Source organism: Acinetobacter sp. GFQ9D191M, from assembly GCF_011174875.1.
Taxonomy (GTDB): domain Bacteria; phylum Pseudomonadota; class Gammaproteobacteria; order Pseudomonadales; family Moraxellaceae; genus Acinetobacter.
In genome coordinates this window covers 1-57,671 of record NZ_JAALGV010000068.1, presented here as the reverse complement: position 1 = coordinate 57,671, position 57,671 = coordinate 1, and the positions used below count along the sequence as shown (strand labels likewise).

The window sequence follows — 57,671 nt, the reverse complement described above, 5'->3', positions numbered from 1 at the left end:
AACCTTTATGGTGGAAATGACGGAGACTTCACAAATTTTGCATCATGCCACCAGCCAATCTCTGGTTCTGATGGATGAAGTGGGTCGTGGAACCAGTACCTATGATGGTCTGTCACTGGCTTGGGCTTGTGTGCTGGATCTGACTAAACGGATTCAATGTCTATGTCTGTTCGCAACGCATTATTTTGAGCTGACCGAACTGGATAAAGAAGCAGGAATTGATAACTACCATGTCACCGCCAAAGAACTAAATGGCAACCTTATTCTGCTGCATAAAGTCCAGCATGGCCCAGCTAGCCAGAGTCATGGTTTACAGGTGGCTAAACTGGCAGGTATTCCTGCGGCTGTAATTAAAGAAGCCCAACATCGTTTGAAGATTCTGGAAAAGCAGCATCAGGCCAAACCGCAAAGTCCGCAGCATGATCTGTTTGCGATGCCTGAAATCATCGAAAAAGTCATCGAGATTGAAAAGCCTTCAGCAGCGCTTGAATTATTAGAAGACATTGATGTCGACAATCTGAGCCCACGTGAAGCATTACAGCAACTTTATGCTCTTAAAGATCTCATGAAACAGCCAAGTTAAAATCTCTTCTAAGCCCTATCCCGCATAGGGCTTAGCTGATGATGATTCTCATTCCCTAAGCCTTTCATCCAATCATCGCAGTTTTTTCAAATTTAACAGCCCTATATATAACAAATATCAATAAAAGGAATTGTTTGTTCCCTCTATTTTTGCCTAAAATACGGTATTCGTCATTAGAACCATATTTTTTAGGTAGCTGTCGCCATGACCTTCGTTGTCACTGAAAATTGTATTAAATGTAAATATCAAGACTGTGTTGAAGTTTGCCCAGTAGACTGTTTCTATGAAGGTCCTAACTTCCTTGTGATTAACCCGGACGAGTGTATCGACTGCGCGTTATGTGAGCCTGAATGTCCTGCGAATGCAATTTTCTCTGAAGATGAATTACCGGAAGGCCAAGAAGTCTTTATCGAGCTAAATGCTGAACTGTCTCAAAAATGGCCGAACATCACACAAATTGGTGAGCAACCTGCTGACCGTGAAGAGTGGAATGGTAAAACTGATAAATTACAATATCTTGAAAAATAATTTTTCAAATCTTAAAAAAAAGACCAGCATAGACTGGTCTTTTTTTATACCCCATCCACACATTTCATTGCAATTTATCCTGATTTTCTCCGTAAAAGTGGACTAAAATAGCGCTATTTTAAAATATCTGAATTGCTATCAATGAAGCATTTAATAAAGGGGTTATTGAGTGTTTGTATAATCCCGCTTGTCTTTGTAGGATGTGCTACCACCACAAAACAGTCTGGTAAAGTAACTCCAGATAAAAGGATTTACATCCCAGAAGAACGAGTCCAGTACAACCATAAACCACAGCCTAAACCGGTTCCTTATGTCTATACTCACTGGGTATCGGCACTAAATAACCTGTCTCTTGTACGTGAATATGAAAACTTTTTGGCCCAGCAAGGGGTCGGAAATATTATTCCAAGTTTTGAGCTGATGCGTACTGCACGGGATTGGGCTAAATGTGGTCGATCGCAATATATGATTCCAAGCCGTGAGCTCTGGTCAAATCAGGTGCCTACTTTACGTGTCTTCAAATATCTGGTTGCTGCCAATGTACTGACTGATTTTGAAGTCACTTCGGTTTATCGTGACCTGCCTTTAAATCAGTGTGCCGGTGGAGCCAATTCTTCACGTCACCTGTTTAACTCGGCAATTGATTTTCGGATCGGACCTGAGTACCCACAGGCTCAGGATTATGCAGCGATTGAAAATACCAAGTTCAAACTGTGCCAGTTTTGGTTACAGCATGGACAAAGCCTGAATATGGGGCTCGGTTTATATGCCTCTGGCCAAATCCATATTGATACTCAAGGTTATCGCACTTGGGGCCCGGATTTAAGTCGTCGCTCATCAATGTGTAATTACTAAGTCATTTCATTTTCTATACAAAGCCAGCTTTTGGCTTTGTATAGCCTAAAAAATCAGCGAATATAGAACAATAAATTGCGCTGTGCCCGGAAAAGTTTAAAATGCACGCATCACAACAAAGGTGCGAGTACTATGCAACAAATGTGGACAGATATTGACCGCTACATTGATTCACATTTAATTCCTGAAGATCCTATCCTGAATCAGACTCTTGAAAATACTGCTGCACATGGTTTTCCAGATCATCTGGCTGTTGCGCCGAATCAGGGCATGCTGCTGCAAATGCTGATCCAGATGAATAAGTGCAAGCGCGTACTGGAACTAGGAACCTTTGCTGCATATAGCACCATGTGGCTGGCTCGTGCCCTCCCTGAAGACGGTTATATCCTGACAATCGAAGGCCGTGATACACATGCTGCGATGGGACAGGAAAATATTGATCGTGCACAGTTAAAACAGAAAGTTGAGCTGAAATGTGGCCGTGCTGCAGATGTGCTTCGTGCCCTGCCTCAAGATACTGAAGCCTTTGACTTTATTTTTATTGATGCCGATAAGCAAAGCTATCCTGAATATCTGGAGCTGAGCTTAAACTTTTCTCACTCCGGTACCATTATCTTCCTGGACAATGTGATTCGTGCCGGTGATATCATCAATCCGGATAATAAAAAACCAAGTATTGAAGGCATTCGTGACATGTTTAAAGCGCTGGAAAATCATCCACGTATCTTATCTTGTACTGCTTTACAGACCGTTGGCAGTAAAGGACATGATGGGTTTGCACTCGCAATTGTCAAATAATACGACTAGAACAAAAATCAGCCAATAAAGTATTCTCGATAAATAACATCATCTTACAGAATGTAACCACAGAGTTATCCACAATATATGAGGATAACTCTGGTTATTTTTAATTCAAGCTGTAACAATTTATCAAAAAATACATTTCTGTAGGTTTTATCACCCTCTTTCTACTTCGCTACCAATAATGGCACTTTAGAATTTCGGAAAATCGTTGTCGCAATACTGCCCAAGAAGAACTGGTGGATCTTGCTGTGACTGAATGCCCCCAAGACAATTAACTGAATCCCATGTTCCTGCTGATAAGACAGGATATTTTCAGCCACTTCTCCGTAGCGGTATTCTGGAACGACCTCTAGTCCTGCTTCTGTCAAATATTGCAGAGGCTCATTCAGGATTTCCACATGATCCCCGATATAAAGCAGATGACATTGTAATTGTCTTAATAAATCACTTTCTGCAATACGTTTCATCATCTTCACACAGGTTGGTGAATATTCATAAGCAAAGATAAAACGTGTCGGTGGTCTGAAGTGTTCCCCTACAGTCATCACTGTACAGTTAGCACCACGGATAAAGTTTTCTACATTGGTGCCGATTGGCTTATTTTTCTCGGCAGAACGCTCACCGAGTAGTCCAATGACTGCAATATCATCAGGTTTTAGAATCTGAAAACTTTGTTCCAGAAAATCACCCTTTTCCTGAATATGTGTGGTGCGGATGCCATAATCTTTAAAGATACGGTCCGAAATATGCTGGAGCAGATTATTGCTATAACTAAGCGCAATTTCACTTTGCTTTTGCTCCAGCTCAGCCAGCTCTTTAAGCAACATGGCATTGCTTTCAAAGCCAATCACACCGCTAATTTCCCCAAGATGATAACTGGCCGGGTAATAATCCAGAACCTGTAATAAAACCAGTTCACGGCCGGTCTGTTTGGCAATCCATGCAGCCGCATCTGCAAGTGCGTTCGTGCATGGTGAGGAGTCTATGCAGGCAATGACACGTTTCATGTTCAGCCTCTCTTTTATAATAAAAATTTCTTAGTTATTTTTAACTTAGCACAAGCATTAGTAAATGTGCACTGAAATCTGTAAGGCTTGAATTGAAATATGTTAACTTTTATGTGATGTGATAAGACCTTTACCTAATATTAAGCGCTTGATATAAATCCTTTTTCCAAGCACCTTTTTTACTATTTTAATCCCGATATCGAATCAATTTTGCCGGATTTCCGGCGACAATTGCACGCGCTTCAATATCTTTCGTGACCATGCTATTCATCCCTATAATCGCCTGATCGGCAATTTTCACCCCATCTTTAATGCCGACATGGGCACCTAGCCAGACATCCCGACCAATCTCAATCCCTTTGGACCTGACTGGCTGCTGATAAATCGGCTGATCCAATTCCATCCCATGATCAAAGGCATAAAGATGACAATAGGCTGCGATGCGTACCTGATCATACAGTTTAATCCCAACCCGACCACCATCCAGAATACAGTGATGATTGATTGCAACTTCGCTCCCTATCTCCAAAGGACCATGTAGCGTACAATCTGCCGCAATAAAGGTATTATCTCCGATACTAATTTTACGACCCGGCTCAGCAAAGATATGCGCCAACGGCGAAATAAAACAGTTTTCGCCAATTTCGACTGTTTCCATCTCCATCAGATAGGTCTGATATTCTTTCTGCCAAGCTTCAGCCCAACCACGATTCTTGGGTTTTAAGGACCAATATAGCCAAGGCATATAATTTAGGCGGTGTTTATGCTGCTCACGATATTTCAGTAATGGATCTGGTTCAGTCATCTGTGGCTTCTTCTATGATTTTTAATTGTTCACGTCCGCGAGTAACATCCTGAATCTTCAGAGCAAAAGGTTCAATCTGATGTTTCTGAAATTGTGCCTGAACCTGTACACCTTCAGCCATATATTCTTCCTGATAATCAATCTGCTGCTGATTCAGCTCATACTGAAAAATCGCCCACTCATTAAACTGGCAGGCAAACTCGACTTTTTTCTTTTCAATCAGTTCAATTTTTTCAGCTAATAACAAACATTGTCCAGCACACCCCCCATAGGCACGGACCAGTCCACCGGTGCCTAATTTAATACCGCCATACCAGCGATTCACCAGTACCAGTACATTGGTTAGCTCATTGCCTTCAATGGTCACGAGGATCGGTCGGCCTGCGGTACCCGATGGCTCACCATCATCATTAAAACGTACATGATGACCGATTTTCCAGGCCCAGCATTGATGAGTGGTGGTCGGATCACGATAGGCATCCAGAAAATCCTTCACATCCTGCTCATTTTCTACAGGTGTGGCAAAGGCCTGAAATCGGCTTTTTTTGATGTCTTCCTCAAAACTGACAAGGCTGGCAATGGTAAATGGCATAACTTCAGGCATTCAAATTTCACCTGTGCAGTATACCTGTTTTGAGGTGGCAAAGAAAAAGCCTCTTTATACGAGAGGCTTGATTCAATTTAATTTTATTGATTACTTTTAAATTTAACGTTCACGTAACGCTTCTTTAGCCTTATTGAATGGCTTGATCAGATAGTCCATTACCGTTTTTGCTCCAGTACGAATATCAACAGAAGCCACCATACCTGGTGTGATGTTAAACTCCTGCCCGGCGGCGTTTCTCAGCTTGTCACTATCGGTACGAATATACACCCGATAATAGAACTGATCCTGTTTGACTTCATCTCGCAAGGTATCTGGTGAAATCACAGTCACCTTCCCTTTTAGACCACCATAAATCGAATAGTCATAGGCAGTAATCTTAACCAGTGCTTCCTGATCAGGACGAATAAAGGCAATATCACGTGGTGAAATTCGGGCTTCAACCAGTAATTTTTCATCTAGAGGTACGATAGTCATCAGCTTGCCATTTTGTGGTACCACGCCACCCAAAGTCATGACATCAATTTCTTTGACCACGCCACGAACTGGGGATTTAAAAATGGTTCGGTTCAAGGTATCTGACTTGCCGCGTACCACCTGTTGCTGGGTTTCCACATCAGTATTGGCTTTGGACAGTTCTTCCCGTGCTTTCACATAATATTGGTTGCGAATATCATTCATCTGGTTACGCAAATCATTGGCTTCACGCTTCAACCGTAAAACTTCAACTTCACTGGCTGCCCCTTTAGCCACCAATGGCGCGGTCATTTCCAGTTCCTGTTGTACCAGTACCAATGCCTGTTGCAAGCCGGCAAGAGATTCTTCCAGATTGGCACGACGTGACTGATACAGTGCAGTTTCTTCTTTGACCAGTTTCGGATATTTCAGCACCTCTTCCGGGAAAGACAACGGCGTACCACTCACTTCTGCACGTAAACGGGCGGAAGTCGCACGTGAAGCGATCAGCAAGGATTCTGATTCACCGACATTAGACTCAAATCGGGTTGGGTCAAGCTGTGCCAATACTTGACCACGTTCTACAATCTCGCCTTCTTTGACATTCAACTTGGTTAGAATGCCGCCCTCTAGAGACTGAATCACCTGTTCTTTGGACGATGGAATGACTTTTCCCGTACCGGTCGAAACCTCTTCCAGTTTAAATAACCAGGCCCAAGTCAATAAAATTAACAAGCCAATGCCTACAATCCAGATAATCAGACTGGATTTAGGTAATGGCGGTTCCTGGAAGCTCACTTTGTTTGAACGCGTTAATGTTTGTGGTTCACTCATGCGCTTGCTCCCACGACCCGTTTAGTTCCTACCTGTGACTGATTTAATATCTGGTCTCGTGGACCATCCATGACAATTTTGCCATCATTGACCACAAGAATACGGTCAACTAACTCCAGTACGGCACGACGATGGGTTGCCACTACCAGTGTACGATGTGCCAGATACCCTTTCAGATGATCAATTAACTGCTTTTCTGAAACATCATCAATCGCTGCGGTTGGTTCATCTAGCAACAAGATTTTCGGCTGGCGGATCAGGAGTCGTGCCAGTAACAAGGCTTGACGCTGTCCACCTGAAAAGCCAACCCCACCTTCCAGAATGATATGATCCAGACCTTCTTTTTTCTCTTGAACAAAGTTAAGTGCACCAGTGATTTGTAAGGCTTCCAGAATCTGTTGATCCGTAGCGAGCGGTGCACCCAAAGTCAGGTTTTCACGAATACTACCGTAAAAGAGTTGTGAATTCTGATTGAGCAGGCCCATATCACGGCGTACATCTGAAGGATCGATCAGAGTCAGATCAATACCATCCAGTTTGACCTTACCCTGTGCTGGGGTTTGCATGCCCGACAACAGTTGTAACAGCGTCGATTTACCTGCACCGTTACGGCCCAGAATTGCAATTTTTTCACCTGGCTTAATTTCCAGTTTTGGAATGACCAGACTCGGTTTGGGATCATCATCGCCGTATTTGAATACCACGCCACTCAGGTCATAATGACCATCCAATACAGGACGGTGAATCAGATGTGAATAGTCCGGTTGATCCACCGGTTTTTTCATCAATTCATCCAGACCGCCTTTAGCAACTTTGGCTTGTTGTAAACGCCCCAAGACACCAGTGATTTGTGAAATGGGTGCCAGCATCCGTGATGATAAAATCGAACAGGCAACTAAAGCACCCGTGGTCATCTCACCATCCATCACCGCAAATGCACCGACCAAGACCACAATGGCAAAGGTGAGTCCCTGAATTTTTTGGGTCCATGCTGTCATTAAGCCAACAATTTTACGTTGTTGCATGCTGACATCAGCAGAGACTTCATTCATGTGATTCCATTGGTTCTGGAAGCGGGTTTCAGCTCTTAACAGCTTGATATCTTCAATCCCTTGTACGGCTTCCACTAATAAAGCATTACGGATCGCAGATTCACGCATTCCTAACTGTGCCAACTTAGCCAGTTTTTTCTGCGCCAGAATCCCTGGAAGAATCATGAGTGGTACTACCAGTAGCATGACCCAGAACAGGTTGCCGCCAATAATCCAGAATATCCCCAGGAACAGGAAAAAGAATGGCAGATCTGCAATAGCCGTCACGGTAGTTGAAGTGACCAGTTCACGCACACCTTCGAGTTCCCGAATCTGCGAAATAAACGTTCCGGTCGATTTGGAACGCTCACTGTTTTTAATTCTTAAGGAATGCCCAAATACCCGGTCAGATATTTTCAGGTCAGCCCGTTTACCAATAATGTCTGAAAGATAAATACGGGATACCCGCAATACAAACTCGAAAATCGCCGCAATCAGTACACCGCCGGCCAACACCCATAAAGTAGGAATCGATTGTGAAGGAATGACACGGTCATAAACGTTCATCGAGAAGACAATCGTTGCCAAAGCCAGAATATTGGCGATTAAAGAGGCAAACATCACATCAATATAGCGTTTCCAGTCTTTCAGAACAATTGACCAGAACCAGTTTTTCTCAAAGGGCTTGATGTATTCGTCGACACGCGCATCCGGCACAGAAGACTCTGGTCGCAGGATATAAACATGCTTCGCACCTGTTTCTAACTGCTCGATGGTAAAACTTTGCGATAAACCGGCATCACCACTCAGTTGTACACTGACATTACCTTGTGTGTCGATACGTTCAATAACACCGACATCTCCGCTATCAAATTCAACCAATAAGGGCAAACGCCAAGGATTCAGCAGACTGCTATCAAATTTATTTTTGCGGACATTCAATCCCATCTGACGGCTAACAATCTTGAGCATTTCATCAATGTCATGATGCTGGTTCCAGTCCAGTTGCAGACGAATCCGTTCCTCAGATGGTTCAATCCGATAATGCTTGGCAATATTCAAAACTGCCTGAAGCCACGGCTGATAATTTATTATAGTACTCATGGCTGAACTTCAAACCCCTGAATAGAAATACGGTTAAGCGCGTAAATATCCCGTGTACGACCTGTCACCTGAATGTATTGCACAATTGCCGAATAGATGTCATAGCGCGCTGATTCAATTTCCTGTGCTGCGCTGTGAATCGCCTGTTCTGCATTCAATAAATCCACTACAGTCCGAGTGCCCAATTTATATTGTTCTTGATATAGCTCTTTGGTTCGTACCGTGGTTTCACGGCGCTGAGCCAGGACATCCATTTGTCTTTGTTTATTTTCGATCTGTTCCCGGATTAAACGAACCTGATCCAGCACATCCAGATAGACAGTATTGACCTGTGCGCGTGCAGCTTCTTCGGCATAACTGGCAGCACGTGCCTGAGACCGAACAGCGCCACCCTGATAAAAATTACTGCTGGCTTCAATCATGATTGAATTATAAAAGCCATCATCTTCATTATTATTCGGATTTCGACCATTAACCGCCTGACTTAAGCTACCTTTCAGATTAATGGTCGGATAACGGCTTAAACGTGCCTGATCTTTTTGCAATCGAGCTACATCTACCCCTGAATGTGCCAAGATCATACTTGGAATCTGGGTAAATTCAGGATCCTGATAAAGATTAGCCTGGGTCACGATCCGATCTGGAATTTCCCATTGAATTGCAGAGACATCAAATCCCAATAAAATTCGTAGACGTTGCTGATATTGTCTTAACTGGGTCTGTTGCACGATCAGGTTAGATTGCGCAGCTTCCAGATTGGACTGCGCCTGAACCGGATCAGCCTGTGTGCTAATTCCGGCGCGGGCACGTAAATTGGCAATTTCTGCAATTCGTGCAATGCCCTGAATCTGTTGTTCGGCAATCTTGGTAATTTCCTGATAGCGTTTAATATTGACGATAGTATCCGCTACTTCTAATGCGACCTGATCCAGACTCACCAGTACCCTTGCCTGATCTTCTGCCAGTCTCGCTTCTTCAACACTCACATTGGTTCTAATCTTGCCAAAGTCATATAGCATCTGGGTTGCATTCAGAGAAACCACCTGACGTCCACGTTCACCTGAGGTCAAATCTCCGGTACCCACACCGCCAGATAACTGCGGATAATACGCTGCTTTGGCCACATCAATATTGGCGGCCTGTGCAGATAAAGACGAAATACTCTGGGCAATTTCCGGACGACGCTGAACTGCAGTATGAACCGCCTCAATCAGACTCATTTTTGCAGGAATACCAGCATTTATAGGTCGAATTGAAGATTGTGCCTGCTGCGGCCGACTAATCTGCGGCAGTTCAGCCACCTTTGAGGTATCCAGTGAGTACTGACTAAGTGAGCTAATATCAATCGTCTGCGCTGATCGCGTTGGCTCTGGTGCAATCAGTTTTCCTAATCCACTTTTAATATTATTAAAATAATTCTGTGAATTTTCTGCATGTACGAATGGCACAGATAAAGGTAAAAGAAGAATGACCCATATTCCCTTATTTTTATCTATTATCTCCTGAACATTTTTTAAGTGCTGCACCCTAAATTGCATAATAATGAATGTTTCGTGTTTTAGCCTAACAATATATCAAATCATACAAAAAGATAGCTTTTTCGTCTTAAGTTAAGTAAAAGAACCCGCATTTGACGACTAAAGTCTTAATGCGGGTTTTTCTGATAATGAAAATTTTCTATACAGTAAAGTCATCACCCAGATAAACTTTACGTACCGTTTCATTGGCCAGAATTTCTTGTGCCGTGCCTTCAGCAATAACTGAACCTTCGCTGACAATATAGGCATGTTCACAGATGGCCAAAGTTTCACGAACGTTGTGATCGGTAATCAATACTCCAATTCCACGATCTTTCAGCGTCGTAATAATATCTTTAATATCACCCACGGAAATCGGGTCAACCCCGGCAAAAGGTTCATCCAATAACATGAATTTAGGGTCAGCTGCCAACGCACGGGCAATCTCAGCACGACGACGTTCACCACCCGAAACACTCATACCCAATGAATCTTTAATATGGGTAATTTTAAAGTCTGCTAGTAATTCGGCTAAACGTTGTTGACGCTGAGCTTTGCTTAAATCCTTACGGGTTTCCAGAATCGCCATAATATTTTCAGAAATGGTTAGTTTTCTAAAAATAGAAGCTTCCTGCGGTAAATAACCAATACCTTTACGCGCACGTTCATGCATTGCCAAGTCAGACAAATCGAGATCATCCAGATGGATTTCACCTTTGTCCATACGCACCAGACCCACCACCATATAGAAGCTGGTGGTTTTACCTGCACCATTAGGCCCTAAAAGCCCAACAATCTGCCCACTTTCCATACTGAAGGAAACGTCCTTGACTACCCAGCGTTTACTATAATTTTTCGCCAGATGCTTAATGGTTAAAGTCTGAACCTGATGCGTCTGTGCCATTAATCACGTGCTCCCGGGAAGGATTTCGAAGATGAAGGCGGAATCACGATTTGTACACGACCTGCAGCTGAACCGGTTTTATTTGGTGTACCTGTTGCTTCAATATCGCCTTTATTCATGCTGTATTTCAGTGTATTACCACGGATACTAGCGCCATCTTGCTGCAAGTAGGCATTTCCAGACAACGTAATAATCCCGGTTTCCGCATTATATACAATTTTCTGTGCCTGACCTTTGGCCAAACCTTTGGCAGGATCAACTTTCTGCTGAAATTGAGCCGGGCTACCTGTTGCCGTAATCAGGCTAATCTGTTTTTTATTATTCAGATTCGCCACAATCGAATTGGCTTGCAATTTCATGGTGCCCTGTTCAATGATGACATTACCCGAATAAGTGGTGACTCCAGTACGCTCATTAAAAGTCGCACGGTCAGCTAATAAGGTAATCGGCTGATTACGGTCAGATGGCAATGCAAACGCAGTGGCTGAACCCAATGCAACCAGACTTAACAACGCAGCGCGCTTAAGGAAAGTTTTCATCATTTTAGCTCTAGGAATTTGGTTCATACTTTCCTCGAATATTAAAGAATTCGTATTGACCATCATTAAGATTGGCTTTTAGGCCCTGACTGATAAATTCAGCCTGTGGAGATTCAACAATGACAGTTTTATCGGTTTCAATTTCACGTGTTTTCGGAAAAGCGGTCAGCTCCTCGGTACGGAACTGCATTTTTCCATTTTGCATGATCTTGGTCGCCAGCACTTCTTGAGAAAGTACAACTTTTGTATTGTCATCATAACCGTTGCCCTGTTTGGCAAAGAATGTCGCATCAACCTGACCGTCTTTATAGGTCGTTGCCTGCAGATTTTTGAGACTCGAAGTCTCTAGCTGCAGGTTTTGTTCAAGCTGGTCGACCTGGGCACGAACAGACAACATGCCCTTTTCATCAGTTTGGGTTAAGTTAATATTATTCGCAGAATAGGTCATGCTACGTGCAGAATCAGTCTGCAACTTGTTGCCTTTACCGCTGTAATAGTAATAACCACCACTTACTGCGGCAATGATAATAGCCGTAAGATATAAAACTCTAGTGTCCATAAGCGGTGTACTTAATCCAGGATATATGACTTATTAATAAGGCGCACGAGTATATTTTTCAAGTAACTCTTGGTACTTACCTTTGGACATCAGTAACATGTCACAAATCTCGCGTACCGCACCACGACCACCATAGGCCTGCGTTACCAGATCAGCACGACGACGTACTTCAACATGCCCGTTTGGAACAGTCACTTTCATGCCTGCAATTGCAAAGGCAGAAAGATCAGGCCAGTCATCGCCCATGTATAAACAGTCTTCAGGGTCGATATTGAGCTGAGTACAAGCTTCACGCAAAGCAGTTCCTTTATCTTCGCGGCCCTGATAAACCAGATCTACGCCCAAATCCGACATACGTTTCTGTACGATATTGCTTTGACGCCCAGTGATAATGATCACTTTGATTCCGGCTTGCTGTACCAGTTTCATACCCAGACCATCACGGATATCAAAAGACTTAATTTCATCACCCGTATTGGTCAAGGTGACAAAACCGTCGCTTAAAATACCATCTACATCAAGTACCAGTGCCTCAATATGACGTGCCTGCTCTAATAATACATAAGATGCCATTTATTAATTTACCCCAGCCTGAATCAGGTCATGCATACTAATTACACCAATGACTTTATTGGCATCATCAACCACTACAAATTGATTAATTTTACGTTCGTTCATTTTTTCCAGTGCAACGACAGCACGTGCTTCCTGAGAAATTGTCAGCGGATTTTTGGTCATTACTTCCTGAATCGGTAAATTGACATCAAAACCTTGCTGTTTGTCGATCAGGCGGCGTAAGTCACCATCAGTGAAAATACCCAGCAGAAGGTCATTTTGATCCACAATTGTGGTTAAACCTAGGCGTTTATTTGAAATCTCGTATAAAACTTGATTCATTGGTGTATCTGGTGACACTTTTGGCAATTCCGAACCAGTGTGCATTAAGTGTTTTACATGCAGCAATAAGCGTTTACCCAAGGCACCCGCTGGATGTGACAAGGCAAAATCGTCAGCAGTAAAACCTCGTGCATCTAAAAGAGCGACAGCCAGTGCATCACCCAGCGCTAAAGTTGCTGTTGTACTCGAAGTCGGTGCCAGGCCAAGTGGACAGGCTTCCTGAAGATGACCCAGAGTTAAAGCCACATCAGCATTTTGTGGCATTGGGCCTTTGGCATCACCACTAATGGTAATTAAGGGAATTTCCAGACGCTTGATCAGAGGCATCAGCATCATGATTTCATCGCTTTTGCCTGAGTTTGAAATGGCAATCAGTACATCACCCGGTACCAGCATCCCAAGATCACCATGCCCTGCCTCGCCCGGGTGCATGAAGAATGAAGGCGTACCCGTAGAGGCAAAAGTTGCCGCCATCTTACGGCCAATATGCCCGGATTTCCCCATCCCGGTAATCACCAGACGACCTTTGCACTGCAGGATAATTTCACATGCCTGACTAAAACGCTCATCAATCTGCGTGGCTAAAATCTGTAATGCTTGTTCTTCGATACGCAAGGTTTCAAGTGCAACTTTCTGGAAGTCTATTTGATTTGGCATATTTGGTGGGTTCAAAGTAGGTTTACCTTAACTCTATACAGAGTTGACTCAGTCTAGCAAAAAATAATTTTCGCAATTTTATCATATCTATGCAAATGGCAGGTTTCAAAATGTAGAGCTTTTCATAAAACTTAGACAGAATGTTTAGAAATTTCCCTGACCGAAAGCTCTTCATTATTCAGAATTTCATTATGTAAATCAGTTCTGGTTATCCTTTTTATTTTGCGTAGGCAATAAAAAACCCCAATCTTCCGATCAGGGTTTTTTGAATTTTGGAGCGGGAAACGAGACTCGAACTCGCGACCCCAACCTTGGCAAGGTTGTGCTCTACCAACTGAGCTATTCCCGCAATATGGGAGTGAATTATAGAGAGTTTCTGCTAACTGTCAACTCTCTATCGATTCAACTGCCGAATTAATCAGCACGACGCCATACAGTTCCTTGACGGGTATCTTCCAGCACCACTCCTTGGTCTAATAAAGACTGGCGGATTTCATCGGCACGAGCAAAGTTTTTCTCTTTTTTGGCATCTTTACGTTGCTGGATCAGATCTTCAATCTGCTCTTCAGACAAGCCTAAAGCTTCCTGACCAATATCAGACTTTAAGAATTCGTCGACATTGTGCTGTACCAGACCCAGAATATTGGTGAGATGGCGCAGAGTAGAATAATAAACAGCAGCCTGTTCCTGATTCTGATCTTTTACTGCACGATTCAGCTCTTTATTCAGTTCAAACAATACAGCAATGGCTTCTGGTGTATTAAAGTCATCACACATGGCTGTATTGAAACGCTCAACAAAGCTTTGATCCAGAGTTTCAACCAGTTGTTCGCCATATACTGCCTGATAAGCTTTGAAAGAATGATAGAAACGCATCAGCGTATTTTTCGCTTCTTTTAAGGCCACATCAGAATAGTTCACTGGGCTGCGGTAGTGTGAAGACACAATAAAGTAACGCACCACTTCCGGATGGAATTTTTCAATCACATCACGGATAGTAAAGAAGTTACCCAAAGACTTCGACATCTTTTCACCATCAACATTGATGAAGCCGGCATGCATCCAGTAGTTCACATACTGCTCACCTGTCGCTGCTTCAGATTGTGCAATCTCGTTTTCATGATGCGGGAAGCTTAAATCAGCACCGCCACCATGAATATCAAAATGATTGCCCAGGCAGCAGGTTGACATCGCAGAACATTCAATATGCCATCCTGGACGACCATTGCCCCATGGTGAAGCCCAAGAAGGTTCATTTTCTTTGGCATGTTTCCAAAGTACAAAGTCAAATGGGTGTTTTTTCTCAACTTCGACGTCTACACGTTCAGAAGCGCCTGCCTGCATATCTTCCAGTTTACGGCCTGAAAGGCGGCCGTATTTGGCAAATTTTTCAACTTCGAAATAAACATCGCCATTATTTGCCGGATATGCAGTCCCTTTTTCCACTAGCGTACCAATCATGTTTTGCATTTGATTGATGTAATCGGTGGCTTTTGGTGCTTCATCCGGTGCAAGACAGCCTAATTTGGCAAAGTCTTCATTCATGGCATCAATAAAACGGCTGGTCAGTGATGAAATGCTTTCCCCATTTTCATTGGCACGTTTAATAATCTTGTCGTCAATGTCGGTGATATTGCGTACGTATTTCACCTTCCAGCCCTGACTGCGCAGGAAACGGATAATATAGTCAAATGCAACCACCGTGCGTGCATGTCCAATATGACAGTAGTCATAGACCGTCATCCCACAGACATACAGATCAATCTGACCTTCTTTACGAGGCACAAATTCTACTTTTTTACGTTGCTCTGAGTTATATAGAACAAATGGTTGCATAGGTCTTCTAGAATGCTTTTACAAATGATGGTTCATCTTAACCTAAGCATTATTTTTCATAAAGTTTTAAGAAAAGTTTTCAAGACTTTTTCTGCGGTTATTTTTTATTACATAGACAGATCATGCATGGAACGTAAGAGCCTTAAATTGCAATTTGCAGTATGAGTAAAGAAATTAAGGACTTTCAGAAATAAAGTCCATAATGATCTACTAAATACCACCTGTAAAACCATCAGCATGATCCGTGAAAGCTACACCTGATTATTGAAAAATCATAATTCAGTAATTAAAAAAAGCCCTCTATCTTAAGAGGGCTTTTTCATTTCAGGACTTAGAAGTGGTATTTCAAGCCTAACTGAATCAGGTAATCGCTTGATTTAGATGCATTACCTGTCAACTCGCCAAACCAGTTCCATTTACTGCCACTGGTATAGTTCAAACCGACACCATATAAGAAGTAATCCTTGTCAAAGGGCGGAGCCTGATAACCATACTGGATTGTATTATCTACATTGGACGAGATTGTGACCATGCCATTATCACGATCAAAGGCATCGGCATACTCACCATAACCAGTCAGGTAAAGATTCTGGTTTAGCTCATAGTCAAAACGCACACTCACATGCGCTTTAGTTTCAGCCACATCTACATCACTTACAGTCAGACCAATAACAGTATCTTCTTTGACCGCATCCAGTTTTGCAGCGTTATAGCTTAAAGCCATGTATGGTGAAACAGTCAGACGGTCAGCGAAGAAGTCATAACCCAGTTCAGCATAAGCACCGTATTTAAACAGATCAGCTTTATTGGATTCTTTCACCGAATCAAGCCCATCAGTCACAGTACGGTTAAACTCAACATCACCGAAACCAAGCTGCACATTACCTGAAACATATACACCCTTGTCAGATTGCCATTTTGCATAAGCGCCCAGACCAGTTACATCAGTTTCAGTTGAAGCATCAGCCAAAATGTTGGTGACGGATCTTGAATTGCGATCCCCGCATTGGTCAGGTCTTCAGCCGTGATCGTACCATTCTGATAATCCTGAATATATTTAAATATCTTTTGGACAGAATGTTACAGATATGCATTCTTTTGAACATCAAGATCAGCAATCTCGATCCTTACCCGTTTAGTAGGCGCAGCGTTATCCACAACATTAAATTTAGCTTTGTCATAAGTATAAGCAAGCGTAGTCAGTGTAGTACCGCCATTAGTCGGGAGTGTATTCACTGTTGTAGAGGATTTTGCACCACCACATGCAGTCACCATTATAGCAACTACCGCCAAAGAAAGAGCTGTTGTAATTGTCTTCATCTTAGTTTTCATACCCCTTATCATCTTTAGTTATCAAGCTATTTTTAATTTAAATTAAGGTCTTATGAGTGATAAAAGCACTCATGAATTATCATAGAGGAATTAATTAAGTATTTGTAAAATAATGATAAATTATCATCAGGTAAAAGAATTATTATTTTCAATGAATTTTATAGATATTTTATAGCAGGTATTTAATTGAAATACCTACTATTTTATAAAATTAATCAATTGAGAAATGTATTATCCCAACTCATTTCTAATATTATTCACCATATGTAATAAGCGTGGTGCAATATCATTTTTGATTTTCTCTTCATTGAGGAGGAAACTTGGACCGCCGCAGTTAAACACCAGTAGACCATGCTGTTCATGGACAAAAGGAACTGCAACCGAATTCACATCCTTATGCCATTCACCGATTGAAAAGCAGAAACCATATTCCTGATAGTCTTTAAATGACTTCTCCAGATTTTTTTGGATCTGTGGCCATTCTTCAACATGTTTACGGCGAATCGCATCAAGCAGAAAATCACGCTCATCTTCTGGCATTGCAGCCAGACAGGCACGCCCCATTGAACTTAAATGAATCGGCAAATGGGTTCCTACCTGACGACGCATGGTGACATTGCCTTTGCCCTGCACCACATCCAGATAAATCATGTTCAAACGGTCGCGGGTCGCCATTGCAACGGCTGCCTCAGCATAGTCTGCCAGATTTTTCATTAATGGATGAGCAACCGATCGCAAGGATAAATTCGACAGCATCGAATAACCAAAAGACAGTACGCCGACTGAGAGCTGAAACTTGCTCGAATTCGGAACCTGCTTTAAATATCCTAAACGGGATAAGGTATGGGTTAAACGGGTAATCGTCGGTTTAGGTAGACCTGTCATCTGTGACAGTTCCTGATTGCCCAGATGCTGATGTTTTGGACTAAAGCAGCGCAGTAACTCCAGACCACGTGCTAAAGCTGTAATAAATTGACGGTCATTTTCATCCTGCATATCTTCGATCGGATGCAATAACTCATGACGCAAAGGCGCAATTAATCTTTCTTCCGACTGATCGGTTTCAGGTACATCATCAGACATGTCTTCACCGTCCTTCAATTTCATAATAAGTGTTTCGCATTGCGAAATTATAAATAATTATCTTGTATATAGCAAAGAAGCAACTTTGATTAAGTTGCTTCTTTATTGGACTTATGGGTTTTCTTTTTGATTAACCAACAATTCCTTGGGCTTTTAGGGCCTCCAGTTTTTCCTCATCCACGACACGTGAAAGAATCTCATTCGTATGCTCACCCAACATTGGTGGTGCTTTACGATATTCAACCGGGGTACGTGATAATTTAATTGGTGAACCAATCACCGTTAATTTTTCTTTTAACGGATGGGGGATCTCAACCAGCATATTACGCGCTTGCACTTGTGGTTCCTGGAAAGCCTGTTCCAGATTATTGATCAGGCCTACCGGAACTTTCACTGCATGAATTGCTTGCACCCAATGCTTCGCAGTATTGCTTAAGAAATGTTTGGCTAGCAGCTCTGTGATTTCTGCACGATGCTGAATACGCAGTGCATTGGTCACAAAGCGTGGATCTTGCGGTAAATCTGGCAGACCAATGGCAGCGCTCAAAGCTACAAACTGTTTGTCATTACCACAGGCGATGATGAAATCCTGGTCCGCAGCACGGAATACCTGGTAAGGCACAATATTGGCATGTGCATTACCATAACGGCCCGGGATTTTACCTGAAGCCAGGTAGTTCATCCCTTGGTTTGCGAGTAACGCAACTTGTACATCTAGCAATGCCATATCAATATGCTGACCGAGACCAGTCACATGACGATTTAGCAAGGCTGCCTGAATGGCAATGGTCGAGTACAAACCCGTGGTCAAGTCAGCAAAAGCCACACCGACTTTTTGTGGTCCGCCCCCCGGTAAGTCATCTTTCTCACCAGTGACAGACATTAAACCGCCCATCCCCTGGATGATAAAGTCATAACCTGGTTCAGGTGCACGAGGGCCAGTTTGACCAAAGCCAGTAATTGAGCAATACACCAGTTTCGGATTAATCGCGCTCAGGCTTTCATAATCCAGACCGTATTTTTTCAATGAACCCGCTTTGTAATTTTCAATGACCACGTCAGAATCTACAGCCAGTGCTTTGACCAGTTCCTGACCTTCAGGCGTTGAAATATCAATCGTAACTGACATTTTATTACGGTTGGCTGACTGGTAGTACGCCGCTTCACGTGTATTTTCACCATGGTCATTTTTCATCCAAGGTGGTCCCCACATACGGGTATCATCACCCGTTTTAGGACGTTCAACTTTAATCACTTCAGCGCCTAAATCCGCGAGGATTTGACCACACCAAGGACCTGCAAGTACGCGACTTAAATCCAGTACGCGAATACCCTCTAATGCACCCATGTGTTTTTCCTTTGTTTATACGCGTTCGATGACCAGTGCCAGACCTTGGCCCACACCGATACACAGACTAATCACAGCATATTTTTTGCCGCTGCGCTGCAATTCACGAGCGGTGCTGAGCACTAAACGAGCACCTGAAGCACCGAGTGGATGCCCAACTGCAATCGCACCACCATTCGGGTTCACACGAGCATCATCAAATGCCACACCCAGACCTTTTAAGCATGCTAAAACTTGTGATGCGAATGCTTCATTGATTTCAATGATATCCATGTCATCCAACGTCAAGTTGGCACGTTTTAATGCTAGTTTGATCGCATCAACCGGACCGGCGCCCATAATACGTGGTTCAATACCCGCAGCCGCTGAAGCGATGATTTTCGCCATTGGCTGGATGCCCAGTTTTTCCTGAGCGGCTTCAGAACCAATGATTAGCGCTGCTGCACCATCATTGACACCAGAAGCATTACCCGCAGTCACTACACCGCCTTCAAACAGTGGGCGTAGTTTCTCTAAAGCTTCTAGATTAGAAGATGGGCGTGGATGTTCGTCTTGATCGACCAATTTTGGAGGCAATTTACGGCCTTGTGGCACTTCAACACCCACGATCTCACCAGCAAAGAAACCTGTCTGTTTAGCAGCTTCATATTTGGCTTGTGACGCTGCAGCAAACTGGTCTGCATCTTCACGGGTGACGCCATATTCCACCGCAACGTTATCACCGGTTTGCGGCATAGTGTCATTGCCGAACTGTTTTTCAATGGCAGGGTTCGGAAAACGTGCGCCGATGGTTGAATCGAATACTTTAAAATCACGGCTAAATGGTGTTTCAGATTTGGCAAAGACAAACGGTGCACGAGACATCGACTCGACACCACCTGCAAGGAAGATATCCCCTTCATTACAAGTAATCGCACGAGCTGCATCAATCACCGCTGCTAAACCTGAAGCACATAGACGGTTCACAGTTTGTGCTGGCGTTTTCACATCTAGACCCGCCAATAACGTTGCATGACGTGCAATATTACGGCTGTCTTCACCGGCCTGGTTAGTATTCCCCAGAATCACATCATCAAAAATATCAGCAGGCAGATTATGTTTTGCAACCAATGCCTTAATCACATGTGCAGCTAAATCATCTGGACGAACCTTTGCCAGGCTTCCTGCATGACGGCCAAATGGCGTACGTAATCCATCATAAATATATGCATTTAACATGAGTTTGATTCCTTAAACTGCTGCAGTGTGAAGAAGAGATAGTTTTAAACGGGCGCGGCGTTGTAACCATGGACTTGGACGATAACGCTGGTCACCAGTATTCGCCAGGATACGTTCCAGGATCAACAGGATACGTTCTGCGCCCAAAACATCACCCCATGAAATTGGTCCATGTGGGTAGCCCAGACCAAGTTTTACTGCTTTATCGATATCGGCTGCAGTTGCGATTTGTTGTTGGGCAATATCACAAGCCAGATTCACGACCATTGCCAATACGCGCTGTGCGACAAAGCCAATACTTTCAGCAATCACGGATACGCCATGACCATTTTTAGCAAACAATGCGTGTGCCTGGTCGATATAGGCTTTTTGAGTTGCAATCGAAGGCATGATGGTACGGTGCTTGGCAAAATCAGTCAGCATATCAATGCTGATTGCACGAGTCGCATCAACCTCAAAACGTAATGCAGCTGTTGTCGTGTCTTCACCATAAGTGGCCAATAGAATCAGACTGTCAGCTGCCGGAGTTTCAGCACTGTCGATGATCAAGCCTTGCTCACGGATATAGTCACGCAAGATGCTGGCATCCTGCTCAAGATCTGCTTTGATCCAGACTGGGCTGAATTCAGTTACTTCAGGCGCAATCTGAGCCGGAGCTTCATTGGTCTTTTGACCATCCTGATATTTATAGAAGCCTTCACCGACTTTACGACCGACTTTTTTACCAGCCAGCATTTGACGGGTTAAAGCGCTTGGACGATAACGATCTTCCTGATAATACTGGTTGAAAATCGATTCCATCACTGGATGGGAAACATCCAATGCAGTCAGGTCAAACAATTCCAGTGGTCCCATACGGAAACCGGCACCTTCACGCAGAATACGGTCGATTTCTGAAACAGAAGCTACACCTTCACCCAGGATTTTTAGTGCTTCAGTACCATAAGCACGACCCGCGTGATTGACAATGAATCCTGGCGTGTCTTTGGTACGCACACCAAAGTGACCCATATGTTGTGCCAGTTCGAGTAGATCTGCAACGACCTGTTCATCTGTTGCTAGGCCAGCAATCACTTCGACAATTTTCATCAAGGGCACTGGGTTAAAGAAATGGAATCCCGCCATACGACCTTGATGCTCAAGATTGGATGCAATCGCAGTCACTGATAAAGATGAGGTATTGGTTGCCAGAATGGTTTCTGGAGATACGATACCTTCCAATTGTTTAAACAGGCTTTGCTTGATGTCCAGATTTTCAATAATGGCTTCCACCACCAGATCAACCCCAGCCACTTCTTCAATGCTGTTTAGAATTTTAAAGCGTGCCAAAGTTTCATTCAGGACTTCTTCAGTGAATTTTCCTTTGGCTTGAAGTTTTTCAAGCGTAGCTTTAAGTTTAGCCAGACCTGCTTCTGCTGCACCTGCTTTGGCATCGAATAAACGCACTTCCAGACCTGCCTGGGCTGCGATTTGCGCAATACCCATGCCCATTACACCAGTACCGATGAGCGCCATAGATTGAATGGTCATGTCTTATTCTCCAGTGTACTGTGCAGGACGTTTTTCAAAGAACGCATTCACGCCTTCTTTCTGGTCTTTAGTATCAAACAAAATCTGGAAAGCTTTACGTTCCAGTGCCAAAGCACCTTGTAAAGATTGATCCTGTCCAAGATTGGTCACTTCCTTGATTTGCTGAACCGCAATTGGAGAGAAAGACGCAATCGTTTGGGCAATTTCAATGGCATGGGTAATGGTGTTTTCATCTTCTACGACTTCAGAAACCAAGCCCATACGCTCAGCCTCAGCAGCTTTCACCAATTTACCGGTCAATACCCAAACCATGGTTTGATATTTACCAATCGCGCGCAGTAAACGTTGTGTCCCACCTGCACCTGGCATCAAGCCCAGTTTCACTTCAGGCTGACCAAATTTGGCACTTTCACCGGCAATGATGATGTCCGCATGCATGGCCAGTTCACAGCCACCACCGAGTGCATAGCCATTGACTGCTGCAATAATCGGTTTCGGACAATCAGTAATGCTTTGCCAATATTGTTCAGTATGGCGTAAATACATTTGGGCTGTAGTTGCAGTGGTGAAATCTTTAATGTCTGCACCCGCAGCAAATACTTTTTCACCGCCGGTCAAAACAATCGCTTTTACAGCATCTAATTTTGAAAGGTATTGAAATGCTTCAGAGAGTTGCTGACGTAATTCCAGGTTCAAGGCATTACGTGCTTCCGGGCGATGGATTTGAACAATCGCGACGCCATCTTCCTGTACAGTCAATTTTAAAATTTCAGTGCTTTCCATAATCTTCTCATTTCGCACAGCGGTATTTAATTAACAATATACATAAATTTCGTTCAAAGTAAACTATTCAAATTTGAACAAAAAATATTTTATAACGCCTTAAAAATAGCATTAATCACATTAAATCAATTATTTAAATCTAATTTTATAGCAAAACATAAATATCGCACAGCGAAATATACTTTCGTATATATTGATCCTTGTTTTAATTTTAATTAGTATCCGCATAAATTTAGCTTAGTGATGAGTTTTTATTCACATTGGTCAAGATGTGGACAGAACGAAATCCTAGATACGGAGTTAGGACATGATTCGTGATCAGGAAACCTTAGACCAGTTGGTAGATATGATTCGCCAGTTTGTAGAAGGCGTATTAATCCCAAATGAAGAAATTGTTGCAGAAACGGATGAAATTCCTGCAGAAATCGTGCAACAAATGAAAGAGTTGGGCTTATTTGGTTTAACCATTCCTGAAGAATATGACGGTCTTGGCCTGACCATGGAAGAAGAAGTCTATATCGCTTTTGAACTGGGCCGCACTTCCCCTGCTTTCCGCTCATTGATTGGTACGAATAACGGTATCGGCGCATCTGGCCTGATCATCGACGGTACTGAAGAGCAAAAACAGCACTTCCTGCCAAAACTGGCTAGCGGTGAAATCATTGGCTCGTTCTGTTTGACTGAACCGGATTCAGGTTCTGATGCAGCATCTTTGAAAACCACTGCTGTGAAAGATGGCGATGAGTACATCCTGAATGGTACCAAGCGCTTTATTACCAATGCCCCACATGCGGGTGTGTTCACGGTAATGGCTCGTACCAACCCAGAATTAAAAGGTGCTGCAGCTATTTCAGCGTTCATCGTTGACAGTAAATTGCCAGGTATTTCACTGGGTAAACGTGACAAGAAAATGGGCCAGAAAGGCGCACATACCTGTGACGTGATCTTTGAAAACTGCCGTATCCCTGCATCAGCTTTGATTGGCGGTGTAGAAGGCGTTGGCTTTAAAACTGCGATGAAGGTTCTGGATAAAGGCCGTATCCACATTGCTGCACTGAGCGTGGGTGCTGCAACCCGTATGCTGGAAGATTCATTGCAATATGCCGTTGAACGTAAGCAGTTCGGTCAGGCGATTGCCAACTTCCAGCTGATCCAGGGCATGCTGGCAGATTCTAAAGCTGAAATTTATGCAGCGAAATGCATGGTGCTTGATGCAGCGCGTCGTCGTGATGCCGGCCAGAATGTAAGTACTGAAGCATCATGCGCAAAAATGTTTGCAACAGAAATGTGTGGCCGTGTCGCTGACCGTGGTGTGCAAATCCATGGTGGCGCGGGCTACATCAGTGAATATGCAATTGAGCGCTTCTACCGCGATGTGCGTTTATTCCGTCTTTATGAAGGAACCACGCAGATCCAGCAAGTCATTATTGCTCGCAATATGATTCGCGAGGCGACTCAGTAACAAGTTTGGCCTGATCAACTCTCCTTGCGATCAGGCCTTTTTTATAGGTAATGGATGATGGCTATAACGAATACAATTTCAAAAATTGGCCCAAATACCTGGAAAATCGCATTTATTTTTGCATTCCTCGCCCTGCTGGTCGATGGTGCGGATTTAATGCTGCTTTCCTACAGCTTAAACAGTATTAAAGCTGAATTTGGTCTAACCTCTGTCGAAGCTGGGATGCTCGGAAGCTTTACCCTTGCAGGTATGGCAGTTGGAGGTATATTCGGAGGGTGGGCTTGTGATAAATTCGGTCGTGTACGTACCGTCGTTGTCTCAATCCTTTTATTTTCGGCATTGACTTGTGGTCTTGGTTTTACCCAAAGCTTTGCTCAATTTGGTGCATTACGTTTCTTCGCTTCTCTTGGCTTAGGTTCTCTGTATATTGCATCGAATACTTTAATGGCTGAGTACGTGCCAACTAAATATCGTACAACTGTTTTAGGTACATTACAGGCTGGCTGGACTGTTGGCTATATCGTTGCGACTTTGCTTGCGGGCTGGTTAATTCCAGATCACGGCTGGCGCATGCTGTTCTATGTTGCTGCAATTCCAATCGTGATGGCGATCCTAATGCATATCATGGTTCCAGAACCAGCTGCATGGCAAGAAAACCGCTTCAAGAAAGTTGAAGTGACTGACAAACCTGCTGAGTCGACCTGGAAGCTGATTTTCCAGGATAAGAAAAACCGTAACATGTTTATCTTATGGGCTTTGACTGCTGGTTTCCTTCAGTTTGGTTATTATGGCGTCAACAACTGGATGCCGACATACCTTGAAAGTGAACTGGGTATGAAGTTCAAGGAAATGACTGCATACATGGTGGGTACTTATACCGCGATGATTCTAGGTAAAATCCTTGCAGGCTTAATGGCAGATAAATTCGGACGTCGTTTTACTTATGCCTTCGGTGCAATTGGTACTGCGATCTTCCTGCCACTGATCGTATTCTATAACTCATCAGACAATATCCTGTACTTATTGGTGATCTTCGGTTTCCTATATGGTATTCCATATGGTGTGAATGCGACTTATATGACTGAAAGCTTCCCAACCAATGTACGTGGTACAGCAATTGGTGGTGCATATAACGTAGGTCGTTTAGGTGCTGCAATTGCCCCAGCAACCATTGGTTATCTGGCAACTGGCGGTTCGATCGGTTTAGGCTTCCTAGTCATGGGTGCGGCATACTTTATCTGTGGTTTGCTTCCTGCGCTATTCATCAAAGAAAAACTCTACGATCCTCAAAAATCTTAATCCGTTTTATAAAAAGCCTCCTAGGAGGCTTTTTTCATAATCAATTCCCAACTTTCTATTTAAAAACTTTTTCACTGTGGTAAAATACCGCTAAGCGAAACAGGATTTCTTATTATGGAAGATATTTCTAGAGAATCGATGGAGTTTGACGTTGTGATCGTAGGTGCGGGTCCTGCCGGCCTGTCTGCTGCAATCAAGATCCGTCAACTTGCAATTGAAAACAATTTAAATGATCTGTGCGTTTGTGTCGTAGAAAAAGGCTCCGAAGTCGGTGCACATATTCTTTCAGGTGCTGTGCTTGAACCACGTGCCATGAACGAACTGTTCCCGAACTGGAAAGAAGAAGGTGCGCCTTTAAATGTTCCTGTGACAGAAGATAAAACTTTCTTCCTTCTTTCAGATGAAAAATCACAAGAAGCCCCACACTGGATGGTACCGAAAACCATGCACAATGATGGCAACTATGTCATCTCTCTGGGCAACGTGGTGCGCTGGTTAGGCCAGAAAGCTGAAGAGCTGGAAGTATCGATCTTCCCGGGCTTTGCCGCTTCAGAAATTCTGTATCATGAAGATGGTACGGTCAAAGGTATCCAGACCGGTGATATGGGGATTGGCAAAGATGGCGAACCGACGCATAACTTTGCGCCAGGTTATGAGCTGCATGCCAAATATACGATTTTTGCTGAAGGCTGCCGTGGTCATTTAGGTAAACGCCTGATCCAGAAATTCAACCTGGATAAAGATGCTGATCCGCAGCACTACGGTATCGGCATTAAAGAACTGTGGGAAATTGATCCAGCGAAACACAAACCAGGTCTGGTAATGCACGGTGCGGGCTGGCCTTTATCTGAAACCGGTTCTTCAGGTGGCTGGTGGTTATACCACGCTGAAAACAACCAGGTGACTCTGGGCATGATCGTGGATCTTTCTTATGAAAATCCACACATGTATCCATTCATGGAAATGCAGCGCTGGAAAACGCATCCACTGATCAAACAATATCTGGAAGGCGGTAAACGTATTTCTTATGGTGCGCGTGCCGTAACTAAAGGTGGTTTTAACTCCCTGCCGAAATTTACCTTCCCGGGTGGATCTTTAATTGGTGATGATGCAGGATTCCTGAACTTTGCCAAGATCAAAGGCTCACACACTGCCATGAAATCTGGCATGTTGTGTGGCGAAGCAGTCTTTGAAGCGATTGCTGCCGGTGTAGAAAAAGGCGGTGACCTGGCGATTGCGCGTGTGACCGAAGGTGAAGACTTCTTTGTAAAAGAACTGACATCTTATACAGACAAGTTCAACAATAGCTGGCTGAAAGAAGAGTTGTATAGCGCACGTAACTTTGGCCCAGCAATGCACAAGTTCGGTCAATGGATGGGTGGTGCATTCAACTTCATCGACCAGAACGTGTTTAAAGTGCCGTTCACGCTCCATGATTTAGTGCCAGACTTTAAAACTCTGAAAACAGTCGATGCAGTGAACTTCAAGCCGAACTATCCAAAACCGGATGGCAAGCTGACCTTTGACCGTCTGTCTTCTGTTTTTGTATCGAATACAGTGCATGAAGAAAACCAGCCTGCGCATTTAAAACTGACCGATGCTTCGATTCCAGTAGATGTCAACTTACCGAAATGGGATGAGCCTGCTCAGCGCTACTGTCCGGCGGGTGTGTATGAAATCATGGAAAATGATGATGGTTCGAAACGCTTCCAGATCAATGCAGCAAACTGTGTGCACTGCAAGACCTGTGACATCAAAGATCCATCTCAGAATATCACCTGGGTAACACCGGAAGGTGGCGGTGGTCCGAATTACCCGAATATGTAGGGTAATTTGTGTGAGTAAGAAATCTTTTTCTTGTTCATATACCCAATTTTGAAGCAGTTATAACTAACACTTCACTTTAATTTTTTAGGTAATCCCAGTTCCCTAGGGAGCTGGGATTAAAAATAATCAAGAATAAAAAAATAAAAACAGATTCACGTCTTTTTCGCTGACTTGCTGCTTAGACCAGCTTATTGATTGTGAAATATTGTGTCCCAGTAAAAAACCAAGACCTTATCTAGTCATTTTTATCCATATACATTGTCTTTAATTAAAATTAATTGCCTGAATATACAAACACTTTAGTCGTATTTCTCTTTGGTTCTTCCTATTCAAAATGCTATTGTACAAAAAGTTTCCAATTTCTTATTTTCTAATCACGATCTAGTTTCATGACCTATAAACTGAATGCCCGACATCTGGTGCTAGACCTGCTCTATGCCTCACATAACTCTACTGTTAGCATCAAACAGATGTTATGTGCAGCAGATTTATTAGGAATCTCTGACAACAGCTTGCGGGTTGCAGTAGCACGACTCAATCAGGATCAGATCATTCAGTCAGTAGAACGCGGCATTTATCAGTTAATTGAAAAAAAATTTGATACTTCTTTTATCAGCCTGAACAAACATCCCAATATGCAGACCGCTACGGCTTGGGATGGTAAGTACATTCTGGTTTATACTGGTGCTTTGGGGCGAGTAGATCGTACGGCCTTATCTAAACGGGAAAAAGCCCTGCGTTATTATGGATTTCAGGAGCTGGAACAGAATGTGTTTATCCGCCCGGATAATTTACAACTTGGTTTGAACGAGCTTAAATCAGCAGCCGTCAAGTTTGGCCTAGATCAAGGCGCACGATTTTTTCAGGTTAGCGAGATCGATCAGCACACCCATGTATCTGCACTTTGGGATATTCATGGCCTCCATCAAACCTATTTAAATATTAGTCAGGAAATTGAGCAGTGGTTTGAAAGTCATGAATATTTATCCTTGGCTGAATCAGCTAAAACTGCCTTTTATCTGGCGAAATCTGCCGTATTTAGTCTGCGTGCAGATCCATTATTGCCTGAAGAGTGGCTAGACGCTCCAGCCCGACAAAAGTTTGAACTGGCTGTACGGCGTATGGAAGAGCAAGGCCAGCAGTTATGGCAGCAATATTTTCAGCAGCAAGGCGTATAATTTATTTCCTATACACTCACAAAAATAAATTGACTGTAATATTTTAATTCAAATATAGTGACAAGAAATACAAGAACTAAATCAAGGCAAAATAATGAACAGTAAAGTGAGTGTCACAGAGCTATTTAGCCGTGAAGAAATCAGGGAGCTGACTACCCCATCCGATTTACAGGGTGCTCTGGCAGTGGGCTCAACTTGGGCTGTGATTGTTTTGACCTTTGGCACAATTGCTTATAGCTGGGAATATTTACCAGTCTGGGGAAAAATATTGATGTGTGCCTTGGCATTAGCCATTCTGGCGGGTCGCCAACTCGCTATGGCCATTTTGATGCACGACGCCTCACACCATAGTTTGTTTAAAACCAAGTGGCTAAACACACACTTTACTGACTGGTTGTGTGCCCGTCCGATCTGGAATGAGGTCGGTAAATATCGTCCTTATCATTTGAAACATCATGCCCGCACCTCTCAACCTGATGATCCAGATTTAGGTCTGGTCAAAAACTTTCCAATTACTAAACAATCATTATTCAGAAAATTCTTTAGAGATTTAAATGGTCAATCCGGCCTAAAATTTCTGGCTGGCCGTGTCTTGATGGATTTAGAACTTCTGGAATGGAGTGTTTCCAATGATCCGAAACCAATTCCTCGTGGTAATCGCAACAATCTGGAACTGGCAAAGAATCTATTAAAAAATAGCTCGGGCATGCTGATTTCCAATGCTGCCCTATTTTCTGCACTTTGGGCCAGCGGTCATCCGAAACTTTATTTATTGTGGCCGTTAGCTTATATCACTCCTTTCCCACTCTTTATTCGTATCCGGGCAATGGCTGAGCATGCTGGTCTGGAAACTAGCCATTCTGCTTTAACTAATACCCGTACCACCCGTGCAGGATGGCTAGCGCGTGCTTTCGTTGCACCGATTCATGTAAATTATCATATTGAACATCATTTAATGGCCTCTGTTCCACATCAAAATCTGCCCAAAATGCATCAGATGTTGCGAGAGCGCGATTACGTGAAAGCACCACCGAGTTATAAAGATGTAATTGTTTCATTATTAAAAGGCTAAAATAAAAGATCGAAGTTTAAAAATACATTAAGTGTGATGGCAAAATTTCTCACACTTAATGTTGATGGCTTTCCTTATGCTTATAATGCTCATGTAAATGGGCTGATTGCCGATGCTGTTCTGGGGGACAATCTTCTGCTTCAATCTGCAATGTCATCTCGGTAATGTGATGTTCATGGTGCAACATCTCAAACGCCTCCTGATGCAACTTTTTATAGTCAACGTCTGGCGCAACTAAATGCACCGTTAACATCACCTTCTTGGAAGTAATCGCCCAGACTTTTAGCTGATGAATATCTTCAACACCGTCTAGCGCCAGTAGGTCATGGCGCAGTTTTTCAATATCGATTTCATCGGGAACCCCTTCCAGCAGAATATTGATACTCTGTTTCAATAAAATCCATGTCCGTGGAATGACCCAGAATCCGATCATGACCGCAATCACGGTGTCGATCCACATCCAGCCACTGAAATAGATGATCACTGCGCCAATAATGACACCCACCGAACCTAGTGCATCACTCAGTACTTCCAGATAAGCTCCTTTAATATTCAAGCTTTCCTGACTGCTAGAAACCAGAATTTTCATGGAGATCAGGTTAATGACTAGTCCGAGTATAGCGACAATCAACATGCCCAGACTTTCAATTTCAGGGGGATGACTCAAACGCTGGTAAGCTTCAAACAGGATATACATCGCTACCAGAAATAGCATAATCGCATTAAACAAAGCTGCCAGAATTTCAAAACGCTGGTAGCCAAAGGTACGTTTATCATCTGCGGGTTTTTGCCCGATCTTAATCGCAGCCAGTGCAATTGCCAATGCAGCAGCATCAGTAAACATATGCGCTGCATCAGAAAGCAAGGCCAGACTCTGAGTCATAAAACCGGCAATAACTTCTACAATTAAAAAGGCTGTCGTTAGGGCTAAGGCGATGGACAGTTTTTTGGCATTCTTGGCACTAACTTCTACATGACTATGATCATGATGATGTGATCCACCCACCTTATACTCCTTTTCATTTGAATCTGATTCTAAGTTTTAGCTACTTCTTATTACCTATACTTTCTATACTACGCTTGCTCTGCTGATATTTAAGCAATTTTTTGTATAACTTGGCTCTCTTTTAAAATATCCATGTCTATTCATTAAGCAAACTTAGTACTTAAATTATTAAATTAACCTCTCTACCGGACATAGAATCAAAACTCAGCATGAGTCCTCAATTTTTCATTTTCCAAAATCCAGGACTGCACTGAAGATCGCTGAAAATTACGCTGGATATAAGCCTGAATTTTTTCGGGAAGCTCAACATCGTGACTAAGCAGGCGATGCAGCATAAAGGCTAGATCAAAGTCTGCAATTGACCATTGTTCGGTGAGCCAAAGCTCTTCAACTAAAGTTTCTGTGATTGCCAGTAAGCGCTGAATATCCTGCATGGTTTCAGCCGATGCGATTAAAGGCCTTTTAGGTGGAACAAAGATCGAAGTTGAGGGCATATCCTGCCGGATAGAGGAAAAATCAGTTTTAATCAAAGCCTGAACGGCGCGACATTTTGCTCTGGCTTTCATCTCTGCAGGATATAAAGCAGGATAATCCGGTGCCGGAAAAGCATCTTCCAGGTATTCAGTAATCGCCCACGATTCAAATAAATGAAAATCATCAATGATCAGACAAGGAACTTTGCCACTCGGACAAATTTTACGATAAGCCAAAGATTGCTGTTCCAGCAGATCCAGATCGATCATTTTTTCCTGAAAGTTGAGTCCTTTCTCTTTTAGAGCCACATAAACCGACATGGCATAAGGACTGATACGTTTTTTATCGACATATAAGCAGATATTGTGCATTTTTTATCCTGCCTCTTATGATTATCCACTGCTTTCTACTCTAACGCCTTTTTTATAGAAAAGGAAAATATCGCTGCATATTGATACAAAGCGGAGTTATAGTCTTACATAGGATTGCCGATTCGGATGAATCACCTACCTAAGGCTAAATCACCGGATTAAAAAGACTTCTAATTTTTTGCAGAATAACGTTAAATAAATATTTTCCATTTAGACCTGACTGCTATGCTGAACCTTGATCACTTCCCCGATACCGTATATGCCATTCAACATCTGGCTTTTGAAGACCTAGGTGCCTGGGAAGATGTATTTTATCAGTTGGGATTACGTGTTCGCTATTTTGAAGCCGGTATTGATGACCTGCGTAAAGCGTATGAATATAAAGGTCTGACAATTATTTTAGGGGGTCCAGTTGGTGTTTATGAAACGGAGGACTACCCTTTCTTACAACAAGAAATAGACTTACTTAAAGTGCGTTTAGAAAAGAATTTACCCACTTTAGGTATTTGTCTGGGTGCTCAACTCATTGCTCATGCACTCGGTGCTAAAGTCTATGCAGGACATAGCAAAGAAATTGGCTGGTCTAAGCTCACTCTTCCAGCCACTGAAAATAATCCACTACAAGCCTTGGAAAATATTGAAGTGCTACACTGGCATGGCGATACTTTTGATCTGCCTAAACAGGCTGAATTATTAGCCAGTTCCAATCTCTACCCAAATCAGGCTTTTCGCTTAGGATCAAATATTCTGGCTCTGCAATTTCATGCTGAAGTATCCAGTGAAAGTTTAGAGAAATGGCTGATTGGACATACCTGTGAGTTACGCAAAGCCCAAATCAATATCCCCACCTTGCGGGCGGATCATCAAAGCTATGCACCCGCGCTTGAACAGGCAGCCAGTTCGGTATTGATGCATTATTTAGAAAACCTGCAACTTAAATAACCGTAATAAAAAAGCACCCTATTGGGTGCTTTCTTAATTTGTCATTCTTACTTTTTCGGAGCAGGTACAGAAGCCTCGGTAGTAATGTTCACTGTAATTTTATCGCCCACATTTGGAACATAGCCGCCTACCCCAAAGGCTGAACGGTTAAATGAAGTGGTTGCATTAAAACCAATCGTTTGTAATTTGGTCATTGGATGTACGCCTTGTTTATTTAAAACTGCATCCAGTACCACAGGTTTAGTGACATCTTTCACGGTTAAGTTACCGGTGATTTTGTATTTGTTTTTGCCTAAAGCCTGAACTTTAGTACTTTTAAAAGTGATATTCGGATATTTGGCAGCATCAAAAAATTCTGCTGTCTTAATATGGTCATCCAGCGCTTTCACATTCGTATTAATGCTTGCAACCGGGATATTCACATTGACCGAAGAATTCGCAGGTTTTTCATTATCAACATTAATCGTACCCTGGATATCACTGAAGTTTGCAGATGGTGTAGAGAAACCAAAGTGGCTCCAAGAGAAAACCGTTGCTGAATGAGTCGGGTCAATCGTATAAGCCACTGGTTTTGCCATAGAAAATGTTGCTACAGATGCGACCGCCAAGCCTAATGCTAATGTTTTTAAATTCATGTTTTTATCTCACGTTTTGGATGTTATTAAGTGTATAGAATCTGGAACCGTTTACAGCCTTAAAGATAAAACGTTTTGTTGCAGCAATGAAACGATAAAATTGTAAGTTATTTTTTTAATTTTTTGAGCTTTAATCCATACGGTACTGAATAAATCCAGTTTTCTTGGCGACTTTGTTATACAACGCTTGCGCCTGATGATTTGATTCCTGAGTCAGCCAGTAAACCCGGTCGCAATTACGCTGCTGCGCTACCTGATAGACATGCTGAATCAACTTTCGCGCCACGCCCCGTCCGCGATAGTCCGGATAGGTAAATAGATCCTGCAAATAAGCATATGGTCTTACTGTCCAGCTACTGTCATGCTCAACCACATGAACTAGCCCGACTACTTTTCCATCAATCAGTGCAGCAAAACCATACATATTGTCCTGTCCAGGACTAGTGAGCTTGGCCCAGGTATTTTCACTGATTTTTTCCGAAATTTGCGCCTCATAAAAGGTTTGATAGCCTTTCCATAAAAACAGCCATTCGGGCTGTGATATTTGCTCTAGAGATTTGATCTGGATCTGGGATGATATTTCCATATTGAGTAACTTCTTTGGTTTATGTCTTTCATTATCTTTAAGTCAATTATTTACGATATGAGTCATTAAGTTTTTATGATGGCACGAACTTAGATTTATCTTATCTAATGTTCATAAGCAACTGCCAGATGAAAATCATCCGATATAAAAAAAGCCCCGCTCAGGGACTTTTAGTATTTTCTATTAAAGTTTTTCAACCAGAATACGATCCACCTGTTTCAAACCAGAATGCTTTTCATGGTTCTTGCGACGTACTTTAATGATTTTTTCTTCAGCCATTTCCTGAAGTAATAGCTCAACCGCAACCATTGCTTCAAGGGGGAGATCCTGCCCGATCCATTTCTGCTCGCCTGCATCCATTAAAGTAATTTCATCACTAATTTGTTCATACAAGCTCATGTTTATCTCACTCTTTCATTTCAATTATGGGAGAACACTTTTTAGCGGTTGCCACATGAAAACAAGGCTAGAAAGCGAAAAAACAAAAGACGCCCCAAAACTGGGGCGCCCTTAAAAAACGACTTAATCAGTTGATTAAGCAGTAATCTCTTTTACAGCTGTTACAACAGCTTCAGTTGTAATACCGAAGTGTTTAAACAGGTCTTTAGCAGGTGCAGATTCGCCATAAGTAGTCATACCGATCACACGACCATCCAGACCTACAAATTTCCACCAGTAATCCACATGTGCAGCTTCAACCGCTACACGCGCACGAATATTTGAAGGAAGAACCGCTTCACGATACGCAACATCCTGTTTCACAAACTCTTCAGCACATGGCATAGATACGACACGTACACCTTCAAGCTGTGCATAAGCTTCCATCGCAAGAGAAACTTCAGAACCAGTCGCAATGATAATCGCTTTCAATTCACCTTTTTCTTCAGCCAGAACATAACCACCTTTCGCTACATTCTCAATTTGTGCTTGAGTACGCGTTTGGAATGGCAGGTTTTGACGAGAGAAGATCAACGCTGTTGGACCTTCTGAACGCATTAAAGCAGATTTCCAGGAAATCGCTGCTTCAACAGTGTCACATGGACGCCATGTATTCAGGTTTGGTGTACCACGTAAAGATGCGATTTGTTCGATTGGCTGGTGTGTAGGACCATCTTCACCCAGACCGATTGAATCGTGAGTGTAGACATGAATCACACGTTGTTTCATCAGCGCAGACATACGTACTGCATTACGTGCATATTCCATAAACATCAGGAATGTTGCTACATAAGGAATGAAACCGCCATGCAATGCTACACCATTGGCAATCGCAGTCATACCAAATTCACGTACGCCGTAATGAACATAGTTACCTGCTGGATTGTCCTGTACGCCTTGTGCACCTTTCCAAAGTGTCAGGTTAGAACCTGCAAGGTCAGCAGAACCGCCTAGTACTTCTGGTAGTGAAGGCACAAGAGCTTGTAACGTATTTTGGCTCGCTTTACGTGTAGCAATGGTTTCTTCTTTTGCATTTACTTCAGCGATATAAGCATCCGCTTTTGCAACAAAGTCAGCTGGAAGATCACCAGAAAGACGACGTTTTAATTCAGCTGCTTCAGTTGGATATTTTGCTGCATAAGCGGCAAAAGTTTCATTCCATGCTGCTTCAGCTTGTGAACCTTTATCTTTGGCATCCCAAGCTGCGTATACATCTTCAGGAATGACAAACGCTTCATCTGACCAGCCCAAAGCTTCACGAGTCAATACGATTTCGTCATTACCTAAAGGAGCACCGTGACAGTCTTCTTTACCCTGTTTGTTTGGTGAACCTAAACCGATCACTGTTTTACACATGATGATGGTTGGTTTATTCACTTCAGCTTTTGCTTCAACAGTGGCTTGACGGATTGCATCAGCATCATGACCGTCAACTTTGATCACTTGCCAGCCATAAGACTTGAAGCGTTGTTCTGTATCGTCAGAGAACCAGCCTTCAACTTCACCGTCAATCGAAATACCGTTGTCATCATAGTAAGCAATCAGCTTACCCAGACCTAAAGTACCTGCCAAAGAACATGCTTCATGAGAAACACCTTCCATCAAGCAGCCATCGCCCAGGAAGCAGTAAGTGTAGTGATCTACAACTTTGATATCTTCCTTGTTGAATTGCGCTGCTAAAGTTTTTTCAGCCAGTGCAAAACCAACAGCATTTGCGATACCTTGGCCTAATGGGCCAGTGGTTGTTTCAATACCCGGTGCATAGCCCAATTCTGGGTGACCTGGAGTTTTAGAATGAAGTTGACGGAATGCTTTAAGATCTTCAATTGAAAGATCATAGCCCGTTAAATGAAGAAGTGCGTATTGAAGCATAGAGCCATGGCCATTCGACAATACGAAACGGTCACGGTTAGCCCAATTCGGATTTGTTGGGTTATGGTTTAAGAATTCGCGCCAAACCACATCAGCGATATCTGCCATCCCCATTGGAGCACCTGGATGTCCTGAGTTTGCTTTTTGCACAGCATCCATTGCCAATACACGAATTGCGTTTGCAATACGACGTTCATTAAGCGGGGTTGTCATAAATCAGCGTCCAAATAAATTCAGAAGAAATAGGAAATGATGAAAAGACTTTCAAAACTGCCGTCTATTGTCTTAAAAAAACAGCGAGGGGTAAAGACTAGCCTACAATATTTATCAATTTATTGATCTTGTATTTACCTATCGGATAAATATTCTGCACTTTTAAGGTGCATTGATTGACTAGAGTCTAAGTTAAATTCTAATAAGATGATAAATCTGGGATTATTCTTAACTATTTTTTATAAATTAAACTTTTACAATATGCTGAATTCCTTTTCAGGATACATGCATATAGGGATCAAAACAGAAGATCCAGATTTAACTAAATGATCTTTTCCAGGCTATAAAAATGCATATGTGAATATCTAATGTCTGCCCAAGATCATCAGACATGAAAAGATAAAGGTTGAAGTTCAATCAGGCTAGTCGATACCACGAAAATCATTGTCCTCGACACTCTTTAGGTAAATAACGCTGACTGATATCGCTCGAAGAACAACTGCCGCCATAGACATCAAAGGCGATGGATTTGCCACGGATTGCCGTATCTACCCCATCCTGTCGGAACTTAAATTCAATTCGACAAGCTGCATTGATCACGACTTTTTCAATATATTGGGTTCCGCTGCCAATTTGACGGCCCGCATCACAATGTCCATCAGAGGCAATAAATTGAGTTCGATAGCTACCTGCCTGCTCAAAAACCTCCGCTAGTTGGCTTCGCACGACATAACTGTGATAACTCATGCCTGCTACTGTCGCCAGAATGGCAATAATTGTGAGTACAATCATGACTTCAATCAAGGTAAACGCCTTTTGATACATGCTTTTCCATCTCCGTACAGTCTTTTAAACAAGTCCATACCAAAAGATTTCGCCACTTCCTGACAGGCGGTTTCTGAAGGCTTGAAGCTACTATGCAGAGTCGTACTATTTGCAGCAAGGCTGTCTGTCGTATGATCAATACACCCGCCTTAAGTTATTAATAGAATGATCACTTTCCTTGATATTTTAAACACTCTAATTTTTATATTTTTCTTAGTATTTGGTTCTGCGAATTTATCTGGAAATATCACTGCTTAATAAGCGTCTCTTATCAATTCACAAACTATTTATTAAGTTTATTAAATGAATTTACCCTGCTGTTTAATTAGGCATATCAGTTTTTTTAATTCCAATAATCAAATAAAAGCACAATAATTTGAAACAATTTCGTGCAATTTTGTCGAGTTGCGCTAGTCCTAGAGCACAAGTCGATGTAACATATCGGGTCTTTAAATTTAACTGTGATAGGACTATGCGCGAGTACGCTGTATTTACTTCGGAATCTGTAAGCGAAGGCCATCCAGATAAAATGGCTGACCAAATCAGTGATGCTATCTTGGATGCAATCTTAAAAGAAGACCCATACGCACGGGTTGCTTGTGAAACGCTTGTAAAAACAGGTGCGGTTGTACTTGCCGGTGAAATCACAACAACTGCGAACATCGATTTTGAAGCGGTTGTCCGCCATACCGTTAACAGTATTGGTTATCATCATTCTGACCTTGGCTTTGATGGTTCGACTTGTGCGATCATCAACATGATCGGTAAACAGTCTCCTGAAATTGCTCAGGGTGTAGATCGTCAGAAACCTGAAGATCAAGGTGCCGGTGACCAGGGCTTGATGTTTGGTTATGCCAGCCGTGAAACTGATGTTTTAATGCCTGCGCCAATTTCTTATGCGCACCGCTTAATGGAAAAACAGGCTGAATTACGCCGTAACGGTACATTGCCTTGGTTACGTCCAGATGCAAAAAGCCAGGTGACTTTCGCTTATGAAAATGGCGTACCTGTTCGTCTAGATGCTGTTGTGCTTTCAACTCAACACGATCCTGAAATTTCACAAGCTCATTTAAAAGAAGCTGTGATTGAAGAAATCGTGAAAAAAATCATTCCTGCCGACATGTTCCATGCAGACACCAAATTCCACATCAATCCGACCGGGATGTTTGTGATCGGTGGTCCTGTAGGTGACTGTGGTCTGACTGGCCGTAAAATCATTGTAGATACTTACGGCGGTATGGCCCGTCACGGTGGTGGTGCATTCTCTGGTAAAGATCCATCAAAAGTTGACCGTTCTGCTGCTTATGCAGGCCGTTATGTTGCGAAAAACATTGTCGCTGCGGGTCTTGCTGATAAATGTGAAATTCAGGTGTCTTATGCAATTGGTGTTGCCGAGCCAACTTCAATTTCAATCAATACCTTCAATACAGGCAAAGTGTCGGATGAATTGATCGTACAATTGGTACGTGAGCATTTTGACCTGCGTCCATACGGTATTACCCGTATGTTGAACCTGATCCAGCCAATGTATAAACAGACTGCGGCTTATGGTCACTTTGGTCGTGAAGGTTCAGATACTGCATTTACTTGGGAAAAAACTGACAAAGTCGAAGCACTTAAAGCATCTGCTGGTCTATAAGTTTTCAAGTTTTAAAAGCTCGCTTTATGCGGGCTTTTTTATGACTTCTACTTTTAGCCTGACAAAAATTGAGCTGGAAATAGTTGTGTTTTGTTACATCTAAAACTCATATTAAAACGGATAAACTTATTCTTTATAAGCAGTGAGAAGCAATCCATATAAGGGTTGTAAGAAAATACATTCAAATAATCAGACGATTTATATTTGGCAAAAATTGTATAAGCCTTTATAAAAATTACATTTAGTGAACAAATTCTGATCTAATTATTAGCATAAATTCAAATAAATACTCGCTAGACTGTTTTCGACCTTACAACTACAAAGGATATGACACGATGAATAAATTACTTGTTGCTTTGGGTTTAGCTGCAACCGTTGCTTTAGTGGGTTGTAATAAGAAAGAAAATCCTGAAACAGGTGCGACAACTGGCGAACATTTAGAAAATGCTGCTACTCAAGCCGGCCATGATATGGAAGATGCCACTCATGAGGCGTCTCAGGAAACTGACCAAGCCATGGATAATGCGGCTGCAAATGCTTCCCGTGCCGCTGATGAAGCTGCAGCTGCGACTTCTCGAGCAGCCGATGCCACTGCTGAAGCCGCTAAAAACGCGACTGCTGCAACTGCGGGTGCTATTGAAGAAGGTGCAGGCAAAGTACGTGAGAAAGCTGAAAATTAATTTTTAAAGCTTTAGATCTTTAAAAGCCTGCTTTGCAGGCTTTTAAAGATCTAAAGCTTTAAAAGCCTGCTTTGCAGGCTTTTAAACTTTTTATACATTTCACTATTAGGCAGGTGATTGTTCTAATTAAGCTGATATCTTTTGAAATAATTACGACCTTATATCATTTAAAGTCATAATTATTATCAGTTATCAGGATGTTTAATTGGCTCTTAGAAATTCTAGATCAGCCCATTTTAGTGAGAAATTGCGTAATATACGCGACTTTATTTTTAAAACTTGATCTCCCATGTCTGTTATTGCTGCGTCTTCCCAGCGATCGAATCTCTCGGTCTTGGTGGCTTTTATTTTACTTGTATTAGGAACTGTCGGTGCCTATCACATCGTAGGTCTGAACCAGGCTCTATTATTTCTAGTGGGTGGTGCACTGGGTATGACCTTGTATCATGCCTCGTTTGGTTTCACCTCCAGCTGGCGTGTCTTTATTAAAGAACGTCGTGGTCGTGGCTTACGTGCCCAAATGATCATGTTAGGTCTTGCTGTCTTGCTATTTTTCCCTGCTTTAGGCGCAGGTGAATTGTTCGGTAATCCAGTTCAAGGCTTTGTCAGTCCGGTTTCACTTTCTGTGGTAATCGGGGCATTTATTTTCGGGATTGGTATGCAGCTCGGTGGCGGTTGTGCATCAGGCACACTTTATACCGTTGGTGGTGGTAGTGCCCGTATGCTGGTAACTCTGTTCTTCTTCTGTGCTGGCTCACTGATTGCGACTTCGCATATTGACTGGTGGTTTAACCTACCCCATTTCGCACCCATCTCCATTGTAGAAAGTTTTGGTGTCATTCCTGCACTTGTTTTGAGCTTTGTCATTTTTGCTGTTATTGCTACTGCAACTATCTTTTTTGAAAAGAAACGTCATGGCAACCTGGAAATTGAAGCTCGAAGCCAGCATCAGGGCTGGAAACGCTTTTTACGTGGTCCATGGCCATTAATCTGGGGTGGAATCATTTTAACCCTGCTTAACTTTGCTACTTTGGCGCTGGCTGGTCGTCCATGGGGAGTTACTTCTGCCCTTGCTGTTTGGGCCGCGAAATCTGCAAGTTTTGTTGGAATTGATGTAGCCTCTTGGGCGTATTGGCAGCAACCAGCCAATGCCAAAGCCTTATCTGAATCGCTCTGGTTCGATATTACGTCTATGATGAACTTTGGCATCATGCTTGGTGCATTATTGGCTGCCAGTCTGGCAGGTAAATTTGCTCCAAACTTCAATATTCCAAAACGTTCATTGGTTGCTGCGGTTATTGGCGGTTTGATGCTTGGCTACGGCGCTCGTCTGGCTTATGGCTGTAATATCGGGGCCTATTTTAGTGGTATTGCTTCTGGCAGTGTACATGGCTGGTTATGGCTGGTCTTCGCATTCATTGGAAATGGGCTTGGGGTAAAACTTCGTCCAATTTTCTTCCCCGGTGAGAAACCTCAACCAGAAAAACTGACTGGTTGCTAAATAAAAAAGCCCATCTTTGTGATGGGCTTTTTTATAGCTTAATACTTACAACGCAGCTTTTAAGTTACAGCCATAATTCATGGTCTGTTGAACTTGGCGATAAGTCGTATAACGGTCCAGAATAAAAGTATAGAACTGATCGCTAGATGCAAAATTGGATTTCAGGTCTTCATTCTCGGCTTTAGGTAACTGGATCTTGTCGACCAGATTCAGATTATAATGTCCCAAGCGATACATCTCGGCAAAATAACCATTCATCATGTCACAATAGGCCACTTTACTGGATTTTAGCGCAGTCCGGCTGACAGGATGCTGATTCAAGGTTTGCAGGTTATTCACATCCAAAGGCAGCTGATGAGAAAAGGCAATACTTTCTACTTTTTTAAATTGCTGAAAGTCCTGTGCCAACTTACTGTTTAGATCATTAAAACGTTGCTGTAATTCCTGTGCACTTTTAACCTGATATTTACCTGGATCTACTGCTACTTTCTGTTGCTCTGCTGAACATGCGGCCAATCCAGTTACCATAGCTAATGATGCCAGCCATACCTTCATATCTATACACTCGATCTAAATATTAGCTGTTATTATGCCTTAAACCTGGGCGAAGATTTTATTTAAAGTACTTTCTCATTCATATAACGCCAATAACGTTTAGGTACATACTGGATATGCAGCTTCATATTTTGTCGTGCCTGAATATTCACGCTTTTAAAATAATCTTTCCAAAGCTGATCATAGAGTACTTCTTCATCATCCAGTTCAATGCTAAAAGACTGACTATGTCCAATCCGGATTTGTGGATCAACTATTTCTGCATTCATCTCTATCTGGTGCACATCATTTAAATCGTAATAGATGCCGTACTGGCGCTGCTCATCATAAATTAGCCAACGCTGGTCTTGGTAACGTTCCTTAAAATGTCGGGAAATAATCGGCAGTACATTAAAATCCGGTTTGACCAGACTGAGAAACAATCCATCTTTGGCCTTTTTGAAGCGGACAAAAGCTTCCATACGATGCTTTTCACGCCCGACCTGTTTCATCCATTGTGACATTCCGATGACTGCATGATGGCCATAATCTTTATCAACCGGCCGCTGATTTTGAAATACATAAACTGCAAAATCGAACAGGTTCTGAAATGCCTGTTCTTTTTCAGAAAGAAAAGCATAATAAAAGGCTTTTAAACTACTGGATGATATTTTCTGTTTTAAGCCTTGCCAGACCCGCTGCCCATGACTTTCATTCGAGGCCACATGAATAAAATCATCGAATAGGCCATTTTGGGCCTGCGGATTAGCCGTCACTTTGACATCAAACTCTTTAAATTCAAAAGCCCGAAATACACAGCTTAATAAACCGGTCATGGTGCCATCAAAACAGTAGTGTGCCATCAGAAACCAAATCCCAGTTGAGGTGACAGTTGCTGCTGATATTTGGACTGACCCGCTTGTAAAATCTGCTGGCGAATCTGCTGGGATTGCTGCTCCTTTTTAAATTTCGGTGTATCTGCACAGCGAATAAAATGCTGCGCCCGGTTATACGCCACGCCCATCCTTTTCAGTTGATCGATATGAATCTGACCAAAACGGCGTGCCTGTACAATCTTTTTGGCAGAACGTACTCCAATGCCAGGCACGCGTAATATTATCTTGTAGTCGGCTCGGTTAATATCAACCGGGAAGGCCTCCGGATGGCGTAAAGCCCAGCTCAGTTTTGGATCAATATCCAGATCCAGATTTGGATGCTGGTCATCCACAATTTCATCCGCTGAAAAACCATAAAAACGCATCAGCCAGTCAGACTGATATAGACGATTTTCTCTTAATAAGGGTGGCGCTGAGCCGATTGCAGGTAAGGCTTTTTCTTCGGGATTAATCGGAATATAGCCAGAAAAATACACGCGTTTCAGCTTAAATTCCTTGTAGTGCCGATCAGCCATCAAAATAATATCTTTATCCGTTTCACTATGCGCACCGACCACCATTTGCGTGGTCTGTCCTGCGGGAACAAATTTGGGAACGGATTTGATGATCTTACGTTCATCTTTCAACTGGATTAAGCGATCCCGTACAATTCCCAGATCTTTTTGCACTTCTGTATGGGTTTTCTCTGGAGCAAACTTTTGCAAGCCTGCTTCGGTTGGCATTTCCAGGTTGATACTCATCCGGTCGACATATAAACCCGCTTCAGTAATGATCTCCTGCGATGCTCCGGGAATGGTTTTGAGATGAATATAACCATTAAAATTTTCTTCAAGACGCAGCTTTTTCACCACCTGCAACATCCGCTCCATGGTGTAATCTGCTGATTTAAAAATTCCCGAACTGAGAAACAGCCCTTCAATATAATTACGGCGATAAAAATTCATGGTCAGATCGACCACTTCCTGCACGGTAAATGCAGCACGCTTTACGTCATTGGAACGACGAGAAACGCAATAGGCACAGTCAAAAATGCAGACATTTGAAAACAGTATTTTTAGTAATGAGACACAGCGACCATCTTCGGTATAGCTATGACAGATTCCATTTCCGGTATTGCCCAAGCCTTTGTCTTTATTTTTACGGTTGCTGCCACTCGATGAACAGGACACATCATATTTGGCAGCATCAGCTAAAATTTGTAGTTTTTCTCGGATACGATCAGACATGATTTCAGCAAGTTGTTGGCTAAAAACCTATTATAAATTTTCCCTGTTCTGCACTATAGCTTTCCTGTCTTTGTGGCGACATCTCATGTCGTAAGAAATGTAATTGAACCGTTATCCATACAGCATTATTTCAAAATAAAATAACCAATATGATTTGCTTAATTCTGCGGCTATAGGCAAAGTAGATAGAGTAACAGGGAGCAAATCTATGTCTTTATTAGAAAAACTTGGAATAAAACATCCTATTTTTTTAGCCCCTATGGCAGGCGTTTCGACACCTGAACTGGCAGCGGAAGTTTCAAATCAGGGTGGTCTTGGTTCGCTCGGCTTGGGAGCCAGCAGCGTAGAGTCTGCGCGTCAGCAGATTTTAAAAACTCAGGAACTTACAGATTGTCCGTTTCAGGTTAACTTTTTCTGTCATGACAGCCAGCCTCTTGATGAAAACGTAGCTCAAGCCTGGATTGACCAGTTTAAAGATAAATTTGCTGAATACGGAATTAATCCACCTACTCAATTGAACTGTATTTACCCAAGTTTTAAAGACAATGATGATTTCTTGAATCTGGTTCTGGAAACCAGACCATGTGCGGTCAGCTTTCATTTTGGCATTCCTCTTCCGCATCAGGTTCAGGCTCTAAAAGATGCCGGTATTCTGACGATGGTATCTGCCACCAATTTTGCTGAGGCCAAAGCCATTCAAGAGGCAGGGATTGATATCATCATTGCTCAAGGCATTGAGGCTGGAGGTCACCGAGGTATCTTTAGCACCAAGTTTGATGCCTCAGTCAAAACCTCTAATCTGGTCAAGTTAATAAAACAGCATTTTTCATTGCCGGTGGTTGCTGCAGGCGGAATCATGAATGGTGAACAAGCACGTCAGATGATGGACTTTGGCGCTGAAGCAGTACAATTAGGCACGGCATTTGTTCAGTGTAAATCTTCCAATGCCAATGACGCCTATCGTAAAGCGCTACTGTCCAAGCCGCTGACTCAAGTTAGTGCCAGCATTTCCGGCCGTCCAGCGCGTGGCATCATCAATCACTGGCATATAGATATAGACACTCCTGATCGTCTGGATGTACCTGCCTATCCATATACTTATGATCTGGCCAAGCAGTTACATGCAGCAGCGTCCAAACATGGTGATCAGGGTTATGGCGCGTTTTGGGCAGGTTCAAATGTGGCGCAAATTCGTGAGATGGAAGCCTCTGATTTAATTAATCAATTAGTACTGGAAATGAAACAGAAATAAAAAAAATTTATTTTAAAAATAAAAAACCTCTCCACGGAGAGGTTTTTTATATCGATTCTTTAACGCGTCATACGATGCCAAGCATCTTTGATCGCAAATTTTGCTTCTTCCCAATTCAAACGAGATTCACCTTTTACCTGTTCCCATTTGGTTCGTAATTCAGGTTCGGCATGTTCGAAGTTAGTCTGACGATCATATAGCGGACGGTTTTCATAACCCACCCGATAAGCACCACGATAGTCACGATCATAGTCTAGATCACTGTAGGTGGTACGTGATTCGGTATAATACGGACGGTTGGTATGCTCAGTTCTCCAGTAATCATCTTCCTGCTTAATCGTGTCCGGATGCTGATAATTATCTGCCTCTGGATGATTTTCTGGATGCTCGTAGCTATCCGTCTGTTTCGGATGATCAGGTGAAGCAATATCATTCCCTGCAATACCGCCTACAACACCGCCAATGATACCGCCTACTACTGCCCCTGGAGGACCACCCACCAGACCGGCAGTCGCTCCAACTGCTGCCCCGCCTAAAGTACCTGCACTGGTAGCAAGTACGTTGTTCTCGCCTTCATTCATATCTGGTACACGAGGATTATCTTTTTGAGGTGAATTCAAATCTGGTCGAGCACTGGCATCTGTTGCATCTTGATTTAATGCGTCACTACGTTCCTCTGGTAATTCAGTCGAGGTTTTATTGCCAAAGTCTGTAACTGGACGATTGGTATTTGTCATTATAGATCTCCCTTGATCATGAGAATGAACAAGATTGAATAAACATCTTGCCATGCTAGAAATTCAGCTTAGAGCAATTTCACGTAAACAATGTCCATATCCTGTCCAGTTTCAGTGAACTTAATATGCGGCTATGTTCACTACAGTCTTTAATGTAACGGAAGCATATAAAATTTTAGCTATAAGATAAAAAAGGTACTGTATTTACTACAGTACCTTTTAGAAGAACTAGGAAATCTCTCTTTTTATTTGGTTTCTAGCAGATTCACCTGATTCACCTGTACATCGCTCATGATATGTCCATGTTCCAGTAATCTATTAAAATAGTTTTCCACCACTTTATATTGATCGGCAGTGTTTTCTACCTGATACATATTTTGACGGAATTCATTACTGGAACGTAGACCTTTGGTATACCAGGCAATATGCTTACGCGAAATACGGCAACCTGAATATTCACCATAAAACTCATAAAGCTCGGATAAATGCCCTAATAGCACATCTTTCACTTCAGCAATACTTGGCGCAGCCAGATGCTCTCCGGTTTTTAAATAGTGTGCAATTTCACGAAAAATCCAGGGACGGCCTTGTGCAGCACGGCCGATCATAATGGCATCTGCACCTGTATAGTCCAGTACATATTTGGCTTTCTCAGGGCTATCAATATCTCCGTTCGCAATCACGGGAATATTCAGTATTCTTTTCACTTCCTTGATTAAGGAGTAACGTGCCGTATTGAGGTACATATCTTCACGAGTACGACCATGTAATGCCAGCGCTGCAATCCCCGCGTCTTCAGCACGTTTTGCAACTCGCAGAATATTTTCATGACCGTTGAGATAGCCCAAACGGGTTTTTAAAGTCACAGGAACATCAACTGCAGCAACAACTGCATCTAAAATACGTGCAACCAGATCTTCATCCTTTAACAAGGCAGAACCGGCCAGCTTGTTACAGACTTTCTTTGCTGGACATCCCATATTGATATCAACAATTTGTGCCCCATTTGCGACCTGATAGCGTGCTGCCTCAGCTAAGTCATGCGGATCAGAACCGGCAATCTGAGCTGAGATTGGTGCCAGCTCACCATCAAAATTCGCCCGATATAAGCTCTTTTTGCTCATGCGCAAGGTCTTGTCAGAAGTCATCATTTCACTGACCGCATGACCTGCACCAAAGTACTTGCATAAGGTTCTAAATGGACGATCGGTGACACCTGCCATAGGAGCGACAATCAAATTATTTGACAGTTGATAGGGACCAATATACATATAAATTCATCACTTTTCTGATGGGCATAGTATACTGCATCTGCCTTGTTCACTCATCTTTTCAATTTATTTACGACACCATGAACAAATATTTTGCTCAAGCTTTTTCTCTTAAGTCCTTATCCCTACTTGCTTTATCTATTAGCCTTGTAGGGTGCGGCAATGGTTCATGGTGGTCAAATGATGAACCAACTCTTGAAGTTGAACATATTCGCAAAGCCATTCCAGGCCGTGTCAGCCAGCGTGAATCCTGGGCACAAGATATTTATGACATCACTGACCAGCTCGGTATTCCACAAACCAAAGAGAATATCTGTTCAATCGTGGCAGTTGTCGATCAGGAATCTAACTTTAATGCAGACCCGGTAGTTCCTGGTCTTGGTGAAAAAGCCGTTAAAGAAGTTCAGGAACGTCTGGAAGAAAAATTTAAAGATAAACTCGGTGAAAGTATCGGTGGAACAGTTGCAGGATATTTCCAGGATGTACTGAAAAACCAGCCAAGTCCAGAAGACAATTATCTAAGCCAGATGCGCCGGGTTAAAACCGAACGTCAATTAGATGAACTTTATCGTGAAATCTTTGATTACATGGCCAAGCATTATCATGTAAGTGCACTGACAGGTGCAGCCAAACTATTTGGACAAAATATTGGCGAAAAAATGAATCCGATTACAACTTTGGGTTCCATGCAGGTTCATATCAGCTATGCCAAGGAATATAAACGTCAAGGGGGCAGTATTGCTGATTTGCGTAGTGACCTGTATAGCCAGTATGGTGGACTGTATTATGGGATTCATCGATTGATGATGTACCCTGCGGATTATGAAAAACCGATTTATCGCTTTGCTGATTATAACTCTGGGATGTATTCCAGCCGTAATGCAGCATTCCAGAGCATGTTAAATAGCTTAACCGATGCCGAATTGAGCCTGGATGGCGATTTACTACTATATACTAAAGATGGCGCGATTCGCTCACAAAAGAGTCAATCTGAACGAGAGCTCATCAGCGTTTTTGCAAAAAATAATTTTATTATTACTGAACGTCAGATTCGAGCGGATTTAAAAAAAGAAAAAGTTAAAGATTTTGAAGATACTATGACTTATCGTGGCATCAGTAAACTTTATCAAGAAAAAACCGGTAAAGAGCCAATTTATGCAATGATGCCAGAAGTTGTGATCTCAGGCCCAAAATTGAGTCGTGAGTATAATACTAACTGGTTTGCCAGCCGTGTCGATGGTCGTTATCAAACATGCATGCGCCGCATCAAAAATATAAAACTCTAGCCTTATTTGATTTTGATGGAACCCTGTATCCTTATGACAGTTTTACAGGGTTCATTTTCTATGCCTTAAAGAAAAGGCAGATTTTAAAACGCGGCATTCGTATTCTGCCTTGGATTCAGGCTTACTATTTTAAGCTCTATCCTGCTCATGCGATGCGACCAAAACTGTACTACACCATGTTCAGAAATAGTCATGCGCATGAAATTCAGCAGCTTGCCGAAGAATATGCACAGCGGCTTGTTTTAAGATTGAATCCCAAGCTATTAATGCAACTTAGACAACATCAGCAACTCGGACATCAAGTCGTTCTCGTTTCAGCCTCGTTAGATTTATATTTAAAACCGGTTTGTACTTATTTAGGCATTGACCTGATTTGTAGTGAAGTAGAAATTCTGACAGGCAAAATGACAGGTTTATACAACACACCTGATTGTAGTAAGGATCAGAAGAAAAGTAGAATCTTGGAAAAATATAATTTAGAAGATTATGCTGAAATTTATGCTTATGGGAATAGTGAGGAAGATGAGGCAATGTTAAGCCTTGCACAGTATGCTTATCTGGAAGGCCGAGATAAAGTACTTCCACTACTTGAAATGACTTTACCTGAGTCTGGGCTTAAAATAATTAATTAAACTGAGACTAATAAAAAAACCGCTATGAATAGCGGTTTTTTTATTGAAATCTATCTTACTTCTTAAACGGAAACGCATATTTCACGATACGTTTAATCACGCTGCCATACTGTTTTACCAGACTGGCATTATTATAGTTTAAGCCGTATTTTTTACATACTGCTTCTACTTTTGGCGCCATTTGACGATAACGGCGTGCAGGCACATCTGGATATAAGTGATGTTCAATCTGATGGCTTAAATGTCCAGTCAAAATATGAAACGCTTCAGAACCAGTCAAGTTTGAAGAACCACGAATCTGGCGCATATACCAGTGACCACGGCTTTCATTTTCCATGACAGCTTTCGGAAACACTTCTACATCTTTAGTAAAGTGACCACAGAAAATAATACTGAAAGTCCAGATATTACGAAGGCCATTTGCCACCAAGTTACCTGTCAATACCGGTAATGCTGCAGGACCTGCAATCAATGGAAAGAATACATAATCTTTGAATAATTGCTTGCCAATTTTACGCTGCATTGGCTTCCATTCTTCAAGGGTTTGCTCTTTGGTTTTACGGCCTTTGAAGTATTTACCCAATTCAAGGTTTTGAATAGCTACGCCCCATTGGAACAGTAAGCAAAATGGAATACTGTAGATTGGCTGTAATAAATAACCTGGTTTCCAGCGTTGCTCAGGGAACAAACGCAATAAGCCATAACCGATATCATCATCCATGCCTTTAATATTGGTATAGGTATGATGCTTGAAGTTATGAGTTTGACGCCAGTTGTCTGAAGTTCCTACAATATCCCACTCGTAGGTTTGGCCATTGAGCTTCGGATCATTCATCCAGTCATATTGACCGTGCATGACATTATGACCCAGTTCCATATTTTCCATGATTTTGGCAAAGCCTAATAAGCCTGTACCTAGTAACCATGCTGGCGGAAACCAGCCTGCGAATAATAAGGCACGACCTGCAATTGATGAATAACGGATGCTCGAATATACGCGACGGATATATTTGGCATCTTTTTCACCTAAATCATCCAGCACTTCCTGTTTGATGGCATCAAGCTCACGTGCAAGTTCATCTAGCTCAGATTGGGTCAGTTCACGGTTTTTAGGATTTTTAAAATACTGTAATTTTACTGGCATATTCATAGGATAAAACTCGCTTATAAGTCGATGACAAGGTCAGTCTGCGCTGAGTTAACACAAATTTTTAAAAGATTACCTGGCTCGGTATTTTGTGCACCATTGACCAGATTCTTGGTTGAACCTTCCGCTTTATTACAGGCACATTTATTACAGATGCCCATACGACAGCCATGGGTCGGTCGGATATTCTGCTGTTCCAGACTCACCAGAATCGACTGGCCTTTAGGAATCGTGACGATTTTTTTCGATTGAGTCAGGGTTACATTGACAAAACCGGTATCAGCCTCATCACTCAGACTCATGCTGAAAGCTTCACTTTTGAACAGTTTTGCTGAAGCAAACAGTCGTTCCGCAGTCGCAATAAAACCTGATGGTCCACATGCATAGACTGTGCTGTGTTCCAATGCCTGCAATTGATCTAGATAAGATTCATCAAGACGCGGCGCAACCGGTTGTTCCTGAGTTGCAAATACCTGATAAGAAAAGTTTGAAAACTTTTGTGCCAGCTCTTCAAAACGTGCAATAAAAGCAGCATCCTGATTTTTCTTGACCCAATACCATAAAGTCACTGGTGCAGTCAGGTCAGCTTTATCTTTTAAAGCTTCCAGCATACTTAGCATTGGGGTGATACCACTACCCGCAGCAAGTAAAAGCAATGGGCTGCTCTGTTCTGGCAAAGTCATGTCACCGAAAGGTTGACCGAATTCAATGATATCGCCGATTTCAGCCTGTTCAGCAAACCAGGTGGTAACCTTACCTGCATTCACTTTTTTAACCGTCAATAAAACATGCTGCTGATCAATACGGGTCAGACTATAGCTACGTTCATAACGAATGCCGTTCACCACCACAAATACAGGATGATGCTGGCCCGCCTGACCGAACTGGAATAAATGATTGACACGAATCGTCAGGCTCAACATATCCTGCGCAGCATTTTCTTTGCGCACAATCTTGCCTAAGGGCTGATTCATCGACCATAAAGGATTTAATTTCTGCATCCAGAAATTAATTGCATACGGATCAATCACACTCTCTTTCAGCGTATTTAATGGTGTTTTAAGCTTTTCGAGTACAGGCATCGTTTTAGACATCACCTTGGATTTTTAATTATTATACACTTGTATATATATTTGTATATACATTTGTATTGTTTCTAATCATTTCACAAGCTGGACCGCCTTCGTTATAATGTGTTAATGCCTTTTACTAATCACCTCATGAATGAGCCTTCAATGAAAATAAGCAGTGACGCGTCTTTACCATCGAAAAGCATTGATGAGCCCATTATTGTCCGTAGTGTGGGCCGTAAAGCGACCATTACCAAGGAAGAACTGTTCCAGGCTGCTTTAAACCTGATCGGACCACAAAAAAGTATTTCATCTTTAAGCTTGCGTGAAGTTGCTCGTGAGGCTGGAATTGCTCCGAACAGTTTTTATCGTCATTTTAAAGATATCGATGAACTGGCGATTGAATTGATTGATCGTGCCGGGATCGTGCTGCGTCAGATTCTCAATGAGTCCCGCCTAAAAGCATCGAAACAGAACAGTATTATCCGTAGCTCTGTTGAAGTCTTTATTGCCCAGCTGGATGCTGATGAAGGCAATTTAAGTCTGTTATTACGTGAAGGTTATACTGGTTCAAAATCTTATAAACAGGCAGTCGAACGCCAACTGAATTATTTCCAGCAGGAGCTTCAGGAAGACCTGATCCGTCTGGAACGACTAAATAATAAAAAATTATTTCATCCCGAGATTGCGGCCAGAGCGATTACCCAACTGGTATTTAATATGGGTGCCAATGTGATCGATATGGCACCTGAAGACCGTAAGGAAATTGCCGAACAAACCATGATCATGATTCGCATGATTCTGGAAGGCGCACGTCATCTGGATCAATCCCAAATCCGTTAAGCTAGACACCAAAAAGACTCTTTATGAGTCTTTTTTATTACCAAGATTAAAGCTTCTTCAATCTGGCTTTAATATGGTTTGCCGTCATTTCCGGATGCTCTAGTGGAAACATATGTCCGCCCTGCACCACCGAATAATCAATTTGATAAACCTTATGCATGCCTTGTGGTAAACCTTGCTGATAAAACTGGCTGCGCTCTGCTGTGATTAAATGTATCGGAACCTGGGGTGGTTTTCTTGGTGTACGCCACCACCAAGCCGGTACAGTCCGGAAAATTTCTGCCTCAATCTGTTTGGGAATGGCTAAAGTTACCCCTCCACGCTCTTGATCAGGCACAATCCCGCTTTCGATATAATCCTGAAAACATTGCTCATCAAAATGCTTAAACAGACGATTCGATCTCAGCGCTTCAACGGCGTCCTGTTTAGATGGCCAGTAATCCTTACGTTTTAGGGTAATACCTGCCGGAGTGAAACGGTCAATACTTTTTAAGTTGAGCTTTTTCACCACTTCAAACAGTGCACTGTTTTTACCAATCACGAAAGGTGGATCCATGATCACCAGTTTGGAAAATAAATCCGGACGTTGATAGGCTGCCATTAAAGTTATCAAACCACCAAATGAATGTCCCAGCCCAATCACCTTTTGATCCGGAGATTGCTGCTGGATATCCTGTATCACTTCATTTACTAGATAACGCCAGTCTTTGGTAATTGGATAGGCTGGATTCATCCCGATCAGCGGAATTGCCTTGACCTGATATTCATCCTGAAAATAATTTAAAAACTTGCGATAGCTTGCCGATGGAATGCCATTGGCATGAGTAAAATGCAAAACCTGTTTCATTATTTTCTTTGATCATTTCTTTATAAAGTCTGAAAGAAGCTTAATATTGAAATGCAAAATTCTACAGAACCAAATTCATCAATCTATGACCTTTAAGTCACTATGAACTCATGTCTGGATATAGATGATTATTTTTTGGAAATAGTCAGGTTTTGCATCGGCAAAAAAGTGGCTCCACAACTGGCTTTATCTCCAGCAATGATTACAGCCCTGCCTTTGACTATTGTAGATAAATCACTAGCAATAGCTGTCACGGTAGTTTGGCACTTGGGACAGTAATGCTTCATGCCATTCAGATGCACCGCCATGCCATTAATTAAAAAAGAGTTTTCACATTCAGTGACCATACCGCCATGGCTGGTTTTCGCGCCAATAGTGATCAATGCTTTGGACATGATATTTTATTTCTTATTCTTAGAGGTGCTGATTTTAAACAATACAGAAAATATCAGCTAGCACAGCCCGACCAAAAGCTCAATCATGACTTTAATTCCAGCCATAAAAAAGCAGCCCGAAAGCTGCTTTCATAATTCATTAGATCTTATGGCTTAACCACGACCATTACTTGAATCGCTTCAGGTGTTACAGATAAACCTTCTAACAAACTCAAGCCTTCTTTTTGCAGCTTCTGTAAACGTGCGATTTCATCTTCACGGATACTTGGGTTGAACTGTTTCAGGTAAGTCAGACGGTCAATCTCATACTGCCATTTATTGCCATACGCTTCTTTAGCCTGCTGCCTGAAGTTTGGCAATGCTGAACAAGCCAATTCCAATGCCTGTTGATAACGCGCTTCAATCACTTCACGGCGTGCTTTCACCACCTGACGGCAGCTATTGCCATCTAAATGATGTAGATATGGTTTCAGGATTTCAGGCGCAATCTTCTGAGATAGATCCTGACCTTTTTCACTCAGCAATACACGGATCAGCTGCTGTGGCAAGCTTGACGGTAAGTTCAGTGCTTTTGGTGCAACCACATCAACCTTGAACCACACTTCCATCAATACAGAACCTTGTGGCAATGCTGCAGACTTTAAGACCGCAACGTTGGTACTACCAAAGCCCTGAGTATTGATCATTTCTATCACGCTTTCAGTGAATGGATGCTCTAAAGTTAGATATTGAGCATCTTCACGGATCTGAGCCTGGTCACGATAGAAGGTGGCTGTCATACCCTCTTCATCCAGGGTCAAACCTTGTACCTGCATCTGATCCGTTGGCTTGATGATCACCGTACCATTGCTTTGCTCATCAAAGTCGATATTGGTCGATGCCATAAAACGCTTCATGAACATTGGCAAGGTGGTATTGTCATCATAGTCTTCAAGCGCATTAACAATTTCCTGTGCCACGACGGGACGGCAAGAATTGTACTCAAGCAGACGGTCACGACCTTCCTGCAACTCGGCTTCAAGCGCTTCACGTTGTACGCTAACTTCTTCCAGCAGATCTTCAAATTCCTGACCTTTATCTGCCAGCAAGCAATCTTTCAGGGCAACAATAAAGTTTTCTTGCAGCGTTTGCGCCGTTGGAGAAATGTTGCTGAAAATATTCAGCGCTTCGTTATACCAACGGAACATACGCTCCTGCGCAGTACCCACCAGATAAGGCACATGAATCTGGATACGGTTTTCCTGACCGATACGATCCAGACGACCAATACGCTGTTCCAAAACATCCGGATTGGCCGGTAAGTCAAACAGGATCAAGTCTGATGCAAACTGAAAGTTACGGCCTTCTGAACCGATTTCAGAACATAACAGAATCTGTGCACCATAAGATTCTTCAGCAAAATAAGCTGCTGCCTGGTCACGTTCCAAAAGACTCATGCCTTCATGGAACATGGCAGTACGGATACCTGCATGCAGACGTAATACATTTTCCAGTGCTTCAACCACTGGACCACTACGGGCAATCAGTAATACTTTTTTGTGTTTCAGATCAGTACGCAGCTTTTCCATCAACCACATTACACGCGGATCAGTTTCCATCCACGAGCCATCAAGTTGAGATTCTTCCGGCCACATCTGTTCACGTAGTTTGCCATCTTTAGACCAGTTTTCTGGCGCTGGCAATGGTGCTGGCTGACAGTCACGACCCGGGAAGCCCTGAATCGCTTCACGTGTGTTACGAAACAGGATACGACCCGTACCATGACGGTCTAGCAATTCATGAATGGCACGGAAACGTTGCTCTGGGGTATCTTCAATCGCATGACCAAGCAGGCTTTCAATCGCAGTGAAATGCTCAGCTTCCAGTGGAAGGTCTGACATCAGTACTTCAGCGATTTTAGCGGTATGCTGATATTGCTCTTCTTCATCCAGGAAACGATCCAATGAACTGAAACGTTGCGGATCAAGTAAACGTAGACGTGCAAAGTGAGATTCTACACCGAGCTGTTCTGGTGTTGCAGTCAATAACAATACGCCCGGTGTTTTCTCTGCCAGCTCTTCGATCAGATCATAACGGTCATTGCCGCCTTCTTCCTCAGACCACATCAGGTGATGCGCTTCATCGACAACCAACAGGTCAAAGCCCGCTTCAATCGCCTGTTCGCGTAGATCTTCGTGATCCACCATCAAGTCCACAGAAGCAATAATGCGCTGTTCGGTCAGGAATGGATTTAGTTCAGGATCATGCTCTTTGATCGATGCAGTACGAGCCAAATCAAATAGGGAGAATTCAAGATTGAAACGACGGCGCATCTCAATCATCCACTGATATTGCAGTGAATCCGGGACCAAGATCAGAATACGTTCAGAACGGCCAGTTTTAAGTTGCTGATGAATGATCAGACCTGCTTCGATGGTTTTACCCAAGCCTACTTCATCGGCCAGTAAAACACGCGGCGCGAAACGCTGACCGACTTCATGTGCAATATACAACTGGTGTGGAATCAGACCCACACGCGAACCGACCAAGCCACGCAATGGACTGGTTTGCATATTGGCTTGCATCAGCAAGGCTTCAATACGCAGGTCATACCACTCTTTATAGTCAATCTGGCTAGCCAGTAAACGATCTAAAGGTTTAGACAACTGGATCGTTGCACCTACACGGGTTTCATTTAAAGCTTTACGTTCTTCTGTACCATCTTCAAGAGTACGAACCACGTGATAACGCACTACACCATTGCGGTCTTCAACTGACTCAACGGTCCAGATCGTACCTTCCTGATCTTGCAGTTCATCATTCGCATTAAATACGATACGAGATAAGGGTGCGTTACTGCGAGCATAGACGCGAGTTTCATCGCTTTTTGGGAATAAAATGCTGACCGATCGCTCATCAACATCAATGAGAACCCCTAAACCGAGTTCTGTTTCAGTATCTGATAACCAACGTTGACCAATAGCAAATTGCTGCAATTTTTCCACCTTTATCTTAAGTACAAGATTATGAATATCAGGCTCAATCACGAAACGTCATTTGAGCAAAATTTCACACCTTCAAGCAATGTATTTTGACATAAAGCCCACTAAAAAGTGAGCATAATTCACGTCGATTAAACAAGTATTTCCTAGAATTCAGCCGGACAATTAAATTCAACTAACTGTTGTGTTTTAGGATGATAAAAACTTAAACGCTCGGCATGTAAGCATAGACGCGGACTAAGCTGTTGCTGCTTTGGCGTCGCATACAAGGTATCGCCAATAATCGGATGTCCGAGATATTGCATATGTACACGGAGCTGATGTGAACGACCAGTAATCGGAGTCAGTTTCACCCGAGTCACTGCTTGCCCCTGAATTTCAAAATGTTCGATGGCCAGCCATTCTGTAATTGCCGGCTTATTATGATTCGGTTCAGCAATATGCAGTGGTGGACGGCTTGGATCATAAATGACAGGCACATCAACTGTACCCTTGCCTTCTAATGTTCCAGCCACGATGGCCTGATAGGTTTTATCGGTTTGGCGTTCCTGGAACTGGCGAGAAATGGATTTTTGCCCTTCACGGCTTAAGGCAAATACTAAAATACCGGAAGTGTCTCGATCCAGGCGATGGATCAGCAAAGTTTTAGGTTCTAATTTGATGAGGCGATTGATCAGGCAATCTTGTAAATCTTCTGTTTTACCGGGCACTGTGAGTAAGCCAGCAGGCTTATGGATGACCATAAAATCTTCATCACGATGTATCAGATGTTCGGTTAGAAAATTACTCAAAGTTCAATCCCACGCTGATCGCGAAAAACAAGGCGGCCATAATAGAAAGCTTGAGTGATAATTACAATGCGCATTTATGTAAATGGCGATGAAATTTCCGATTATTTTAAGAAAATTACCCAATTAGCGATTATCGACGTGCAGATTGCATTACAAAGCTCACTAAATCATGTAATGACGGGTGTTCCAGCACATCTTCATAACGCAGATCAGCACCATGCGCACGCCATGTGCCAACCAGACTGACTACTGCTACAGAGTCCAGTCCGTATTGTCTTAAATCTACATATGGATCAATATCTAGTGCATCCATATCCAGCTGTTCTGCTACTGCTAACATAATACCTTTGCTCGACAACACATATTCTGCTGGCGCACTCAGATTCCATAATCGGGTCAAGCTATAACTATTCATATGATGCAAACCTTGTGCCGAAATATTATCAATCCACTGAATGTGCTGTTCCTGATTTGGCAATAGGATCGCATCATCAATCACGCAAATTTGCTCAGTTACACTTTGTAAATGTGGCAGGATTTGTTTCAACATTGGGGTGATTGTGCCTGCAAAGATTAACTGTGGATGGGTTGAGGCATATTCACCGAGTTGCTGCATACCTTGAATCAGATCATCACCGTACAGGTCAACAATGGGAATATCGAGTGCTTTGGCTTTATTGCTGATCTGAATCAGATTATTCATCAGCTCAGACTCTTGAATCCCGGCCTGCATTCTTAAATTATGCAGCCCAACCAAGACCAAAACTGAATCTGCAGCAGCAAGCTGCCATTTGGCTTGAGATGGAGCAAACTGGATTTTTTTGGGCATTGTATAGAGCATGGGAGTTTTATCTATTTAGCTTATTACCCGAATCGCGGATAAAAAATTGACTTGAAAAATAAGAGGGCTAGAGCCATCAGTTGAGTTA

The 57,671-nt window shown here is 42.6% G+C and carries 54 protein-coding genes, 1 tRNA gene and 1 pseudogene (1 of these 56 running past the window's edge); 17 read left to right on the top strand and 39 right to left on the bottom strand.

All coding sequences use genetic code 11. The annotated features are described in order from the left end of the window. The 4 genes from mutS to G5T77_RS10595 form a co-directional block, all read left to right on the top strand. A protein-coding gene (gene mutS, locus G5T77_RS10610) for a DNA mismatch repair protein MutS (protein WP_166135216.1) crosses the window boundary here: on the top strand, positions 1-583 show its 3' portion. It extends 2,042 nt beyond the left edge of the window; the window shows 583 of its 2,625 coding nt (coding positions 2,043-2,625); its start codon lies off the left edge, out of view; its stop codon occupies positions 581-583. A 204-nt stretch (positions 584-787) separates the two neighbouring features. Further along, positions 788-1,111, top strand: a complete 324-nt coding sequence (gene fdxA / locus G5T77_RS10605; RefSeq protein WP_004786212.1) for a ferredoxin FdxA — start codon at positions 788-790, stop codon at positions 1,109-1,111. Positions 1,112-1,252: 141 nt separating this feature from the next. Beyond that, the gene (locus G5T77_RS10600; protein ID WP_004786214.1) at positions 1,253-1,966 is read left to right on the top strand and encodes a D-Ala-D-Ala carboxypeptidase family metallohydrolase; all 714 of its coding nucleotides are present in this window, start codon (positions 1,253-1,255) and stop codon (positions 1,964-1,966) included. 132 nt (positions 1,967-2,098) lie between these two features. Further along, positions 2,099-2,764, top strand: coding sequence for an O-methyltransferase (locus tag G5T77_RS10595; RefSeq protein ID WP_166135213.1), 666 nt, complete (start codon positions 2,099-2,101; stop codon positions 2,762-2,764). Between the two features lie 170 nt (positions 2,765-2,934). Here G5T77_RS10595 and G5T77_RS10590 read toward each other — a convergent pair whose 3' ends face one another. From G5T77_RS10590 to G5T77_RS10495, 20 genes and pseudogenes are all read right to left on the bottom strand, one after another. Beyond that, on the bottom strand, positions 2,935-3,777 hold the full coding sequence (locus G5T77_RS10590; protein WP_034703837.1) for a universal stress protein: 843 nt from the start codon (positions 3,775-3,777) through the stop codon (positions 2,935-2,937). A 187-nt stretch (positions 3,778-3,964) separates the two neighbouring features. After that, the gene (locus tag G5T77_RS10585; protein WP_166135210.1) at positions 3,965-4,582 is read right to left on the bottom strand and encodes an acyltransferase; all 618 of its coding nucleotides are present in this window, start codon (positions 4,580-4,582) and stop codon (positions 3,965-3,967) included. After that, complete coding sequence (locus tag G5T77_RS10580; RefSeq protein WP_166135232.1) at positions 4,575-5,174, bottom strand: YigZ family protein; 600 nt, start codon at positions 5,172-5,174, stop codon at positions 4,575-4,577. The genes G5T77_RS10585 and G5T77_RS10580 overlap by 8 nt, the downstream gene beginning before the upstream one ends. Positions 5,175-5,288: 114 nt before the next feature. Next, the gene (locus G5T77_RS10575; RefSeq protein ID WP_004786223.1) at positions 5,289-6,476 is read right to left on the bottom strand and encodes an HlyD family efflux transporter periplasmic adaptor subunit; all 1,188 of its coding nucleotides are present in this window, start codon (positions 6,474-6,476) and stop codon (positions 5,289-5,291) included. Then, the gene (locus tag G5T77_RS10570; RefSeq protein WP_166135207.1) at positions 6,473-8,611 is read right to left on the bottom strand and encodes a type I secretion system permease/ATPase; all 2,139 of its coding nucleotides are present in this window, start codon (positions 8,609-8,611) and stop codon (positions 6,473-6,475) included. The genes G5T77_RS10575 and G5T77_RS10570 overlap by 4 nt, the downstream gene beginning before the upstream one ends. Further along, positions 8,608-10,149: a TolC family outer membrane protein gene (locus G5T77_RS10565; RefSeq protein ID WP_166135204.1), complete on the bottom strand. Its 1,542-nt coding sequence runs from the start codon at positions 10,147-10,149 to the stop codon at positions 8,608-8,610. Before G5T77_RS10565 ends, G5T77_RS10570 begins: the two co-directional genes overlap by 4 nt. A 139-nt stretch (positions 10,150-10,288) precedes the next feature. Next, positions 10,289-11,032 (bottom strand): LPS export ABC transporter ATP-binding protein, encoded by a 744-nt coding sequence (gene lptB / locus G5T77_RS10560; RefSeq protein ID WP_004786227.1) that lies wholly within the window; start codon positions 11,030-11,032, stop codon positions 10,289-10,291. After that, positions 11,032-11,598 carry a lipopolysaccharide transport periplasmic protein LptA gene (lptA, locus tag G5T77_RS10555; protein ID WP_159122791.1) on the bottom strand — a complete coding sequence of 189 codons (567 nt, stop codon included), beginning with the start codon at positions 11,596-11,598 and terminating at the stop codon, positions 11,032-11,034. The genes lptB and lptA overlap by 1 nt, the downstream gene beginning before the upstream one ends. Beyond that, positions 11,582-12,130 (bottom strand): LPS export ABC transporter periplasmic protein LptC, encoded by a 549-nt coding sequence (lptC, locus tag G5T77_RS10550; protein ID WP_166135201.1) that lies wholly within the window; start codon positions 12,128-12,130, stop codon positions 11,582-11,584. Before lptC ends, lptA begins: the two co-directional genes overlap by 17 nt. Positions 12,131-12,163: 33 nt before the next feature. Next, complete coding sequence (locus G5T77_RS10545) at positions 12,164-12,703, bottom strand: HAD-IIIA family hydrolase (RefSeq protein ID WP_034170294.1); 540 nt, start codon at positions 12,701-12,703, stop codon at positions 12,164-12,166. Between the two features lie 3 nt (positions 12,704-12,706). Then, entirely contained in the window at positions 12,707-13,684 is a 978-nt protein-coding gene (locus G5T77_RS10540; protein WP_004786235.1) for a KpsF/GutQ family sugar-phosphate isomerase, read from the bottom strand. Positions 13,685-13,957: 273 nt separating this feature from the next. Continuing rightward, positions 13,958-14,033: transfer RNA gene (locus G5T77_RS10535), tRNA-Gly, on the bottom strand. Between the two features lie 65 nt (positions 14,034-14,098). After that, the gene (gene cysS / locus G5T77_RS10530; protein ID WP_004786237.1) at positions 14,099-15,520 is read right to left on the bottom strand and encodes a cysteine--tRNA ligase; all 1,422 of its coding nucleotides are present in this window, start codon (positions 15,518-15,520) and stop codon (positions 14,099-14,101) included. A gap of 331 nt (positions 15,521-15,851) precedes the next feature. Further along, positions 15,852-16,505, bottom strand: a pseudogene (locus G5T77_RS10525) (autotransporter outer membrane beta-barrel domain-containing protein); the annotation flags it as partial. Between the two features lie 95 nt (positions 16,506-16,600). Beyond that, positions 16,601-16,840, bottom strand: a complete 240-nt coding sequence (locus G5T77_RS10520) for a hypothetical protein (protein WP_166135195.1) — start codon at positions 16,838-16,840, stop codon at positions 16,601-16,603. Between the two features lie 243 nt (positions 16,841-17,083). Beyond that, the gene (locus G5T77_RS10515; protein WP_166135193.1) at positions 17,084-17,935 is read right to left on the bottom strand and encodes an IclR family transcriptional regulator; all 852 of its coding nucleotides are present in this window, start codon (positions 17,933-17,935) and stop codon (positions 17,084-17,086) included. 130 nt (positions 17,936-18,065) lie between these two features. Continuing rightward, positions 18,066-19,283, bottom strand: a complete 1,218-nt coding sequence (locus G5T77_RS10510) for a CaiB/BaiF CoA-transferase family protein (RefSeq protein ID WP_166135190.1) — start codon at positions 19,281-19,283, stop codon at positions 18,066-18,068. Positions 19,284-19,298: 15 nt separating this feature from the next. Next, the gene (locus G5T77_RS10505) at positions 19,299-20,501 is read right to left on the bottom strand and encodes a 3-oxoadipyl-CoA thiolase (RefSeq protein WP_166135187.1); all 1,203 of its coding nucleotides are present in this window, start codon (positions 20,499-20,501) and stop codon (positions 19,299-19,301) included. 12 nt (positions 20,502-20,513) lie between these two features. Further along, positions 20,514-22,031, bottom strand: a complete 1,518-nt coding sequence (locus tag G5T77_RS10500; RefSeq protein ID WP_166135184.1) for a 3-hydroxyacyl-CoA dehydrogenase — start codon at positions 22,029-22,031, stop codon at positions 20,514-20,516. Positions 22,032-22,034: 3 nt separating this feature from the next. Beyond that, complete coding sequence (locus G5T77_RS10495) at positions 22,035-22,814, bottom strand: enoyl-CoA hydratase (protein ID WP_166135182.1); 780 nt, start codon at positions 22,812-22,814, stop codon at positions 22,035-22,037. A gap of 307 nt (positions 22,815-23,121) precedes the next feature. Here G5T77_RS10495 and G5T77_RS10490 point away from each other — a divergent pair, with 307 nt between their 5' ends. The 5 genes from G5T77_RS10490 to G5T77_RS10470 all read left to right on the top strand — a co-directional run bounded on the left by G5T77_RS10490 (position 23,122) and on the right by G5T77_RS10470 (position 29,652). Beyond that, positions 23,122-24,276, top strand: a complete 1,155-nt coding sequence (locus tag G5T77_RS10490; RefSeq protein ID WP_166135179.1) for an acyl-CoA dehydrogenase family protein — start codon at positions 23,122-23,124, stop codon at positions 24,274-24,276. Positions 24,277-24,333: 57 nt separating this feature from the next. Further along, the gene (locus G5T77_RS10485; RefSeq protein ID WP_166135176.1) at positions 24,334-25,575 is read left to right on the top strand and encodes an MFS transporter; all 1,242 of its coding nucleotides are present in this window, start codon (positions 24,334-24,336) and stop codon (positions 25,573-25,575) included. 114 nt (positions 25,576-25,689) lie between these two features. Further along, the gene (locus G5T77_RS10480) at positions 25,690-27,402 is read left to right on the top strand and encodes an electron transfer flavoprotein-ubiquinone oxidoreductase (protein WP_166236217.1); all 1,713 of its coding nucleotides are present in this window, start codon (positions 25,690-25,692) and stop codon (positions 27,400-27,402) included. 389 nt (positions 27,403-27,791) lie between these two features. Continuing rightward, positions 27,792-28,580, top strand: coding sequence for a PaaX family transcriptional regulator C-terminal domain-containing protein (locus G5T77_RS10475; RefSeq protein WP_004786262.1), 789 nt, complete (start codon positions 27,792-27,794; stop codon positions 28,578-28,580). A gap of 94 nt (positions 28,581-28,674) precedes the next feature. Further along, complete coding sequence (locus tag G5T77_RS10470; protein ID WP_004786264.1) at positions 28,675-29,652, top strand: fatty acid desaturase family protein; 978 nt, start codon at positions 28,675-28,677, stop codon at positions 29,650-29,652. Between the two features lie 55 nt (positions 29,653-29,707). Here G5T77_RS10470 and G5T77_RS10465 read toward each other — a convergent pair whose 3' ends face one another. Continuing rightward, positions 29,708-30,658 (bottom strand): cation diffusion facilitator family transporter, encoded by a 951-nt coding sequence (locus G5T77_RS10465; protein WP_166135167.1) that lies wholly within the window; start codon positions 30,656-30,658, stop codon positions 29,708-29,710. 197 nt (positions 30,659-30,855) lie between these two features. Beyond that, a complete protein-coding gene (gene yfcF, locus G5T77_RS10460) occupies positions 30,856-31,503 on the bottom strand; it encodes a glutathione transferase (RefSeq protein ID WP_166135164.1) in 648 nt (215 codons plus the stop codon). A gap of 225 nt (positions 31,504-31,728) precedes the next feature. On the opposite strand from yfcF, the gene G5T77_RS10455 reads away from it, so the two are divergent. Next, entirely contained in the window at positions 31,729-32,445 is a 717-nt protein-coding gene (locus G5T77_RS10455; protein WP_166135161.1) for a glutamine amidotransferase, read from the top strand. Positions 32,446-32,492: 47 nt separating this feature from the next. Here the strand turns inward: G5T77_RS10455 and G5T77_RS10450 are convergent, their stop codons facing one another. From G5T77_RS10450 to G5T77_RS10430, 5 genes are all read right to left on the bottom strand, one after another. Beyond that, complete coding sequence (locus tag G5T77_RS10450; protein ID WP_005235180.1) at positions 32,493-33,080, bottom strand: YceI family protein; 588 nt, start codon at positions 33,078-33,080, stop codon at positions 32,493-32,495. 130 nt (positions 33,081-33,210) lie between these two features. After that, complete coding sequence (locus G5T77_RS10445; RefSeq protein WP_166135157.1) at positions 33,211-33,666, bottom strand: GNAT family N-acetyltransferase; 456 nt, start codon at positions 33,664-33,666, stop codon at positions 33,211-33,213. A gap of 183 nt (positions 33,667-33,849) precedes the next feature. After that, on the bottom strand, positions 33,850-34,065 hold the full coding sequence (locus G5T77_RS10440; RefSeq protein WP_004786275.1) for a hypothetical protein: 216 nt from the start codon (positions 34,063-34,065) through the stop codon (positions 33,850-33,852). Between the two features lie 135 nt (positions 34,066-34,200). After that, positions 34,201-36,189: a transketolase gene (tkt, locus tag G5T77_RS10435; RefSeq protein ID WP_166135154.1), complete on the bottom strand. Its 1,989-nt coding sequence runs from the start codon at positions 36,187-36,189 to the stop codon at positions 34,201-34,203. Between the two features lie 441 nt (positions 36,190-36,630). Continuing rightward, positions 36,631-37,014, bottom strand: a complete 384-nt coding sequence (locus G5T77_RS10430; protein ID WP_166135152.1) for a prepilin-type N-terminal cleavage/methylation domain-containing protein — start codon at positions 37,012-37,014, stop codon at positions 36,631-36,633. A 472-nt stretch (positions 37,015-37,486) separates the two neighbouring features. Here G5T77_RS10430 and metK point away from each other — a divergent pair, with 472 nt between their 5' ends. The 3 genes from metK to G5T77_RS10415 all read left to right on the top strand — a co-directional run bounded on the left by metK (position 37,487) and on the right by G5T77_RS10415 (position 40,834). Beyond that, a complete protein-coding gene (gene metK / locus G5T77_RS10425) occupies positions 37,487-38,653 on the top strand; it encodes a methionine adenosyltransferase (protein WP_004786281.1) in 1,167 nt (388 codons plus the stop codon). Positions 38,654-38,988: 335 nt separating this feature from the next. Next, a complete protein-coding gene (locus tag G5T77_RS10420; RefSeq protein ID WP_004786283.1) occupies positions 38,989-39,333 on the top strand; it encodes a hypothetical protein in 345 nt (114 codons plus the stop codon). A 289-nt stretch (positions 39,334-39,622) separates the two neighbouring features. After that, entirely contained in the window at positions 39,623-40,834 is a 1,212-nt protein-coding gene (locus G5T77_RS10415) for a YeeE/YedE family protein (RefSeq protein ID WP_166135149.1), read from the top strand. 45 nt (positions 40,835-40,879) lie between these two features. Here G5T77_RS10415 and G5T77_RS10410 read toward each other — a convergent pair whose 3' ends face one another. From G5T77_RS10410 to G5T77_RS10400, 3 genes are all read right to left on the bottom strand, one after another. Beyond that, entirely contained in the window at positions 40,880-41,389 is a 510-nt protein-coding gene (locus G5T77_RS10410; RefSeq protein WP_166135146.1) for a hypothetical protein, read from the bottom strand. Between the two features lie 62 nt (positions 41,390-41,451). Beyond that, positions 41,452-42,231, bottom strand: a complete 780-nt coding sequence (locus G5T77_RS10405) for a TIGR03915 family putative DNA repair protein (protein ID WP_166135143.1) — start codon at positions 42,229-42,231, stop codon at positions 41,452-41,454. Continuing rightward, positions 42,231-43,490, bottom strand: coding sequence for a putative DNA modification/repair radical SAM protein (locus G5T77_RS10400; RefSeq protein WP_166135140.1), 1,260 nt, complete (start codon positions 43,488-43,490; stop codon positions 42,231-42,233). The genes G5T77_RS10405 and G5T77_RS10400 overlap by 1 nt, the downstream gene beginning before the upstream one ends. A 208-nt stretch (positions 43,491-43,698) precedes the next feature. Here G5T77_RS10400 and G5T77_RS10395 point away from each other — a divergent pair, with 208 nt between their 5' ends. Beyond that, positions 43,699-44,742, top strand: a complete 1,044-nt coding sequence (locus G5T77_RS10395) for a nitronate monooxygenase (RefSeq protein WP_159123757.1) — start codon at positions 43,699-43,701, stop codon at positions 44,740-44,742. 59 nt (positions 44,743-44,801) lie between these two features. Here the strand turns inward: G5T77_RS10395 and G5T77_RS10390 are convergent, their stop codons facing one another. After that, positions 44,802-45,479: a hypothetical protein gene (locus G5T77_RS10390; RefSeq protein ID WP_166135137.1), complete on the bottom strand. Its 678-nt coding sequence runs from the start codon at positions 45,477-45,479 to the stop codon at positions 44,802-44,804. 245 nt (positions 45,480-45,724) lie between these two features. Beyond that, a complete protein-coding gene (gene dusB / locus G5T77_RS10385) occupies positions 45,725-46,750 on the bottom strand; it encodes a tRNA dihydrouridine synthase DusB (protein WP_166135134.1) in 1,026 nt (341 codons plus the stop codon). Between the two features lie 80 nt (positions 46,751-46,830). Here dusB and G5T77_RS10380 point away from each other — a divergent pair, with 80 nt between their 5' ends. Next, entirely contained in the window at positions 46,831-48,036 is a 1,206-nt protein-coding gene (locus G5T77_RS10380; protein ID WP_166135131.1) for a DUF1615 domain-containing protein, read from the top strand. Continuing rightward, positions 48,003-48,668 (top strand): HAD-IB family phosphatase, encoded by a 666-nt coding sequence (locus G5T77_RS10375; protein ID WP_166135128.1) that lies wholly within the window; start codon positions 48,003-48,005, stop codon positions 48,666-48,668. Before G5T77_RS10380 ends, G5T77_RS10375 begins: the two co-directional genes overlap by 34 nt. A gap of 55 nt (positions 48,669-48,723) precedes the next feature. On the opposite strand, the gene G5T77_RS10370 is transcribed toward G5T77_RS10375, so the two are convergent. Both G5T77_RS10370 and G5T77_RS10365 read right to left on the bottom strand, forming a co-directional pair. Next, a complete protein-coding gene (locus G5T77_RS10370) occupies positions 48,724-49,818 on the bottom strand; it encodes an acyl-CoA desaturase (protein WP_004786314.1) in 1,095 nt (364 codons plus the stop codon). A gap of 14 nt (positions 49,819-49,832) precedes the next feature. After that, entirely contained in the window at positions 49,833-50,897 is a 1,065-nt protein-coding gene (locus G5T77_RS10365) for a ferredoxin reductase (protein ID WP_166135125.1), read from the bottom strand. A gap of 153 nt (positions 50,898-51,050) precedes the next feature. On the opposite strand from G5T77_RS10365, the gene fabR reads away from it, so the two are divergent. After that, complete coding sequence (gene fabR / locus G5T77_RS10360) at positions 51,051-51,728, top strand: HTH-type transcriptional repressor FabR (RefSeq protein ID WP_004786319.1); 678 nt, start codon at positions 51,051-51,053, stop codon at positions 51,726-51,728. 46 nt (positions 51,729-51,774) lie between these two features. On the opposite strand, the gene G5T77_RS10355 is transcribed toward fabR, so the two are convergent. The 5 genes from G5T77_RS10355 to G5T77_RS10335 all read right to left on the bottom strand — a co-directional run bounded on the left by G5T77_RS10355 (position 51,775) and on the right by G5T77_RS10335 (position 57,583). Next, entirely contained in the window at positions 51,775-52,575 is an 801-nt protein-coding gene (locus G5T77_RS10355) for an alpha/beta hydrolase (protein ID WP_166135122.1), read from the bottom strand. A gap of 128 nt (positions 52,576-52,703) precedes the next feature. Continuing rightward, on the bottom strand, positions 52,704-52,970 hold the full coding sequence (locus G5T77_RS10350) for a PAAR domain-containing protein (RefSeq protein WP_004786323.1): 267 nt from the start codon (positions 52,968-52,970) through the stop codon (positions 52,704-52,706). A 146-nt stretch (positions 52,971-53,116) separates the two neighbouring features. Beyond that, positions 53,117-55,954, bottom strand: coding sequence for an RNA polymerase-associated protein RapA (rapA, locus tag G5T77_RS10345; protein ID WP_166135119.1), 2,838 nt, complete (start codon positions 55,952-55,954; stop codon positions 53,117-53,119). 143 nt (positions 55,955-56,097) lie between these two features. After that, on the bottom strand, positions 56,098-56,742 hold the full coding sequence (locus G5T77_RS10340; protein WP_166135116.1) for an RluA family pseudouridine synthase: 645 nt from the start codon (positions 56,740-56,742) through the stop codon (positions 56,098-56,100). Positions 56,743-56,872: 130 nt separating this feature from the next. Then, the gene (locus G5T77_RS10335; protein ID WP_166135113.1) at positions 56,873-57,583 is read right to left on the bottom strand and encodes a phosphopantetheine-binding protein; all 711 of its coding nucleotides are present in this window, start codon (positions 57,581-57,583) and stop codon (positions 56,873-56,875) included. Positions 57,584-57,671 lie beyond the last annotated feature (88 nt).

Excerpts from the sequence above, each read along its gene's own strand:
- fdxA (WP_004786212.1), top strand. The coding sequence starts at position 788 with ATGACCTTCGTTGTCACTGAAAATTGTATTAAATGTAAATATCAAGAC.
- G5T77_RS10600 (WP_004786214.1), top strand. The coding sequence starts at position 1,253 with ATGAAGCATTTAATAAAGGGGTTATTGAGTGTTTGTATAATCCCGCTT.
- G5T77_RS10595 (WP_166135213.1), top strand. The coding sequence starts at position 2,099 with ATGCAACAAATGTGGACAGATATTGACCGCTACATTGATTCACATTTA.
- G5T77_RS10590 (WP_034703837.1), bottom strand. The coding sequence starts at position 3,777 with ATGAAACGTGTCATTGCCTGCATAGACTCCTCACCATGCACGAACGCA.
- G5T77_RS10585 (WP_166135210.1), bottom strand. The coding sequence starts at position 4,582 with ATGACTGAACCAGATCCATTACTGAAATATCGTGAGCAGCATAAACAC.
- G5T77_RS10580 (WP_166135232.1), bottom strand. The coding sequence starts at position 5,174 with ATGCCATTTACCATTGCCAGCCTTGTCAGTTTTGAGGAAGACATCAAA.
- G5T77_RS10575 (WP_004786223.1), bottom strand. The coding sequence starts at position 6,476 with ATGAGTGAACCACAAACATTAACGCGTTCAAACAAAGTGAGCTTCCAG.
- G5T77_RS10570 (WP_166135207.1), bottom strand. The coding sequence starts at position 8,611 with ATGAGTACTATAATAAATTATCAGCCGTGGCTTCAGGCAGTTTTGAAT.
- G5T77_RS10565 (WP_166135204.1), bottom strand. The coding sequence starts at position 10,149 with ATGCAATTTAGGGTGCAGCACTTAAAAAATGTTCAGGAGATAATAGAT.
- lptB (WP_004786227.1), bottom strand. The coding sequence starts at position 11,032 with ATGGCACAGACGCATCAGGTTCAGACTTTAACCATTAAGCATCTGGCG.
- lptA (WP_159122791.1), bottom strand. The coding sequence starts at position 11,598 with ATGAACCAAATTCCTAGAGCTAAAATGATGAAAACTTTCCTTAAGCGC.
- lptC (WP_166135201.1), bottom strand. The coding sequence starts at position 12,130 with ATGGACACTAGAGTTTTATATCTTACGGCTATTATCATTGCCGCAGTA.
- G5T77_RS10545 (WP_034170294.1), bottom strand. The coding sequence starts at position 12,703 with ATGGCATCTTATGTATTATTAGAGCAGGCACGTCATATTGAGGCACTG.
- G5T77_RS10540 (WP_004786235.1), bottom strand. The coding sequence starts at position 13,684 with ATGCCAAATCAAATAGACTTCCAGAAAGTTGCACTTGAAACCTTGCGT.
- cysS (WP_004786237.1), bottom strand. The coding sequence starts at position 15,520 with ATGCAACCATTTGTTCTATATAACTCAGAGCAACGTAAAAAAGTAGAA.
- G5T77_RS10520 (WP_166135195.1), bottom strand. The coding sequence starts at position 16,840 with ATGAAGACAATTACAACAGCTCTTTCTTTGGCGGTAGTTGCTATAATG.
- G5T77_RS10515 (WP_166135193.1), bottom strand. The coding sequence starts at position 17,935 with ATGTCTGATGATGTACCTGAAACCGATCAGTCGGAAGAAAGATTAATT.
- G5T77_RS10510 (WP_166135190.1), bottom strand. The coding sequence starts at position 19,283 with ATGGGTGCATTAGAGGGTATTCGCGTACTGGATTTAAGTCGCGTACTT.
- G5T77_RS10505 (WP_166135187.1), bottom strand. The coding sequence starts at position 20,501 with ATGTTAAATGCATATATTTATGATGGATTACGTACGCCATTTGGCCGT.
- G5T77_RS10500 (WP_166135184.1), bottom strand. The coding sequence starts at position 22,031 with ATGACCATTCAATCTATGGCGCTCATCGGTACTGGTGTAATGGGCATG.
- G5T77_RS10495 (WP_166135182.1), bottom strand. The coding sequence starts at position 22,814 with ATGGAAAGCACTGAAATTTTAAAATTGACTGTACAGGAAGATGGCGTC.
- G5T77_RS10490 (WP_166135179.1), top strand. The coding sequence starts at position 23,122 with ATGATTCGTGATCAGGAAACCTTAGACCAGTTGGTAGATATGATTCGC.
- G5T77_RS10485 (WP_166135176.1), top strand. The coding sequence starts at position 24,334 with ATGGCTATAACGAATACAATTTCAAAAATTGGCCCAAATACCTGGAAA.
- G5T77_RS10480 (WP_166236217.1), top strand. The coding sequence starts at position 25,690 with ATGGAAGATATTTCTAGAGAATCGATGGAGTTTGACGTTGTGATCGTA.
- G5T77_RS10475 (WP_004786262.1), top strand. The coding sequence starts at position 27,792 with ATGACCTATAAACTGAATGCCCGACATCTGGTGCTAGACCTGCTCTAT.
- G5T77_RS10470 (WP_004786264.1), top strand. The coding sequence starts at position 28,675 with ATGAACAGTAAAGTGAGTGTCACAGAGCTATTTAGCCGTGAAGAAATC.
- yfcF (WP_166135164.1), bottom strand. The coding sequence starts at position 31,503 with ATGCACAATATCTGCTTATATGTCGATAAAAAACGTATCAGTCCTTAT.
- G5T77_RS10455 (WP_166135161.1), top strand. The coding sequence starts at position 31,729 with ATGCTGAACCTTGATCACTTCCCCGATACCGTATATGCCATTCAACAT.
- G5T77_RS10450 (WP_005235180.1), bottom strand. The coding sequence starts at position 33,080 with ATGAATTTAAAAACATTAGCATTAGGCTTGGCGGTCGCATCTGTAGCA.
- G5T77_RS10445 (WP_166135157.1), bottom strand. The coding sequence starts at position 33,666 with ATGGAAATATCATCCCAGATCCAGATCAAATCTCTAGAGCAAATATCA.
- G5T77_RS10440 (WP_004786275.1), bottom strand. The coding sequence starts at position 34,065 with ATGAGCTTGTATGAACAAATTAGTGATGAAATTACTTTAATGGATGCA.
- tkt (WP_166135154.1), bottom strand. The coding sequence starts at position 36,189 with ATGACAACCCCGCTTAATGAACGTCGTATTGCAAACGCAATTCGTGTA.
- G5T77_RS10430 (WP_166135152.1), bottom strand. The coding sequence starts at position 37,014 with ATGTATCAAAAGGCGTTTACCTTGATTGAAGTCATGATTGTACTCACA.
- metK (WP_004786281.1), top strand. The coding sequence starts at position 37,487 with ATGCGCGAGTACGCTGTATTTACTTCGGAATCTGTAAGCGAAGGCCAT.
- G5T77_RS10420 (WP_004786283.1), top strand. The coding sequence starts at position 38,989 with ATGAATAAATTACTTGTTGCTTTGGGTTTAGCTGCAACCGTTGCTTTA.
- G5T77_RS10415 (WP_166135149.1), top strand. The coding sequence starts at position 39,623 with ATGTCTGTTATTGCTGCGTCTTCCCAGCGATCGAATCTCTCGGTCTTG.
- G5T77_RS10410 (WP_166135146.1), bottom strand. The coding sequence starts at position 41,389 with ATGAAGGTATGGCTGGCATCATTAGCTATGGTAACTGGATTGGCCGCA.
- G5T77_RS10405 (WP_166135143.1), bottom strand. The coding sequence starts at position 42,231 with ATGGCACACTACTGTTTTGATGGCACCATGACCGGTTTATTAAGCTGT.
- G5T77_RS10400 (WP_166135140.1), bottom strand. The coding sequence starts at position 43,490 with ATGTCTGATCGTATCCGAGAAAAACTACAAATTTTAGCTGATGCTGCC.
- G5T77_RS10395 (WP_159123757.1), top strand. The coding sequence starts at position 43,699 with ATGTCTTTATTAGAAAAACTTGGAATAAAACATCCTATTTTTTTAGCC.
- G5T77_RS10390 (WP_166135137.1), bottom strand. The coding sequence starts at position 45,479 with ATGACAAATACCAATCGTCCAGTTACAGACTTTGGCAATAAAACCTCG.
- dusB (WP_166135134.1), bottom strand. The coding sequence starts at position 46,750 with ATGTATATTGGTCCCTATCAACTGTCAAATAATTTGATTGTCGCTCCT.
- G5T77_RS10380 (WP_166135131.1), top strand. The coding sequence starts at position 46,831 with ATGAACAAATATTTTGCTCAAGCTTTTTCTCTTAAGTCCTTATCCCTA.
- G5T77_RS10375 (WP_166135128.1), top strand. The coding sequence starts at position 48,003 with ATGCATGCGCCGCATCAAAAATATAAAACTCTAGCCTTATTTGATTTT.
- G5T77_RS10370 (WP_004786314.1), bottom strand. The coding sequence starts at position 49,818 with ATGAATATGCCAGTAAAATTACAGTATTTTAAAAATCCTAAAAACCGT.
- G5T77_RS10365 (WP_166135125.1), bottom strand. The coding sequence starts at position 50,897 with ATGCCTGTACTCGAAAAGCTTAAAACACCATTAAATACGCTGAAAGAG.
- fabR (WP_004786319.1), top strand. The coding sequence starts at position 51,051 with ATGAAAATAAGCAGTGACGCGTCTTTACCATCGAAAAGCATTGATGAG.
- G5T77_RS10355 (WP_166135122.1), bottom strand. The coding sequence starts at position 52,575 with ATGAAACAGGTTTTGCATTTTACTCATGCCAATGGCATTCCATCGGCA.
- G5T77_RS10350 (WP_004786323.1), bottom strand. The coding sequence starts at position 52,970 with ATGTCCAAAGCATTGATCACTATTGGCGCGAAAACCAGCCATGGCGGT.
- G5T77_RS10335 (WP_166135113.1), bottom strand. The coding sequence starts at position 57,583 with ATGCTCTATACAATGCCCAAAAAAATCCAGTTTGCTCCATCTCAAGCC.